52 protein-coding genes, 1 pseudogene and 2 CRISPR repeat arrays (2 of these 55 cut by a window edge) are annotated in these 57,671 nt (G+C 29.0%); of the genes and pseudogenes, 45 read left to right on the top strand and 8 right to left on the bottom strand.

The window, feature by feature from the left end; all coding sequences use genetic code 11:
• The 4 genes in view from BV55_RS0112300 to BV55_RS0112285 are tightly spaced (at most 20 nt apart) and all read left to right on the top strand, a layout consistent with a single transcriptional unit that may run on beyond the window.
• Positions 1-338, top strand: partial view of a pyridoxamine 5'-phosphate oxidase family protein gene (locus BV55_RS0112300; protein WP_029453116.1) — the 3' portion only. The gene continues 109 nt to the left of window position 1, outside the view; 338 of the gene's 447 nt are visible here — the last part of the coding sequence; the start codon falls outside the window, past its left edge; the stop codon is at positions 336-338.
• A gap of 16 nt (positions 339-354) precedes the next feature.
• A complete protein-coding gene (locus BV55_RS0112295; protein ID WP_029453115.1) occupies positions 355-735 on the top strand; it encodes a hypothetical protein in 381 nt (126 codons plus the stop codon).
• 20 nt (positions 736-755) lie between these two features.
• A complete protein-coding gene (locus BV55_RS0112290) occupies positions 756-1,913 on the top strand; it encodes a TOMM precursor leader peptide-binding protein (RefSeq protein WP_029453114.1) in 1,158 nt (385 codons plus the stop codon).
• Positions 1,914-1,928: 15 nt separating this feature from the next.
• The gene (locus tag BV55_RS0112285; protein WP_029453113.1) at positions 1,929-3,044 is read left to right on the top strand and encodes a YcaO-like family protein; all 1,116 of its coding nucleotides are present in this window, start codon (positions 1,929-1,931) and stop codon (positions 3,042-3,044) included.
• Here BV55_RS0112285 and BV55_RS15600 read toward each other — a convergent pair.
• Both BV55_RS15600 and BV55_RS14930 read right to left on the bottom strand, forming a co-directional pair.
• Complete coding sequence (locus BV55_RS15600) at positions 2,942-3,322, bottom strand: hypothetical protein (RefSeq protein WP_198023220.1); 381 nt, start codon at positions 3,320-3,322, stop codon at positions 2,942-2,944. The genes BV55_RS0112285 and BV55_RS15600 overlap by 103 nt on opposite strands.
• A gap of 258 nt (positions 3,323-3,580) precedes the next feature.
• The gene (locus tag BV55_RS14930) at positions 3,581-4,183 is read right to left on the bottom strand and encodes an oxidoreductase (RefSeq protein WP_278246647.1); all 603 of its coding nucleotides are present in this window, start codon (positions 4,181-4,183) and stop codon (positions 3,581-3,583) included.
• Between the two features lie 227 nt (positions 4,184-4,410).
• Here BV55_RS14930 and BV55_RS0112275 point away from each other — a divergent pair, with 227 nt between their 5' ends.
• The gene (locus BV55_RS0112275) at positions 4,411-4,983 is read left to right on the top strand and encodes a nitroreductase family protein (RefSeq protein ID WP_029453111.1); all 573 of its coding nucleotides are present in this window, start codon (positions 4,411-4,413) and stop codon (positions 4,981-4,983) included.
• 166 nt (positions 4,984-5,149) lie between these two features.
• On the opposite strand, the gene BV55_RS15415 is transcribed toward BV55_RS0112275, so the two are convergent.
• The gene (locus BV55_RS15415; RefSeq protein ID WP_278246652.1) at positions 5,150-5,329 is read right to left on the bottom strand and encodes a DUF1622 domain-containing protein; all 180 of its coding nucleotides are present in this window, start codon (positions 5,327-5,329) and stop codon (positions 5,150-5,152) included.
• Positions 5,330-5,576: 247 nt separating this feature from the next.
• Here BV55_RS15415 and BV55_RS0112265 point away from each other — a divergent pair, with 247 nt between their 5' ends.
• From BV55_RS0112265 to BV55_RS0112100, 33 genes and pseudogenes are all read left to right on the top strand, one after another.
• Entirely contained in the window at positions 5,577-6,530 is a 954-nt protein-coding gene (locus BV55_RS0112265; RefSeq protein ID WP_051652500.1) for a helix-turn-helix transcriptional regulator, read from the top strand.
• A gap of 162 nt (positions 6,531-6,692) precedes the next feature.
• Entirely contained in the window at positions 6,693-7,427 is a 735-nt protein-coding gene (gene cas6, locus BV55_RS0112260; protein WP_029453108.1) for a CRISPR-associated endoribonuclease Cas6, read from the top strand.
• 6 nt (positions 7,428-7,433) lie between these two features.
• Positions 7,434-9,125 (top strand): type I-B CRISPR-associated protein Cas8b1/Cst1, encoded by a 1,692-nt coding sequence (gene cas8a1, locus BV55_RS0112255; RefSeq protein WP_051652499.1) that lies wholly within the window; start codon positions 7,434-7,436, stop codon positions 9,123-9,125.
• The gene (cas7i, locus tag BV55_RS0112250) at positions 9,118-10,005 is read left to right on the top strand and encodes a type I-B CRISPR-associated protein Cas7/Cst2/DevR (protein WP_029453106.1); all 888 of its coding nucleotides are present in this window, start codon (positions 9,118-9,120) and stop codon (positions 10,003-10,005) included. The genes cas8a1 and cas7i overlap by 8 nt, the downstream gene beginning before the upstream one ends.
• Before the next feature lie 8 nt (positions 10,006-10,013).
• Positions 10,014-10,775: a type I-B CRISPR-associated protein Cas5b gene (gene cas5b, locus BV55_RS0112245; RefSeq protein WP_029453105.1), complete on the top strand. Its 762-nt coding sequence runs from the start codon at positions 10,014-10,016 to the stop codon at positions 10,773-10,775.
• A gap of 58 nt (positions 10,776-10,833) precedes the next feature.
• A complete protein-coding gene (locus tag BV55_RS0112240) occupies positions 10,834-13,149 on the top strand; it encodes a CRISPR-associated helicase/endonuclease Cas3 (protein WP_029453104.1) in 2,316 nt (771 codons plus the stop codon).
• Positions 13,150-13,161: 12 nt separating this feature from the next.
• The gene (cas4, locus tag BV55_RS0112235) at positions 13,162-13,680 is read left to right on the top strand and encodes a CRISPR-associated protein Cas4 (protein WP_029453103.1); all 519 of its coding nucleotides are present in this window, start codon (positions 13,162-13,164) and stop codon (positions 13,678-13,680) included.
• The gene (gene cas1b, locus BV55_RS0112230) at positions 13,680-14,660 is read left to right on the top strand and encodes a type I-B CRISPR-associated endonuclease Cas1b (protein ID WP_029453102.1); all 981 of its coding nucleotides are present in this window, start codon (positions 13,680-13,682) and stop codon (positions 14,658-14,660) included. The genes cas4 and cas1b overlap by 1 nt, the downstream gene beginning before the upstream one ends.
• Positions 14,661-14,741: 81 nt before the next feature.
• Positions 14,742-15,005, top strand: coding sequence for a CRISPR-associated endonuclease Cas2 (gene cas2 / locus BV55_RS0112225; RefSeq protein ID WP_029453101.1), 264 nt, complete (start codon positions 14,742-14,744; stop codon positions 15,003-15,005).
• A 190-nt stretch (positions 15,006-15,195) separates the two neighbouring features.
• Positions 15,196-18,090: direct repeats of the CRISPR family, unit length 29 nt; unit sequence GTTTTATATTAACTATGTGAGATGTAAAG.
• 130 nt (positions 18,091-18,220) lie between these two features.
• Positions 18,221-18,493 carry a transposase gene (locus tag BV55_RS15845; protein WP_029453100.1) on the top strand — a complete coding sequence of 91 codons (273 nt, stop codon included), beginning with the start codon at positions 18,221-18,223 and terminating at the stop codon, positions 18,491-18,493.
• Positions 18,454-19,359 (top strand): IS3 family transposase, encoded by a 906-nt coding sequence (locus BV55_RS15410; RefSeq protein ID WP_341349713.1) that lies wholly within the window; start codon positions 18,454-18,456, stop codon positions 19,357-19,359. Before BV55_RS15845 ends, BV55_RS15410 begins: the two co-directional genes overlap by 40 nt.
• Before the next feature lie 39 nt (positions 19,360-19,398).
• A CRISPR array of direct repeats spans positions 19,399-19,883; the repeat unit is 29 nt; unit sequence GTTTTATATTAACTATGTGAGATGTAAAG.
• Between the two features lie 372 nt (positions 19,884-20,255).
• Positions 20,256-20,654 carry an HIT family protein gene (locus BV55_RS0112205; protein ID WP_226104280.1) on the top strand — a complete coding sequence of 133 codons (399 nt, stop codon included), beginning with the start codon at positions 20,256-20,258 and terminating at the stop codon, positions 20,652-20,654.
• A 296-nt stretch (positions 20,655-20,950) separates the two neighbouring features.
• A pseudogene (locus BV55_RS0112200) lies at positions 20,951-21,697 on the top strand (3'-5' exonuclease); the annotation flags it as partial.
• 485 nt (positions 21,698-22,182) lie between these two features.
• Positions 22,183-22,497, top strand: coding sequence for a hypothetical protein (locus BV55_RS0112195; RefSeq protein ID WP_029453096.1), 315 nt, complete (start codon positions 22,183-22,185; stop codon positions 22,495-22,497).
• Positions 22,498-22,508: 11 nt separating this feature from the next.
• Positions 22,509-23,549: a V-type ATPase subunit gene (locus BV55_RS0112190; RefSeq protein WP_029453095.1), complete on the top strand. Its 1,041-nt coding sequence runs from the start codon at positions 22,509-22,511 to the stop codon at positions 23,547-23,549.
• 18 nt (positions 23,550-23,567) lie between these two features.
• Positions 23,568-25,535: a V-type ATP synthase subunit I gene (locus tag BV55_RS0112185; RefSeq protein WP_035794415.1), complete on the top strand. Its 1,968-nt coding sequence runs from the start codon at positions 23,568-23,570 to the stop codon at positions 25,533-25,535.
• A 44-nt stretch (positions 25,536-25,579) separates the two neighbouring features.
• The gene (locus tag BV55_RS0112180) at positions 25,580-26,002 is read left to right on the top strand and encodes an ATP synthase subunit C (protein ID WP_029453093.1); all 423 of its coding nucleotides are present in this window, start codon (positions 25,580-25,582) and stop codon (positions 26,000-26,002) included.
• Positions 26,003-26,017: 15 nt separating this feature from the next.
• On the top strand, positions 26,018-26,326 hold the full coding sequence (locus tag BV55_RS0112175) for a V-type ATP synthase subunit F (protein WP_029453092.1): 309 nt from the start codon (positions 26,018-26,020) through the stop codon (positions 26,324-26,326).
• Between the two features lie 12 nt (positions 26,327-26,338).
• On the top strand, positions 26,339-26,950 hold the full coding sequence (locus BV55_RS0112170; protein WP_029453091.1) for a V-type ATP synthase subunit E: 612 nt from the start codon (positions 26,339-26,341) through the stop codon (positions 26,948-26,950).
• A gap of 11 nt (positions 26,951-26,961) precedes the next feature.
• A complete protein-coding gene (locus tag BV55_RS0112165) occupies positions 26,962-28,719 on the top strand; it encodes a V-type ATP synthase subunit A (RefSeq protein WP_029453090.1) in 1,758 nt (585 codons plus the stop codon).
• A gap of 11 nt (positions 28,720-28,730) precedes the next feature.
• Positions 28,731-30,113, top strand: coding sequence for a V-type ATP synthase subunit B (locus tag BV55_RS0112160; RefSeq protein ID WP_029453089.1), 1,383 nt, complete (start codon positions 28,731-28,733; stop codon positions 30,111-30,113).
• A gap of 1 nt (position 30,114) precedes the next feature.
• Positions 30,115-30,729 (top strand): V-type ATP synthase subunit D, encoded by a 615-nt coding sequence (locus BV55_RS0112155; RefSeq protein ID WP_029453088.1) that lies wholly within the window; start codon positions 30,115-30,117, stop codon positions 30,727-30,729.
• A 178-nt stretch (positions 30,730-30,907) separates the two neighbouring features.
• Positions 30,908-32,686, top strand: coding sequence for an aminopeptidase P family protein (locus BV55_RS0112150; protein ID WP_029453087.1), 1,779 nt, complete (start codon positions 30,908-30,910; stop codon positions 32,684-32,686).
• A gap of 543 nt (positions 32,687-33,229) precedes the next feature.
• Positions 33,230-33,943 (top strand): pseudouridine synthase, encoded by a 714-nt coding sequence (locus BV55_RS0112145; protein ID WP_029453086.1) that lies wholly within the window; start codon positions 33,230-33,232, stop codon positions 33,941-33,943.
• 16 nt (positions 33,944-33,959) lie between these two features.
• Complete coding sequence (gene mnmM, locus BV55_RS0112140; RefSeq protein ID WP_029453085.1) at positions 33,960-34,499, top strand: tRNA 5-(aminomethyl)-2-thiouridylate-methyltransferase MnmM; 540 nt, start codon at positions 33,960-33,962, stop codon at positions 34,497-34,499.
• Between the two features lie 133 nt (positions 34,500-34,632).
• The gene (locus BV55_RS0112135) at positions 34,633-35,511 is read left to right on the top strand and encodes a MurR/RpiR family transcriptional regulator (RefSeq protein ID WP_029453084.1); all 879 of its coding nucleotides are present in this window, start codon (positions 34,633-34,635) and stop codon (positions 35,509-35,511) included.
• 190 nt (positions 35,512-35,701) lie between these two features.
• Positions 35,702-37,069, top strand: coding sequence for an NADP-specific glutamate dehydrogenase (gene gdhA, locus BV55_RS0112130; RefSeq protein WP_029453083.1), 1,368 nt, complete (start codon positions 35,702-35,704; stop codon positions 37,067-37,069).
• 148 nt (positions 37,070-37,217) lie between these two features.
• Complete coding sequence (locus BV55_RS0112125) at positions 37,218-38,441, top strand: BaiN/RdsA family NAD(P)/FAD-dependent oxidoreductase (protein ID WP_029453082.1); 1,224 nt, start codon at positions 37,218-37,220, stop codon at positions 38,439-38,441.
• Complete coding sequence (aroH, locus tag BV55_RS0112120; protein ID WP_029453081.1) at positions 38,441-38,812, top strand: chorismate mutase; 372 nt, start codon at positions 38,441-38,443, stop codon at positions 38,810-38,812. The genes BV55_RS0112125 and aroH overlap by 1 nt, the downstream gene beginning before the upstream one ends.
• 70 nt (positions 38,813-38,882) lie before the next feature.
• Positions 38,883-39,530, top strand: a complete 648-nt coding sequence (gene cmk / locus BV55_RS0112115; RefSeq protein ID WP_029453080.1) for a (d)CMP kinase — start codon at positions 38,883-38,885, stop codon at positions 39,528-39,530.
• Positions 39,531-39,542: 12 nt separating this feature from the next.
• Positions 39,543-40,400, top strand: a complete 858-nt coding sequence (gene ispH, locus BV55_RS0112110; RefSeq protein ID WP_029453079.1) for a 4-hydroxy-3-methylbut-2-enyl diphosphate reductase — start codon at positions 39,543-39,545, stop codon at positions 40,398-40,400.
• A gap of 172 nt (positions 40,401-40,572) precedes the next feature.
• The gene (locus BV55_RS0112105) at positions 40,573-41,622 is read left to right on the top strand and encodes a CotS family spore coat protein (RefSeq protein ID WP_035794409.1); all 1,050 of its coding nucleotides are present in this window, start codon (positions 40,573-40,575) and stop codon (positions 41,620-41,622) included.
• An 82-nt stretch (positions 41,623-41,704) separates the two neighbouring features.
• Positions 41,705-42,577, top strand: a complete 873-nt coding sequence (locus tag BV55_RS0112100; protein WP_029453077.1) for a GNAT family N-acetyltransferase — start codon at positions 41,705-41,707, stop codon at positions 42,575-42,577.
• Positions 42,578-42,704: 127 nt separating this feature from the next.
• On the opposite strand, the gene BV55_RS0112095 is transcribed toward BV55_RS0112100, so the two are convergent.
• Entirely contained in the window at positions 42,705-43,898 is a 1,194-nt protein-coding gene (locus BV55_RS0112095) for a pyridoxal phosphate-dependent aminotransferase (protein ID WP_029453076.1), read from the bottom strand.
• A gap of 92 nt (positions 43,899-43,990) precedes the next feature.
• Positions 43,991-45,178 (bottom strand): aminotransferase-like domain-containing protein, encoded by a 1,188-nt coding sequence (locus tag BV55_RS0112090; protein ID WP_029453075.1) that lies wholly within the window; start codon positions 45,176-45,178, stop codon positions 43,991-43,993.
• A 297-nt stretch (positions 45,179-45,475) separates the two neighbouring features.
• On the opposite strand from BV55_RS0112090, the gene miaB reads away from it, so the two are divergent.
• The 6 genes from miaB to BV55_RS0112060 all read left to right on the top strand — a co-directional run bounded on the left by miaB (position 45,476) and on the right by BV55_RS0112060 (position 54,243).
• Positions 45,476-46,789: a tRNA (N6-isopentenyl adenosine(37)-C2)-methylthiotransferase MiaB gene (gene miaB / locus BV55_RS0112085; RefSeq protein WP_029453074.1), complete on the top strand. Its 1,314-nt coding sequence runs from the start codon at positions 45,476-45,478 to the stop codon at positions 46,787-46,789.
• A 57-nt stretch (positions 46,790-46,846) separates the two neighbouring features.
• The gene (gene mutS, locus BV55_RS0112080; RefSeq protein ID WP_029453073.1) at positions 46,847-49,594 is read left to right on the top strand and encodes a DNA mismatch repair protein MutS; all 2,748 of its coding nucleotides are present in this window, start codon (positions 46,847-46,849) and stop codon (positions 49,592-49,594) included.
• Between the two features lie 59 nt (positions 49,595-49,653).
• Complete coding sequence (mutL, locus tag BV55_RS0112075; RefSeq protein ID WP_029453072.1) at positions 49,654-51,555, top strand: DNA mismatch repair endonuclease MutL; 1,902 nt, start codon at positions 49,654-49,656, stop codon at positions 51,553-51,555.
• A 48-nt stretch (positions 51,556-51,603) separates the two neighbouring features.
• Positions 51,604-52,527 (top strand): tRNA (adenosine(37)-N6)-dimethylallyltransferase MiaA, encoded by a 924-nt coding sequence (gene miaA, locus BV55_RS0112070; protein WP_029453071.1) that lies wholly within the window; start codon positions 51,604-51,606, stop codon positions 52,525-52,527.
• 101 nt (positions 52,528-52,628) lie between these two features.
• Positions 52,629-52,871 carry an RNA chaperone Hfq gene (hfq, locus tag BV55_RS0112065; RefSeq protein ID WP_029453070.1) on the top strand — a complete coding sequence of 81 codons (243 nt, stop codon included), beginning with the start codon at positions 52,629-52,631 and terminating at the stop codon, positions 52,869-52,871.
• A 91-nt stretch (positions 52,872-52,962) separates the two neighbouring features.
• Entirely contained in the window at positions 52,963-54,243 is a 1,281-nt protein-coding gene (locus BV55_RS0112060) for a methionine gamma-lyase family protein (protein WP_029453069.1), read from the top strand.
• Between the two features lie 43 nt (positions 54,244-54,286).
• Here BV55_RS0112060 and lexA read toward each other — a convergent pair whose 3' ends face one another.
• The gene (gene lexA, locus BV55_RS0112055; RefSeq protein WP_029453068.1) at positions 54,287-54,895 is read right to left on the bottom strand and encodes a transcriptional repressor LexA; all 609 of its coding nucleotides are present in this window, start codon (positions 54,893-54,895) and stop codon (positions 54,287-54,289) included.
• 202 nt (positions 54,896-55,097) lie between these two features.
• Between lexA and BV55_RS0112050 the strand changes: the two genes are divergently transcribed.
• Positions 55,098-55,529 (top strand): hypothetical protein, encoded by a 432-nt coding sequence (locus BV55_RS0112050; protein ID WP_146076375.1) that lies wholly within the window; start codon positions 55,098-55,100, stop codon positions 55,527-55,529.
• A gap of 154 nt (positions 55,530-55,683) precedes the next feature.
• On the opposite strand, the gene BV55_RS0112045 is transcribed toward BV55_RS0112050, so the two are convergent.
• Together BV55_RS0112045 and purB are read right to left on the bottom strand one after the other, a co-directional pair.
• Entirely contained in the window at positions 55,684-56,679 is a 996-nt protein-coding gene (locus BV55_RS0112045; RefSeq protein ID WP_029453066.1) for a tyrosine recombinase XerC, read from the bottom strand.
• 208 nt (positions 56,680-56,887) lie between these two features.
• Positions 56,888-57,671, bottom strand: partial view of an adenylosuccinate lyase gene (gene purB / locus BV55_RS0112040; protein ID WP_029453065.1) — the 3' portion only. Its footprint extends 647 nt past the window's final position; the window shows 784 of its 1,431 coding nt (coding positions 648-1,431); its start codon lies beyond the right edge, outside the window — the gene reads right to left on this strand; it ends in the stop codon at positions 56,888-56,890.

Here is a 57,671-nt window from a genome sequence, read left to right as displayed (position 1 = left end):
ATAAATCAGATAAGTTTGATTTATATTTTGCAACATTTAGTGAAACAAATAAAGGAAAGGTATTACTAAGAAATAATCTTGCAGCATGTACAATAGATGATAATTCAATAAATGAGTTTATACAATTTTTTGGAGAGGTCAAATTAATGGATGATAAAGAAGAAAAAGTTAAAGCTTGTGGAATTTTAAAAAATATATTCCCTTATTCAAAGTATTGGATATATTCAAATGACATTTTATTTTTCAAAATAAAACCCACAACTATTAAATATTGTGTAGGGCCAGCAGATATAGCAAAAGGAAAGTATTTTGGAGACATATACGAAATAAATTTATAGTAGGAGATGTATTAAAATGTTTATAGTTAATAAAAAAAATGAGCAGTTTATAGAATCATTACTATATGAAGTATTAGTGATTTCTATAATAGCCATTTTGAGGTTTAAAAATATTATAGATACCTTATTATTTGCTATTATAATAGGAGCTTTTTCTACATGGCCATTAATGGAATTGATTAAAATGAAAATTAAAAGAAATGATGAAAGCAAAATAAATAGTAATAAATTAGATGTAAAAATAAGTATAATAACATGGTTAATATTATCTGTATTTTTATTAGTGTTTAATTACGTTTTAGTAAAGGATACCTTTTGGGCTGTTTATCCAATTATAGGTATAGCTTTATGGCCAGTAACTATTGTTATTAAATTTTATTTTAAAAAAAATGAATAAGTTTTTAGGAGGAATTATTAATGAGTAAGTTGCCTAGAAAACCTTTGTTAAAAGCATATATCAATATTATTCCATTAACTGATGAAATGATTCAATTAAGTAGTCAAGAAAATATTATGTTATTAAAAGGGAGTGCTGTTACACAAGTATTACCTGAACTTTTACCTTTATTAAATGGAGAAACCAATTTAGAAGAAATCTACGCTAAATTAAGCAATTGCACAGAGAAAGTTATAAATCAAGCGATTTTATTACTTAAGGAGCATTTTATTATAGAGGATAATCAATGTAAATACGAAAGTAAATTAAGTGAAGATGAAATAAAATTATTTAATAAAGAGTTGAACTTTTTCTCATTATTTTCAGAAAGAGTATTACCAAATGCTTCAACTGTAGATAAGTATAAGATATTAGAAAAACTTAAATTTTCAAAGTGTTTAGTAATTGGATTAGGTAATTCTGGATCTCATATAACAAAGACATTAGTAGAAAATGGAATGGGTAATATGTTTTTGTTTGATGGAAGAGATGTTAACGTTGACATGATTGGAACTATATATAAAGAAGATGATCTAAACAAATCAAGATGTGAAGTTGTTGAAAAAATAATTAACAATATAAATAAAAAATGCAATATAGTGAAGTCTAAAAAGTTTGACGATACTTCATTAGAAGAAATGATTAAAGAGGTCGACTTTGTAATATTATCGGAAGATATTTCAGTGCAATCAATGCATAAAAAAGTAAATAAGCTATGCATAAATCATAATAAGCCTTGGATTAGTATGAGAGCAGGAGAACTGAGGTTCCAAGTTGGACCATTGATAGTTCCTAAACAAACAGCCTGTTACACATGTTTTCAAAATAGGTTGAATGGTAATTTAAGTTTTTACGATGAACAAATGGCATTTGAAAAATATAAAGAATTAAATAGTGAAAAAATGCATGTATCAACTTTAGATTTATTCTATTCTATTTCAGCATCTTTTTTAACTTGGGAAGTAATTAAATTTATAACTAAAATATTTAGTCCAGTAACTTTATCAAGGGTTATCACCTTTGACGTTTTATCATTAGAAACAAATTTAGATACAGTGCTTAAGATGCCTAGATGCAGTGACTGTAGTGACTTAGAACATGAGCCATTTATTGAGCCTTATGCGGTTTATTTGCCATAGAGGGGGGCGATTAATATGAATAATAGTAATTATAATGAAGCTGCACTTGCAATTGAATTAAGCAAAAGTGTAGTAAGCAAACGAACTGGAATAATACAAGAATGCATAGAAATAATGAATGAAAATTTTGATCCTAAATTGTATTTTTATACAACAAAGATGGCAGATACATCTAAATACCATAATTTCAACAAATGTCATTCAAATAATGGTGGAGCAGGAATAACCAGAAATGCTGCTATGGCAGCAGCAATTGGAGAATCTATAGAAAGATATTGTAGTTCTATTTATGATTCAAAAGATTTAGTGTATGCATCTTATAATGAATTAAAAGGAAAAGCTATTGAACCTGAAAGGTGGGCATTATTTTCAAACTCGCAATACTCAGCAGACAATTTTTTATATAAAAAATATGATTGTGATACTAAAACTAATTGGGTAGAAGGAGAGTCTTTGATTTCAAATAAGAAAGTATATGTTCCTGCATCATTTGTATATTTACCATATACTGCAAGTGTCTATGAAAAACTAATTTCACCATGTATATCAACTGGTTTATCTGCTGGTATTAGTTTTGAAAGTGCTGTTCTAGGAGGAATATATGAAGCTGTAGAAAGAGATTCCATATCTATAATGTGGCTAAATAAACTTTCTATGCCAACTATTAATCCATATGGAGACTCTAGATTTTTAAAAAATATCATAGAAGAAAAAATACAATGTGATAATGCAACTTATGAATTAATAGATATAACAACTGATTTAGATATTCCAGTTATTTTTTCTGTGAAAAAATTCAATTCGGCTAAGGGTAAGTCTGCATCCTGTGGTGCAGCTTGTAGGTTAGATCCAGAACAAGCAGCTTTAAAAGCTATTACTGAAGCTGCACAAGGAGCAAAATGGATTCAATATTTGCATGCTCAGGATTGGTCATGGGGATATAATGATGATTTTTCAGATATAACTGAATTTCAAGATCATATTCATTTATATAGCCTACCAGAGATGGTTGATAAGTTAGATTTTGTTTATAAAAATAATACCTTTTCAAAGGAGATGCTGCTATTTATTGCGGTTTTCGCAATTCTAACTTGCTCTCGTTTGTCCATGGTAGAAGCTCTCATCATATAACCGTCTAAATTCATGTTATATTTAATGAATTCTAGTTCTTTAATTGCTTTATAAGCGGTATCATCATCCTCTAGATTATTTATTTGAAGAAAAGCTAATCTAGCAAAGGAAACATCAGTGCTTATTTCACTTAAATCCTTACCATATAGCAAAATCTCATCTTTTTTAACAAAGCTTTCTAAGGTAGTTACACATTGATAATTAACTGCAGGTTTGTAACTTCCACCTAGTTCAAACTTAGAGTCTTTCTTTAAAATAAGTTCATTTAAAGAACGCAAATAAGATATTTTGGACAACAGTAGGTGATTTTATCCTTTAACCACTTAGTGGTAACTTCAGTATTAAAGGTAACTTTTAAATTAGGCATTTCTTTAAAGGAATGATTTCTTTAACGTTATCAGCATAAGCTTTATTGCACCATTCAGGATTATCTAGTAATGGACGTGCAAGTATAACCATATCACACTCGCCATTTTTAATAGCTGTTTCAGCAAGGTCAGGATAGCTAAGCTTACCAAAAGCTACAACAGGAACTTCTAACCTAACATTAGATTTAATTTCCTTTGCCTTAAAATGTTCCTTAACAATACGTGAGATGTCAAGGAAACAACCTGCAGGCATAACAGCGGAGGATGTGGGAGCCACCAATTATAATAACAACCAAGGTGCACGTCAAACATATCTACACCGGCCTTAACTAAGTTTTCCATATAATCTAAGGTATCTGATATAGTTCTTCCGTTTTTAAATTTCTTTAAAGACTTTATATTATCCATGTTAGACCCGTAAGTTTCATTAAGTGCAAGAGAAAGGTCAATACGGTACATGATAGGGTAATTATTACCAACCCTTTTTCTTATTTCATTTACAGCATCAATACCAAAACGCTGCCAGTCAGAATAGGGTCCCATTTTACGACGGTTAAATGCAGGATTTGTAAGTTGCTCTAAAAGATATCCTTCGTGTCCATGAAGATAAACTCCATCAAGTCCGCATTCTTTAGCATCAGCAGCTGCTTGTCCACAGTTTTTAATGATTTTTTTAAGTTTTGAATCTGATAATCTTAAGCAAGGTATTTGAGGAACATAAAAGCTAGGATTAAAAGATGCTGATACAGGAAATTTCTTCTCATTTAACAAAGAAGCAGGAGGACCAACACGAGCAAAGAAGTATTGAAGCATCTTGTCATTTAAAAATAGAATATTAGTTGATGATATATTGTAAGTTAAGTATAATTTAGAAAAGTGTATTTATTCATACAATATAGTTTTAATATAAAGTTATACGAATATAACCAAGAAATAAATAAAGCAAAAAATGCACAAAACATATAAACAATATAATTATAAGAAGGGTGGAATTTTAATTGATTAAAGATTTAATATTAAAAAACAGAACTTACAGAAGATTTTATGAAGAAAAAAGTATTTCAAAAGAGGTTTTAATGGAGCTTATTGATCTAGCGAGAATATCATCTTCAGGTGGTAACCTCCAAAGCCTTAAATATGTACTGTCCAATACAAAAGAGAAAAATAAATTAGTTTTTGACAACATAAAATGGGCAGGATATCTTAAGGAGTGGCATGGTCCGGAAAAAGGAGAAAGGCCAGCAGCTTATATAATCATGGTTCAAGATAAAGAAATTAGTAATAATTATTTTTGGGATCATGGTATAGCAGCTGAAAATATACTTTTAGGGGCAGTAGAAAAAGGACTTGGAGGTTGTATGTTTGGCTCAGTTAATAGGTTAGAGCTTTCTAAAGCTTTAGATTTACCTTCAAATTATGAAATATTAATGGTAATTGCCTTAGGTACCCCAAAGGAAAATGTAATCCTTGAAGATATAGATTTAAAGGGAGATATTAAATACTATAGAGATGGAGAAGGCAATCATTATGTGCCAAAAAGAAAGCTTCAAGATATAGTTTTAGATATTTAGGAAATTAATAATATAGATTATAAGTAAACTTTCTTTATGTAAATATATTTAACAATGTATATTTTAGTTTGATAAACGAAAGTAAGATTAAAACAAAAAGTCTTCAAATGAGTTTGTGAATTCACAATCTCATTTGAAGACTCATTTATAAATCATCTAATCTCATCTAACCATCCTTTTCAGCAGCTTTTATTTCCCAGTGGATAACAAAAGTTAGTATAACTCTTATATCTATTATAGCGCCTAGAACATAAATTTCATCCATCTCTCTAATAACAACAGTTTTCAAGATCTCACTTGCGAGCTTAAATTTAAGAGCAAGTGCAATAGATTGAGCAAATTTTATTTTAACAATAGATACAATGTTTAGTGTGTCATTAATAAATATTTATAAGTAAATGTGGTATAGGTAATGATTTGTGTAATGTAAGGGGTTGAAAGCTAGATAGCTATAGAATAAAGAGTTTAAAATTAAAAAGGAATTTTAAATAATATGTAGAATTTTATAAATATATGAAATAAATATAAATGATTACAGATAATTATTTAAAAAGTGCTTAGAAAAAAATATAAAATATAGAAGAAGGTTGGTTATGAGTAAGGTTGGTAATGCTTTGAAGATGCTTATTTTGCTTAAAAGCAGAGGAAAGATGAAAATAAGTGAATTATCAAGAGAGCTGGAGGTTAATGAAAGACAAATTATAAGGTATAAAGAATCTCTTGAGCAGGCAGGTATATACATAACGTCAATTCCAGGAAGATATGGAGGTTATATTGTTGAAGGAAAAGACTATCTTTTAGGTTTGAATTTAACAGATAAAGAATATAATTCTTTGATTATGGCACAAAATCAACTTAAGTATGAAGAATTTCTTTTTTATGAAGATTTTAAAATGATTATTGAAAAGATAAACGCTGTTAAGGAAAAACAATTTGAAAATGATTTCCAAACAGATTATTTTATTAAAGGTATTAAATCTAATTTTGATTACGAAAAAGAGTACAAAGCTTGGCTAGATATACATGCAGCTATTATAATGAATAAAAAAATCAAAGTTATGTATGCTTCATTAAAAAATGAAATAAAGGAAAGAGTGGTAAGGCCTTATGGTATTTTTCAATATAAAGGGTCTCTTTATTTTGTTGCATTTTGTGAATATAGAAAAGAGATTAGGCAGTTTAAAATTTTACGCATAAAAAAATATGAAACTCTTGATGAGAGATTCCAGAAAGATGAAAACTTTAATATCAGGGAATATATGAAAAATAGTATTGGAATATTCAAAGATGGGGAGGTTAATCTTAAGCTTAAAGTATATTATCCTTATGCACAGATAGTAAAGGAAAAGCTTTGGGTTGAAGATCAGAAGATTACTGATTTTAAAGACAGCAATTATATTATTTTTCAGGCAAAAATGAATGGACTTACTGAAATTAAAAGTTGGATATTAAGTATGGGTAGTGATGTTGAGGTTATAGAGCCATCGGACTTTAAAGAGCAGATAAAAAAAGAAGTTCAAAAGGTTATGAAATTATACAACCTATAGTAGATATATAATTGAAAAATAAAGAACCTAACAAATACTTTTATTCCAACCAATATAAGTCATGGAATCATACTATAATTAAATTAAGAGGCATTTAACTATTGAGGTGTAATTCTAATAATATTTATATGATATTTAATTTTTATAAAGGAGGTGATATAGATGAGGATAAGCTGTGAGTACAAAACAGATAAATTTCCCGTATCATATCAGATGCTTGGGGTAAGTCTTGTTAAAGATGCATTAAGAAGCGTAGATATAGATTATTTTAATAAACTTTATAATTTTGAAACTGGGAAATCAAACAAAGAAACAAAAGATTTTTGTTTTTCAGTATATGTAAAAGGATATGAAAAAAAGGAGGATATATTTCTCATAAAAGACAAGGTAGTCATAAATTTCAGCTCCCCTAATTATGAGTTTATGGTTAATCTTTATAATGGATTATTAAAAATTAAAGATTTCAATTATAAAGAGTTTGATCTTAACAAAGTGAGAATTACTTTAGTCAAAGAGAAAATTATAAACAGTAGAGTGGTAACATTTACTACATTATCACCAATTCATATTAAAGACAAAAATAATAGAGCTTTAGAAATTGAGGATGAGAACTTTACTAAAGAGCTTAATTACATAGTAAATAAGACTCTTGAAAGCTATAGGGGTTTTGGATTGAAGGAAGAATTAAAATTCACACCATCTAAAAGTATGAAGAAAAGAGTTGTGAAACAGGATATAAGAGCCTTTAAAGAAAATACAAGTAAACCTTATTATTATGTTAACAGTTATGCTGGTGAGTTTCAGCTTGAAGGTGATGTTAATGATTTAAAGGATATTTATATGCTTGGGATTGGATTTAAGAGGAGCCAAGGATTTGGAATGATTGAAGTTATATGATAGGAGGTGAGAAAGATAGGTAATATAAAGCTTGAACTCTCGGATTGGTTGTATAATGCAGGTGTTGTGGGAATAGCAAATATACTAGAGTCATCAGGTGATGTAGTTAAAAAGACTGGAAATATAATAGAATTTAAAGAAGAGGCACTTGAAAACTTTGAGGAAAAATATTTCAAATATTTTATAGATAAATACAGGTCATTTACTTCTTGGCAAAGAATTGTTTCCTTTGAGTGTGAAATTGATAATTTAAAGGAATGCCCTCTGAACGATGCATCTTTGAAAAGGATTAATGATTATATTGAGTATGCAAAAGATAGACTTAAAAAAAACAGTTTTAAAAGTGCATATATAATCATTAACAATGACAATGTAGATATGCTAAAGGAAGAAAAAAAACTTAAGAAGATTAAAAAGGGTAAAAATCAAGATTTTAAAGATATTATGCCTGATGTTATAGAACAATTAAATAATATAAAATTTATAATTGATTATCTAAAAAAAGATGGCGTAAAGAAAATAATTTTAGCTAAAAATATTATATATGATGTAATAGATAAATTTTGGTCAGGCGTAAGTTTTTTGAATACATCTAATAATACAAAGAATATGTATGATAATTTTAAAGAATACTTTATTGACAATACTTCAACTTATTTAAATGAAGATAAGACTAAATATAAATATAAATGCTTTAGCTGTGATTCTCCTATTTCAAAGTTATCTAAACCAGCTTCTTATGATTTAACTTGGATTAATAAAATGGGTGTAGATATGTCAAGAAAGACATCTCACTTTTGGAACTTTTATGGAGATTCATTTATATGTCCTATATGTAATTTAGTATATTCTTGTATACCTGCGGGATTCACTGTAATTAGGGATAAAGGGATATTTATAAATGAAAATTCCTCTATGGAAGATATAATAAAGGTAAATAATACTTCTATTGATAATAATACAAGCTTTGAAGAACTTGAAGATAAAAGTTATCTTATGATAGCTAACAGTTTGAAACAAAGTGAAGTAGAAAGATCATCAAAAGAAATAGACAATATTCAAATTATTAAGCTTGATAATAGTAATAATAGAAGACCATATACATTTAATGTGCTATCAAAAAACAAACTTAAAGTTATAATTAATCATCGAAAAACATTAAATGTATTAATTAAAGGAACGTTTAAGAATTCTTCAAATGAATATATAAATATTTATAGAGAAGTTATTGGAAGACTTTATAATAATAAAAATCAATTTGATATTATAAATGATCTTTTAGTATTAAATTTAAATGGAAAATTCAATAGATTAGGGTATGTTAAATCGATTATAAAAATTAATAATGATTTTATAGGAGGCATTATGGGTAAACAAGGAGTTTATTATAAGGATATAGATAAAATTCAGCAATTAGGATATGACTTAAAAGAAGTCTATAAAAATAAAAAAGCTGACAATAAGATGAATGGTATATGTTATAGGCTTCTTAATGCTTTAAAAACAAAGAATCAAAATAGATTTATGGATACAATTCTAAACGCTTACATGTATGCTGGGAAACAAATTCCGGTTATATTACTAGATTCACTTAAAGGTGACAATAAGCTTCAAACTGTAGGGTATGCCTTTATATTGGGATTACAAGGAGAAAAAGGGAAATTAAGTTTATGTAAGGAGGAAAAAGCTAATGAATAAAAAGGGATTAACTGCCACATTTATATTTGAGGCTGAAAGCGCAAATTATGGTGAAGGGGTAGGAAATGTAACGTCATTAAAGAAAATATCAAGAGACACAGGAGAAAGCTATAGTTATATTTCAAGGCAAGCTTTAAGATATAACATTATAAGCCAAATGGGTGAAGATAATACACCATTAGGTCTCGATGGTTCTGTTATTCAATTCGCTCCAGAAGCTAATATAAAAGATTATGCAGAAATTGATCTTTTCGGATATATGAAAACTCAAAAACCTACAAAGACTCGCCCAGCAGTGGCAAGACTTTCTAATGCAATTGCTCTAGAAAGTTTCAATGCAGACTTAGATTTTTTAACTAATAAAGGATTACTAGATAGATATAATTCACAGGTAAAAGAAGCTAAAGATGGAGGTAATATTGCTCAAAGTGAGATACATAAGTCTTATTATGCATATACCATCACTATTGATTTAGATAAGGTTGGAATAGATAAAAATGATAATATTGAAATAGATAACAGTGTTAAGTCGGATAGAGTAAATAGGCTCCTTGAAACTTTAAAATTTTTATATAGAGATATAAAAGGGAGAAGAGAAAATTTAACCCCATTATTTGCAATTGGCGGAGTTTATGATATTAAAAATCCTTTCTTTGAAAACAAGGTGAATATAAAGAAAAACAAACTTAAAGTGGACACAATAAAAGATATTCTAAAATTAGATGATAGTATAAATACTAATACTTCAATTGGATTAATAAAAGGTATATTAGATAATGATAGTGAGATTGAAAAAGAATTAAATTCAATAGGAATGGGTGAATTCTTTGAAAATATTAAAACAAAGGTAATAGAATATTATAACGAAGAAACTAGGTAGGTGAGTACATGAAGGCAATAAGGATAGAACTATATCAGAATTTAGTGAATTATAAAAAGCCTACCAGTTTTCAGCTGAAAGAAACATATCCCTTACCGCCATATTCTACTGTTAGTGGAATGATTCATTATGCTTGTGCTTTTGAAGAATATAAGGATATGAAAATAAGCATACAAGGTAATTATAATTCAAAGGTTAATGATTTGTATACAAGATATGAATTTGCAGGTGCTGAATATGAGGAAATTAGACATAACATAAAACTAAAAGGAAAAGAAATAGACAGAAAAACAGGTGACGAGATGGAAAAATATTATGGAGCTACAAAAGGAGTATCTACAGTAGAACTTCTTGTAGATGCAGAACTTTTAATTCATATTAAACCTGAAGATGAAAAGCTTATTCCAATAATATATGAAGCATTTAAAACGCCAAAAGAGTATATTTCTCTTGGTAGGAGAGAAGATATAGTAAGAATTAAAGATGTAAAAGTTGTTGACATAGAAAAGAAGTTTTTGGATGATACAAATTTAAAATTAAATTATGATGCTTATATACCCATAGACATGTTTAATGATGATGAATTTAGGTCAAAGGCCACTATTTATAAACTAAACAGATACTATGATTTAGTAAAAGTAAAAAAGGATACATTTATAAGACAGTGGATAAAAACTAGTGTAATGCATGCAGTTAAAGATACAGATTTTCTATATGCAGATGAGGAATTTACCTTTGATTCAGATAATAACCCTGTATTTTTTGCTTAAAACTTAGAAAAGATAGGGATTATAATCTCTATCTTTTTAAAAAGAAGGGATTATTAATATGATTAATGAATTTTTAGCAAAGACATATCCAAGAGAAACGATATCAGAACATACTAAATGTTTAATTGATAGAATGGAGATTTTGAAAAAGTTATACCCGGATATTCCTTATATCGATTGGGAGCTATTAAGGTTTGCTTGTTTGTATCATGATCTTGGAAAGATGAATTCAAAATTTCAAAACAAATTGCTTAGTAGATTAGGGGAAGAAGAAGTTGAAGATAATCTTAAAGATAGCAAAGAAATACCGCATGGATATTTAAGCCCTGCCTTTTTACCACTAAAAAAATTAAAAAAGACATATAATGAAAATCCATATAAACTAAAGGTTTTATATCAAAGCATTTATTATCATCACAGTAGAGAAAAGATATATGATTTTACACTTATTGAAGATGTAATAGAAAAGGATTTAAAAAAATATTGGCAACATTTTGAGGGCTTAGAAATTGATAAAGATGAAAAGTTATACAAAGGTTATCTTAAATATGTAGATGAAAAAAGTAGATTTAAAAGAAGCGATGATGAAAATAATGATGGTTACTATGAGTATGTAATAACAAAAGGGATACTAAATAGATTAGATTATTCGGCTAGTGCCCATATAAGTGTAGAAGAGGAAAATAAAGACTTATATGAAAGAACTATTTATTCAATAGAAAGCAAAGGATATAAACTTAATGAACTTCAAGAATATATGAAGAATAATTTAGATGAAAATAATATAATACGAGCCTCTACAGGTATTGGAAAAACAGAGGCGGCATTAATATGGATTGGTAATAATAAAGGATTTTTCACACTTCCTTTAAGAGTATCTATAAATGCTATATATGATAGGGTAATAGATGATAAGAAAATAGGATTTAAAGATACTGCGTTACTTCATTCCGAAACATTTAGGGAGTATTTAAAAAGAAGTAATGAAGAACAAATTATAGATATGGGTTACTATGAGAAAACAAAACAACTTTCCATGCCTTTAACAATATGTACACTTGATCAACTCATAGATTTTATTTTTAAATATGAAGGCTATGAATTAAAGCTTGCTTCCTTATCTTATTCAAAATTGGTCATAGATGAAATTCAAATGTATTCCCCAGATATGCTTGGATATTTAATTGTAGCACTTAAATATATATCAGAAGCTGGTGGGAAATTTACAATACTTACAGCTACCCTTCCTCATATAATTTTGGATTTTATGAGAAGAGAAAATATTCCATTTAAAGAATCTAAGAACTTTTGCAAGAAAAATTCTAAAGGCAAGCCACAATTAAGACATAAGGTACAAGTTTTAGAAGAGTATATAAACATCGATCATATTAAAGATAATTATAAGGATAAGAAGATTCTTGTTATTGTAAATACAGTAAGACAAGCACAAAAGGTTTATGAAAGTCTTATAAAAGCAAATATTAATACTAATATAAAAATGTTTCACAGTAGGTTTATAAAGAAAGATAGAAGTTTAAAGGAAGATGAAATATTTAAAATGGGGCAAATAGAGTGTAAAGATAAGGGGATATGGGTAACTACGCAGGTTGTTGAAGCAAGTTTAGATATAGATTTTGATATATTATACACGGAACTTTCTGAGATATCAGGATTACTTCAGAGAATGGGGAGAGTATATAGGGGAAGAGATTTAGATAGTGATAATCCCAATGTTTATGTTTATATAGGTAAGGATAAACCTACTTCTGGAATAAGAAATGACGATAGAAGTGTAGTTGATATAGATATCTTTAAATACTCTAAAGAAGAAATAAAGGGTATAAGTGGAGAAAGTGTTGATGAAGAAAAAAAGATGCAACTTGTAGAGAGGGTATATACAGAAAATAAATTAAAGGAATGTAATTATTATAAAAAACTGAAGGATTCTCTTTTATGGGCTAAAAATATTAAGGAATATGAGCTACAAAAAAATGAAGCCAGGCTTAGAAATATTTTATCGTATCCAGTTATACCTAAATGTGTTTATGACTCTAACGAAGATAATAAAAATATTAAATTAGCTCTAAGTAAAATAAAAGAGTATAAAATACAGATGAGAGAAGAAAAAGATAAAGAAAAGTTGCAAGCATTGTATATTAAAATTGAAAAAGAAAAATACAATGTAAGGGATTATACCGTAGATATACCTGGATATATGTTTGAAACAGCTAAAAAAAGTAATAAGATATATGATTTTATAGAGATTGATAAATTTAATATAATTCCTATAGTGAAAATCGATTATACCTATGAAAATGGCTTAGGAAAAGTTAAAACAGAAAGTGAATTTGATGAAGATTTTCAATTTATTTAGGTGGTGATAACTATGGAATTTGAATTAGAAAAATTTAAAACACAAGGTGTAAAGGTAAACTATTATTATGTTTGTAAAAGAAAGTTATGGTTATTTTCAAAGGGTATAGCTATGGAGGATACAAGTGATAGGGTATTAAGTGGAAAGCTAGTTCATGAAGATTCATATCAGAGGAAAGACAAAGAAGTACTTATAGATGATATTATAAAGCTAGATATATTGGATAAGGATTATGTAAGAGAGGTTAAAATAAGCAGCAAACTAACTGAACCTGATAGAATGCAGCTTTATTATTATCTGTTTTATTTAAAACAGATAGGTATAAATAAGAAGGGTTCAATAAATTATGTAAAGGAAAAGAAAATAGAAGAAGTTGAGTTAACGTCCGAAATAGAAGATATGATAATTCATACTTTAATTGATATAAAGAAAATAACTTATGATAGTAATCCACCTAAACTTAAAATACTACCTTATTGTAGAAAATGTGCATATTATGAATTCTGTTTTGTGAAAGAAGATGATGAATAATGGATAGAGATTACTATATTTTTAGTAGTGGAAGGCTAAAAAGAAAGGATAATACTATTTACTTTATAGATGAACAAGGGGAGAAAAAGTCATTACCTATTGAACAGACAAGTATGATTCATATATTTGGAGAAGTAGATTTAAATACTAAGTTACTTAATTATTTATCACAGTATGGGCTTATGTTGAATTTTTATAACTACTATGGATTTTACTCAGGAACATATTATCCAAGGAAGAAGAATGTATCGGGTTTTTTACTTGTTAATCAAGCCATGCACTATAACTATGAAGATAAAAGAATATATTTAGCAAAACAATTTATTGATAGTGCTGCTCATCATATATTAAGAAATTTAAGAAGTTATGGTGATACTGAAAGTTTCATAGAAAGAATAGGATCGGAGAGGGAAAATATATTAAATGCTAATTCTGTAGAACAATTAATGGGAGCAGAAGGTCGAATGAGAAAAATCTATTATGAATCATTTAATATTGTCTTAAAGAATGGGTTTGAGTTTAATAAAAGAGAAAAGCGTCCTCCAACAGATCCGGTAAATGCTTTGATCTCTTTCGGTAATAGCTTAATGTATACTACAGTATTAGGTGAAATATATAAGACTCAACTAGATCCAACTGTTAGTTTTCTTCATGAGCCTTCTACAAAAAGATTTTCATTAAGCTTAGATATAGCTGAAATATTTAAACCTTTAATAATTGACCCTATAATATTTAGCTTGGTTAATAATAGAAGAATAACTGTTAAAGATTTTGATATTAAAGAGGGAATTTGCTTTCTTAATGACGATGGAAGAAAAAAATTTATTTCTGAATATGAAAGAAAAATGGGTGTTACTATTAAACATAGAACCTTAAATAGAAAAGTTTCTTATAGGATGTTTATAAGACTTGAATGTTATAAATTGATTAAGCATTTTATTGACGATGAAAAATATAAACCACTTAAAGCTTGGTGGTAGGAATTTAGAACTCATATGAAACATAATAACTTTATAAGTGTTTTAAATGATTAAAATTAATGATATAATGGTGGTGATATTTTGTTTGTGATTTTAACTTATGATATTGAGGAAAAGAGGATAAATAGAGTTAGAAAAACACTTAAGAAATATTTAACATGGACACAAAATTCAGTGTTTGAAGGTGAGATAACAGAGGGAAAGCTCCACAAATGTTTATCAGAGATTAATAAACTTATAGATAAAAAAGCAGACTCTATATATGTATACAGGGTAAAAATATCTAAAAATATTAGAAAAGATGTTATTGGAATAGAAAAAAGTTTTGATGAACTTTTTTTATGACTAAAACTGCATCGATGCAAACAAAGGTTCTAGGTGCGACAACACGTTGATTTTACTGTATTAGAATAGAAGTTTCTATAAAATAACAAAACATTATTCTAGGTTCACTGCAAAATTGTCTATTTAAGCACTATCAATGGTAGCGCCTAGGCCAGTAATACCAGTATGTTAATTAATTGTGATCTTTGGGGTTTTATATTAACTATGTGAGATGTAAAGCTGAATTAGCTTCATTAGACGATGAAGAAATATATTTGTTTTATATTAACTATGTGAGATGTAAAGTGATAATTGGCTTAATGCCACAACACACACTTCTAAGTTTTATATTAACTATGTGAGATGTAAAGAAAGACTTAAACACAACAAGATTTTTACAGAATTGTGTTTTATATTAACTATGTGAGATGTAAAGTAGATAGCGTGTAACTGTTGCAATGGATAACCGCATGTTTTATATTAACTATGTGAGATGTAAAGTGCAATTAGTAAATACGTTGTTTTTAACCGCTATTTGTTTTATATTAACTATGTGAGATGTAAAGGTGAACCCCATTGCTAATAATGTAAACCCATCTCTTGTTTTATATTAACTATGTGAGATGTAAAGTAGTCCCTATTTCAAAATTCCTTATCATTGATATTATGTTTTATATTAACTATGTGAGATGTAAAGTTAATGGATAAACTAAGTTCGGGGATAATGCTTATAAGTTTTATATTAACTATGTGAGATGTAAAGGTAGAAGATAGTGCAACAACAGACGATAAATACAATGTTTTATATTAACTATGTGAGATGTAAAGTTGAGCTTCATACTTCATGATATTCTCAATTGCAAAGTTTTATATTAACTATGTGAGATGTAAAGTGGTATTTCTACTTCTTTGTTTTCCATGTGCCCTTGTTTTATATTAACTATGTGAGATGTAAAGAGGGTTACAGGGTTGATGTCGCTAAATCGATGTTTAGTTTTATATTAACTATGTGAGATGTAAAGCTTGACTACACATTTTTTACAAAATTTTTTAAAAACGTTTTATATTAACTATGTGAGATGTAAAGATAGAAATACTCTATTGCTTTTCCAAATTTATTCATGTTTTATATTAACTATGTGAGATGTAAAGTTAACTCTTGAGTGTTAACAGTCTTTTGGCCTTCTAGTTTTATATTAACTATGTGAGATGTAAAGGAAGATAAAGCACAAGAAATGATATTAGAAAACAGTGTTTTATATTAACTATGTGAGATGTAAAGAATTACAGAGGAAGAAAGGAATGATTATATGTCACAGTTTTATATTAACTATGTGAGATGTAAAGAGAGGCTGGATACATCGAAACTAGGCAATTAAAAATGTTTTATATTAACTATGTGAGATGTAAAGCCGTTCCACCACGTGGATTCATTTTTATATTGCAAGTTTTATATTAACTATGTGAGATGTAAAGACAAGTAGTCGCGGTAGATAGCAATATGGATATAAGGTTTTATATTAACTATGTGAGATGTAAAGGACGCTGGTAGTGGTGGGAAAGGCGGAAACGGAGAAGTTTTATATTAACTATGTGAGATGTAAAGATATTATACGGAATATCCGCTATAACTAGTTGTGCGTTTTATATTAACTATGTGAGATGTAAAGTTTAAATATCTTAATGTGGTTATTGTTAGATGAAATGTTTTATATTAACTATGTGAGATGTAAAGGATATATGAGATAATGGACTTAAAATTGATACAATAGTTTTATATTAACTATGTGAGATGTAAAGAGAAACAAAGGGTGTAGGTCTTACAAATAAGGGGGCGTTTTATATTAACTATGTGAGATGTAAAGCCCGTTGGTATTGATAGGCTTTATCTAAATAATAAGGTTTTATATTAACTATGTGAGATGTAAAGATACAATCTGCCATTATGTCATTTTTTATAAATATAGTTTTATATTAACTATGTGAGATGTAAAGTGCAGCAAGTCTTTATCTATGCTATTTGTAAATGTTAGTTTTATATTAACTATGTGAGATGTAAAGTTTAGTTAGTACATATCTATAGTTCATCGCTTACCTCGTTTTATATTAACTATGTGAGATGTAAAGTCTCTAGTCAATAAATATTCTTTAAATGGTCTATTATGTTTTATATTAACTATGTGAGATGTAAAGAGTAGAGTAGGTTATGAATTAGTAAAATAATTTATGGTTTTATATTAACTATGTGAGATGTAAAGCTAAAGTATCAATGCAAGTGGGGAAATCTGTACCATGTTTTATATTAACTATGTGAGATGTAAAGAAATTTGAATGGTGAATTATGTCAAGGGTACATGAAGGTTTTATATTAACTATGTGAGATGTAAAGTTTACACTTTATAAAGTTAATAGGATAATAAAATTAGTTTTATATTAACTATGTGAGATGTAAAGAAGAAAACCTATTAAATATATGTAATTTATAAATTTGTTTTATATTAACTATGTGAGATGTAAAGAAAAATAGCAATCACACAAGGACTAGGATACGCTTTGTTTTATATTAACTATGTGAGATGTAAAGGTTAGGCACAGATGTTGCGGGGAATTTACAAAATCAGGGTTTATATTAACTATGTGAGATGTAAAGAGGATTCAGAAATGACTATTCAACTAAAATATATATGTTTTATATTAACTATGTGAGATGTAAAGCACTTTTAGAGGTGGCAGCACATAAGGAGATAATCAAGTTTTATATTAACTATGTGAGATGTAAAGATGGCTCAAATCTATATATTTCTTCACACCTACATGTTTTATATTAACTATGTGAGATGTAAAGTCTTAATACTGTTTTTTTGTAAGCTTCCCCTGGTGTGTTTTATATTAACTATGTGAGATGTAAAGAGTGATAGAACAGTACAAAAAGATAATTATGTTTTAGGTTTTATATTAACTATGTGAGATGTAAAGTAGAAAGGCTACTTTGCAAAGATAAAGTAGTGGGAAGTTTTATATTAACTATGTGAGATGTAAAGTAGTGTTAAACTTGTAAGATTATAAGAAACGGAACTGTTTTATATTAACTATGTGAGATGTAAAGATAGGAAGATTTAATGGTACTTTTGACGGTAACGGGTTTTATATTAACTATGTGTGGTGCTAGTATAGAATTGTGGACACGAAAAGCTGAACAAAGTAAAATATAATTAATAAGAAGGAGATGTTCAACAATGCCACAAAAAAGATACACAGAAGAATTTAAAAAACAGATTGTAGACTTGTACAATATGGGAAATAAATCCCTCACTGAATTAGAAGGTGAATATGGCGTATCAAAATCTACTATGAATGGATGGATCAAAAAACTATCACCAGTAAAGGTATCTGAAACAGAAACCATCACAATGAAGGAATATCAAGCACTACAAAAGAAAATGAGAGAACTTGAGTTGGAGAATGAAATATTAAAAAAAGCTACCGCCATATTTGCAAAAAAACTATAGAAGAAGTTGTAAACTTCATCTATAAGTACAAGGGAAAATATACAGTAAAAAGAATATGCAAAGTACTAAAGTTTCCTAGAAGCACTTACTATGAAGCTTTAATAAGAGTACCTTCAAAGCGTGAACTAGAAACAGAACACTTCAGAGAGAAATTACAAGAAGAATTTGAAGATAGTAATAAGCGTTATGGAGCAATTAAACTTCAGCAAAAACTGGAATCTTCAGGCATACCATGTAGTGTTAAAAGGGTTCAAAGGCATATGAAAGCCTTAAATATCCACTCCTTAGTTGTAAAGAAGTATAGGCCTCATAGCACTAAGAATAATGTACCAGAAAGAGAGAATATCTTAGATAGAGACTTTAATTGCATTGATATAAATAAGAAATGGTGTACCGATATAACTTATATCCATGTCCTTAAAGAAGGGTGGACCTACTTAGCATCTGTGATGGACTTATACTCCAGAAGAATAGTAGGCTACGCCTATGGCGAGCATATGACCGCAGAATTAGCCGTTAATGCTGTTGAAAATGCTTGTCTTAATGTTACTAATCCTAATGGTATAATACTTTATAGTGACCTTGGAACACAGTATACTAGTAAACAGTTTAAAAAGATAATTGCTGATAAGGGCTTAATTCACTCTTTTAGCCGTAAGGGTAATCCCTACGATAATGCTTGTATAGAGTCATTTCACTCTATTCTTAAGAAAGAGGAAGTATATGTACATAAATACCCTAACTTCGAATATGCACAAAGAGCTATCTTTGAATTTATTGAATCCTGGTATAATCGTAAGAGAATTCACGGTGCTTTAAACTATATGACCCCAGTAGAATTTGAAAATCTTAGAAAAGAAGCTTAGTAATATTGTACGACTTTTTGTGTCTAGGTTATTGACATAGGTCCAATATTAACTATGTGAGATGTAAAGACTATTTCATCTTGTACATTAGGCAATCCCATATGAGGGTTTTATATTAACTATGTGAGATGTAAAGTAAGGTATTGCGTAACATTCTTTTTGGAAAAAGTCTGTTTTATATTAACTATGTGAGATGTAAAGCGGGATTTGATAGAAACATCACAGGCATATATAGATGTTTTATATTAACTATGTGAGATGTAAAGAATAAAATTAATAGATATTAGATAACATAAACCAGGGTTTTATATTAACTATGTGAGATGTAAAGGTATTACAAAGTTGCAGTGAGGCAAGTATCGCTAAGTTTTATATTAACTATGTGAGATGTAAAGATTGATAAGTTTACTGGAGAAATAGAAATTTACAAGTTTTATATTAACTATGTGAGATCTAAAGTCTGTTTCACCTTCTTTAGCTTCAAAAGGTGTTCCTGTTTTATATTAACTATGTGAGATGTAAAGACAACTATGGTTATATTAGGTAATGGAAATGATACGTTTTATATCTAAGTATTGAAGATTTTAGTACATTAATCTATGAAGAGACCTTTGGTAAAAGCAATAAAGAACTTAAAGCTGATTGAATTAAATACCTTAAAGATAATATTAAATATATAGAATTGATACTCTGATACAAAACATTATTATGAAGAACTATAATTTGTTTTTTTATTGCTCCCTTTTTTTATGATCTGAACATTCCCTCCATCTTTTAAGAGGTGGGGATTATTTTTTATAAGAAAGTTTACTATTATTAATAGATATTCTAACCTTATTAAGGTAAGATGAAACCCAAAATATTATTATTATGATATAGTTAATTAAGAACACTACATAAAGAAAAGAGGAAAAATCATGTCAGAATGTATATTTTGTAATTACAATAAATCAGAGATAATAGCAGAAAACAAATACACATTTGCTATCTTAGATCACTTCCCAGTAAATGAAGGTCATTGTTTAATCATACCTAAGAGACATTTTATGAACTTTTTTGAGGCAAGTGAAGAAGAGGTTAAAGCCATATATAGCTTACTCCATGAAGTAAAAGAGATCTTTGATATTCAATATGAGCCAGCAGGATATAATATAGGTATCAATGTAGGATATCATGCAGGGCAAACTATAAACCATCTACATGTGCACTTGATACCAAGATATGAAGGGGATGTTAGTAATCCAAGAGGTGGTATTAGGAACTTCAAAGAGGCTTTGGTGGAGTATGATGTTTAATTGAAATTAAAAGAATACTCTAACCAGGAGGTTAATATGTTTTGGAAATAAAGGTCATAGAATTAAAACCCTATATTTATAGATAACTTTAAGGATATTATAGATTATAAGACTAGAAGGTTTTATAAAGAACGATTAGAAAAACTATAAAGCTAAATATAAAAATATAACCCTTTATAGTATTTGTCTATAAGGGGTTATATTTATTAAAAGAACATATAATGTAAACTTAAGTGAAGGTGGCGATTGGATAAAATGAACTTAAATAAGGAACAACAAACTCTAGTAAATGAACTAGAAGGTTTTATCCAAATTTAGTTAATCATAAACTTCAAACACTTAGTGAAATATTTAAAGCTGAAAATAAGCCTAGCCATGATGCAATGGATGATATTATGGCAACAAAGGATCTTTTAGTTAAAGCTCTTAATAAAGATATTATACCTACTTCTTTAGAAAGGGTTGCATATATGTCAAAGTACTTAAAGACCTTTACAAATATAAGTAATAAGCTTAATAAGCTTTTTAAAGAAGCAGAAGATATAAGACCCTACGAAATTGTTGGTAAGATAGTAGATGATTTCAATATTAAGACCTTGTACACTGGTGATGAAGGTAGAAGTAAAATTGAAAGATTAAGGGATTTTTATGTGTTACTAAAAGAGCTTGATGATAAGAGTAAATCCAGCAAAGATTCGCTTCAAGATATAATTAAAATTACAGCTCTTTCTAATGGTGAACTAGAATCCCTAATTATTAATAGAACTAAAAAACCTAGGATACCAATAATAACGGTTCATCAAGCAAAGGGTTTAGAGTATGATACTGTATTTGTTTCAGGTGTACAAGAAAACACCTTTCCATCATATATGGCGATAAAAACACAAAATCTAGAGGAAGAGAAAAGAACCTTTTATGTAGCTATTACAAGAGCTAAAAAGCGTCTTTATATTACTTATAATACGGAGGGGGGATGCTATAGACAGGGTGAAGAAAGTAGATTTATAAGCTTAATACCAAAAGATTATATAAAAGTTCTATAAATTATGTAGTATATTTCTATATATATATATGTTTATAAAATATGCTAATGCAAATATTAAGAATATATACATCTTTTTTGGGCAAAATATGTCTAATTGATGTATAAATATTAGTATAAGCTAGATTTAAAGGGTATATGTTACACTTAAATCTAGCTTAGATTCATCTAAATACTAATTGCAATATTTAGATAAATTAAACTGTATAATACAAGTGATTTGAAGGTTAATTTACAGAAAACATTTTCATGAGTATACATTGAAAATTGCGACTATAGTGTAAATATATTTATTTTAAATTACTTCAAATAAGGTTATTAATGGAGATTTAAGCCTTTAAATAGGTAACCATTTAGATTAAGACCATTAATATCATTAAATCTTGTTGTAGCAAAGCCTAGCTATGATAAGCTTTGTTTTTAAAAAGCTTATGATAGGAATAGAATATATGAATGCACAAATGTATACATGCAGGAGGTGGTTAAATGGACTTTGTAATAAATAAAATTATTGATATTGACAAGGATGCAGAAAATTATCGGAGAAATATTACGGAGCTAATAGAGGAAAAGCAAATGGAACTAGAAGACTCAATTAAAGCTATGAATAAAGATTGCGACGAAGAACTTAAAAGGATAAAAACAAGGATACTCTCTTCTAGTATTAGTGATGCTGAAAATAAGGCTAGAGACATAAAAATTGAAAAAGAAAAACGGTTAAGTGTTATTAAAGAAATATATGAAAATAACAAGGTTAAGATTACAGAAGAAATATTCAATGAAATAATACATTCCCTTTAGGAGTGATATGGATGGGAAATGCTGCTAAGTTTACTGCGGTAAATGCTAAAGTAAAAGCATTAAAAGGAAAGATGCTTAAAGAAGAAGACTTTTTAAAATTACTTCAAAGCAAGGATTTGAAAACTGCTTTAATGTACTTAAAAGAGAATACTAGGTATGGAGATTTGCTTCAAAACTATGATTTTAATAACATTCATAGAGGGTATTTAGAAATTATTTTAAATAAATATTATACAGAAGTATTTAATAAATTCATTAATTATTTTAATGGCGAATATAGAAAGCTTATCAAAAACTTGTTTTTAAAGTGGGAAATTGAAGACTTAAAAGTAATTATAAGAGGTAAATACATAGGTAGAGACAAAGATGTTATTGAAAGCAAACTTGTTGCTCAAAGTAGTTTAAATACTATTGATTATGAATATCTCTTATCTTCAAAATCAACAGATGAAGTAATAGACAGATTAAAGGGAAGTATATATTATGATGGAATAAAAAACTTAGCTAATGATGTTTCAGAAAAAGGGCTATTTAGAATTGAAACAGAACTTGATTTTGTGTATTTTTCCATTTTAAGAAAAGAGTTAAAACACTTAGATAAGCAAAACAAAGAAATCCTTAAGGTTATAATTGGATTAGAAGCTGATTTATCTAATTTAAGTTGGATATATAGGGGTAAAAAGTTTTATGATATAACGCCAGAAGAATTATTTAACTACACAATTTATGATGGTTATAAGCTATCCTCAGAGGATATTAAAAGCTTATGTTACACTAAAAATGTTGAAGATTTTCATGATGTAATAGAAAAAACACATTATGCATGGATTTATGAAGCTGATGATTCAAATACTATCGAATTTAGAGAAAAGGAATTTCAAAAGAAATATTTTAGTAAATTTATAAGAGAAAATAGATCAGATTTTAGTGTGGTTATAAGTTATTTAATTTTATATAGGATAGAAATAAGGGAAATAATCTCTATATTAGAGCAAAAGAGGTATGACATGGATGATAATGATTCAAAAAAGTATATAAATATTAAACATTGATAACAGGGGGGTGAATTCATGTCCGTAGAAAAGATGTATATGGTAAATATGATTGGATCCTTTTTAGATTTCGAAAAGCTTACTAAAAATTTGGCATTAGAAGGATACATTCATCCAGTGAATGCTCTTCAAGAAATAGATTCTTCAGATTTTTCTCTAGAGACATCAGAAGATAATATAGAAGCTTTAATGGATGTAAGTTATATTAGACCTTATATCTATGATAGGGAGTTTAGCTTAAATTTAAAACATTTAGAAAAGCTAGAAGAACAAAGAGCACATTTTAATATACCTAAAGAAGATTTTATGGATGTAATTTATGATTATGAATTAATAGAAAAGGAAACTGAAGAACTTTATAGTGAGTTTGATGAATTACATAAAGAATATGAAGCCTTAAATGAAAGGGCTCAGTATCTAGAAAGTACTCACCAAGCTTTTGACTTTTTAAAAGATGCTTCTTTTAAGTTAGAGGATATGTCGCATATGAAAAACTTCAAGGTAGGATTATACAAAGTAAATAAAGAAAATATGAATAAAATAAGAGCTAATTATGAAAATATACCATCTGCAGTTACCACTGTTCATAAAGAGCAAGATTTTATCATATTTATATCCTTTACTCCAAAACTTTTAATTTCTGAGGCAGAAAGAATTTTTAAATCAGCTAATTGTGAAGAAATACTTTTACCCTATGAATATAAGGGTACTCCAAAGGAAATTATGCGTGGACTTATATTAGAAGAAGAAAGTAATAAATCTAAAATAGATTTATTAGAAAATAAAATCAAAGAATTCTTAATAAGTTCTTCCAAAAAGATAAGAACCTTAGAAAATAGCTATGAGTTAGAAAAAAAGTCTCTACAAATAAAGAAGAATGCTGCTCGTACTAATGAGTTCTTTTATTTATCGGGATGGGTTCCGTCTACTTATATGGCTGAACTTGAAAAATTATTAAGTTCCTTTGAGGAAGGAATAATATTCATTAAAAAGACACCAAACGAAATAAATAATAAAGATATAATACCACCTACTAAATTAAAAAATAATCCCATAATTAAACCCTTTGAAAGTATAGTTCAAATGTATGGCATACCTACATATACAGAAATTGACCCAACTATGTTTCTTGCTATAACATACACTATAATGTTTGGTGCTATGTTTGGCGATGTAGGCCAAGGTGCAGTACTTTTACTTGGAGGACTCTTCTTAAAGTATAAGAAAGATAGGGGAAATCTTGGAGGTATTTTATCTAGAATAGGTTTAAGTTCTATAATATTTGGATTCTTATATGGAAGTGTATTTGGATCTGAAGAAGTAATTAATGCTTTATTAATTAGACCAATGGAAGATATAAATGATATTTTAATATGGGCAATTATATTTGGTTGTTGTTTTTTAATAATTGGATTTATATTAGGAATTATTAACAATGCTAAGAAAAAAGATATAGAACACGGTATATTTGGTAAAGATGGTGTAGCTGGTTTCTTGTTTTATATAGCTGTTTTAACTTTAATTGTAAGCAAAATATTTAAAAAAGAGCTATTACCTACTGGAGTATGGGTTGGATTTTTTGTTTTGTGTCTAATCTCAATTTTATTAAAACAACCATTAGCTCATTTGATAGAAGGGAAGAAACCTTTATTTGTTGATGGTCCTAAGGATTATTTCATAGAGGCAAGTTTTGAAGTTATAGAAACTTTACTTTCTATGTTTTCTAATACAATTTCTTTTATAAGGGTAGGAGCATTTGCTCTAAACCACGTAGGTCTTTTTGTTGCTTTTTCAGCTATGGCAAAGATGACTAAAAGTGGTGTAGCATCAGTATTTATATTAGTTTTAGGAAATATAATTATAATTGGCTTAGAGGGTCTTATAGTATTTATCCAAGGATTAAGACTTCAATATTATGAGCTATTTAGTAAGTACTATGAAGGTGCAGGAATTCCATTTGAACCAATAAAGGTAAAATTTAACTAAATCAAAAGATAAAACTAAAAATAATTTTAAGAGGTGTAATTATTATGATGATATTATTAACATTAACATTTTGCGTTGTTGTAGGAACTTTAACTTATGGAATTATCCAAAAGGGAAAAGATGAAATAAGCGGAAAAGAAAAAATGAGAAAAGCATTAAAGGTAAATTTAAGTATATTTGTACCAGTTGTAACTGCAGCTTTAGTTATGAATATACCAAGTATAGCTCACGCAGCTGAAGCTACTTCTGCTGGTGCATCAGGACTTGGATATTTGGCAGCTGGTCTTTCTACAGGACTTGCTACAATTGGAGCTGGATATGCTGTTGGTTCTGTTGGTTCTGCGGCACTTGGAGCTGTCTCTGAAGATCCTAAAATATTAGGTAAAACTCTTATATATGTTGGTCTTGGTGAGGGTATCGCTATATATGGTCTTATAATTTCTATAATGATACTTTCAAGATTGTAATTTAAGGAGATAATCATGAAAAGTTTTTTAATAAGTGACAATGTAGATACTATAGTTGGAATGAAAATGGCTGGTATAGATGGTATAGTACTAAATTCAAAACAAGAGATTTTAGATAAAATAACAGAACTAAAAAACGACAAAGAAATAGGAATTATTATAATAACTGAAAAGATAGGTCTTTTAATACAAGATGAGGTTAATAAGCTTAAGGTTTCAAAAGAAGGACCCTTGCTTGCAGAGATACCAGATAGACATGGGTCTATTAAGGGTAATGATGCAATAGTTAAGTATATAAAAGAATCTATTGGACTTAAGATATAGGAGGTTAAATACATGACCACCATTGAAGATAAAATAAGCTTGTTTTCAAAGATAATATATGAAAAATTAAATGAAGAAAAAGAAGAAAAGTTAAAAGCATTTAACGAAGAGGCAGAACTTAAAATAAATACTGAAAAAGAGAAAATTTCTCAAATCAAAAAGGTTTCTGAAAGAGAAATAATAAGAAAAGCTAACGTTAAAGCAAGTGAGATTATTGCAAAAGAAAATTTAAATAAACAAAGAGAGATGTTACGGCTAAAGGATGATATTATAAAAACCACTATAGAAGAAATAAAAAATAAACTCTTAGACTTTGTAAATTCAAAAGAATATGAAGATTATCTTATGAGTACAGTAACAAAAAACTTAAGACTATTAAGTAAAGGTGAATATTATTTAATAGTTTTAGATAGAGATTTTAATAAATATGAATCTCAAATAAAGGCTACCTTGAAAGATTTCTTAGATAAGAAGATTGAAATTAAGGTATCTAAAGAGGACTTTATTGGAGGAATTATGATTAAAGATTTTGAAGGAAGATTTAACATAGATAATAGCATATCTGCAAAGCTCGAAGAGAGTAAAGAATTAATAGGTATTAAAGTTATGGAAATGCTTGATTAGGAGGTGAAATAATGGAAGGAAAAATTATTGGGGTAAATGGACCAGTAGTAAAAGCTGAAGGTATGAAAGGCTTTAAAATGAGAGAAATGGTTACTGTAGGTAATAAAAAGCTCATAGGAGAGGTCATTATACTAGAAGAAGATATTGCTACAATACAAGTTTATGAGGAAACCGGAGGACTTAAAATAGGTGAAGTTGTGGTTTCTACTGGAAGCCCTTTATCACTTAAGCTAGGACCTGGTATACTAGGGAACATATTTGACGGAATAGAAAGGCCCCTAGAAAAGATAAATTCTATGTCTGCTGGATTTATACCTGAAGGAATAGGTCTTATATCATTAGATGAAGAGAAGATATGGGATACAACTGTAATTGCTAAAATAGGAGATAACTTAATAGCCGGAGATATCTATGCAACTGTTCAAGAAACTCCTACTATACTTCATAAGTTAATGGTTCCACCAGAAATGTATGGAAAGGTAGTAGCTGTAAAAGAAAGTGGTAGTTATAATATAGAAACTGTCGTGGTTACATTAGAGAATGGAGAAAATGTTCATGAACTTAAATTATACCAACAGTGGCCAGTAAGAACTCCAAGACCTGTAAAAGAAAGAAAAACTATATTTAAACCATTAATAACAGGTCAACGTGTTATAGATATTTTTTTCCCTATAGCAAAGGGAGGAACCTGCGCTATACCTGGAGGATTTGGAACAGGTAAAACTATGACTCAACATCAATTAGCTAAATGGTCTGATGCAGATATAATAGTTTACATAGGTTGCGGTGAAAGAGGAAATGAGATGACAGAGGTTCTTGAAGATTTCCCTAAACTTATAGATCCTAGAACAGGTCTAGCACTGATGAATAGAACTGTGCTTATAGCTAATACGTCTAATATGCCAGTAGCAGCTAGAGAGGCTAGTATATATACAGGTATAACCTTAGCTGAATACTTTAGAGATATGGGCTATCACGTAGCTATAATGGCAGACTCAACTTCAAGATGGGCTGAGGCCTTAAGAGAAATATCTGGAAGACTGGAAGAAATGCCAGCAGAAGAAGGATATCCAGCATATTTACCTTCAAGACTTGCAGAGTTTTACGAAAGAGCAGGTTATGTTGAAACACTTAATGGCAATGAAGGATCTGTAACGGTAATTGGGGCCGTTTCACCAGCTGGTGGAGACTTTTCAGAGCCAGTTACTCAAAATACTAAAAGATTCGTTTCAGCATTTTTAGGTCTCGACAAAAAGCTAGCTTACGCAAGACATTATCCTGCTATTAACTGGCTATCAAGCTACAGTGGATATATTAATTTATTAAAAGATTGGTATCAGGAAAATATAGCTGAAGACATAATAGAACTTAGGGCTAAGATGCTAAAGATTCTTTATGAGGAGGATAAATTAAGTGAAATAGTAAAGCTTGTAGGTGAAGATGTATTACCAGATGATCAAAGGCTAGTAATGGAAGTGGCTAAATGCTTAAAAGTTGCTTTCTTACAACAAAATGCCTACCATGACCTTGATACCTATGTGCCTTTAGAAAAACAATATAAAATGCTAAAAGTAATTGAAAGTTTTTATGATGAGGGTAATAAGGCCGTTAAAATAGGTACACCTATATCAGTTATTATAGATAAAGATATAATGGAATCCTTATATAAAATGAAATACAATGTGCCAAACGATGATTTTTCTATTATAGATGATTTAGAAAGGAATATAAAAAGTTATTTTGATGAAATAATCAAGAAATATAAATAGGAGGAATTGAAGTGAAAAAAGAATATTTAGTTTTGGATAAGGTTCAAGGTCCTCTAATAATATTATCAAATGTAGAAGATGTAGCTTATGATGAAATAGTAGACATTATAGTAGATAATGATCATAAGAAAAAAGGCAAGGTAGTTCAAATATATGGAGATAAAGCAGTGATTCAAGTATTTGAACCAACTACAGGTATATCAGTTGACAATACATCAGTACATTTTAGAGGGGAGTCATTTAAAATTCCACTATCTAAAGATATTTTGGGGAGAGAGTTTAATGGCATAGGCGAACCAAGAGATAATGGTGGAGAAGTATATTCTTTAAATAAATATGATGTAAATGGAAGACCTATGAATCCTGTGGCAAGGGAATATCCTAGAGATTATATTCAAACAGGAATATCTTCAATAGACTGCCTAGCTACACTAATAAGAGGGCAAAAGCTTCCTATATTTTCTGGAAATGGTATGTCTCACAATGAATTAGCGGCTCAAATAGTAAGGCAGGCTAAAATATCAGGGGATAACGCAGATAACTTTTGTATAGTTTTTGGAGCTATGGGAATAAAGCATGATGATGCTAATTTCTTTAAAAAGAGCTTTGAAGAAGCTGGGGTTTTAGAGAAGGTAGTTATGTTCACAAACCTTGCAGATGACCCTATAGTAGAAAGAATTATAACACCAAGATGTGCATTAACTGCTGCTGAGTATTTAGCCTTTGAAGAGGGGATGCATGTACTTGTAATACTTACGGATATTACAAGTTACTGTGAAGCTCTTCGTGAACTATCTTCCTTAAGAGAAGAGGTTCCAAGTAGGAAGGGATACCCAGGATATCTATACTCTGATTTAGCATCACTATATGAAAGAGCAGGCATGATGAGAGGGGTAAAGGGTAGTATAACACAAATACCTATACTAACTATGCCTAACGATGATATAACTCATCCTGTACCTGATTTAACAGGATTCATTACTGAGGGTCAAATAGTTTTAAGTAGAGGTATACAACAAAGGGATATATATCCACCTGTAAACATACTACCTTCCCTCTCACGTCTCATGAAAGATGGTATTGGTGATGGATACACAAGAGAAGACCATGCAGATGTTTCTAACCAAGTATTTGCGGCTTATTCAAGGGTCCAGGACATAATTGCTTTAGCCCAAGTAATTGGTGAAGATGAATTATCAGATACAGATAAGATATACATGGAATTCGGTAGACTTTTTGAAGAAAAGTTCTTAAAACAAGACTATGCTGAAAATAGAAGTATGGAAGAAACATTAGACTTAGCCTGGAGTATATTAGGTATAATTCCAAGAAACGAGCTTGATAGAGTATCTCCAGAAATGCTAAATAAATATTATAAAGCAGTGGTGAAGTAAAGTGGAAAATTTTGCTCCAACTAAATCTACATTAATATCAGCTAAGGCTTCTTTAGAATTTTCGAAAAAAGGCTTTGAATTGTTAGATAAAAAGAGAAATGTTTTAATAAGAGAAATAATGTCCTATGTTTCAAAGGCATATTCACTTCAAGAAGACATAAATTCAACCTTTGCAAAAGCTTACGAGGCATTAAGGGATGCAAATATAAACTCAGGTATACTAAATGTAGAGGATGTAGCTATGGCTATAGATGAATCTAAAGATTATGAGATAATATTTAAAAGTGTTATGGGAGTAGAAGTACCAAAGATAATATTTGAGAAAAAGAATATTACCACTAAATATGGATTTTATAGAAGTTCACCTTCTATAGATGAAGCTGTACAGGAATTTAATAAGGTAAAGTTTTTAACCTATGAGCTAGCAGAGGTAGAAAATGCAATATACAGACTGGCCATAGAAGTTAAAAAGACACAAAAAAGAGCCAATGCATTACAAAATATACAAATACCTAAATTTGGTGAGATAGTTAAGTTCGTTACAGAGGTTTTAGAAGAAAAAGAAAGAGAAGACTTTTTTAGACTAAAAGTTGTTAAGAAGAAACACAAAAAATAGAAATCATTAAAAATATCACACTAAGATTTTAGTGGGATATTTTTTTTGTATTTAAAAAAGTTCTACTAAATTGTTTTACTAAACTGTATTGAATGAAACTTATACCAATGATATTATAGTATAATAAGGTATTAAAAGATTATAAAATAGATCAAGATATACGAAGGGGGTTTTGTTAATGAATATAAAAGATAGAATTAAATTGTTAAGAGCTGAAATGAAAAAAGATAAAATATCAGCATATATTATTCCAAGTAGTGATTATCATCAAAGTGAATATGTAGCTAAATTTTTCAAATCTAGAGAGTGGATATCAGGATTTACGGGCTCCGCTGGAACTATAGTTATAACTGAAAATAAAGCAGGACTCTGGACTGATGGTAGATATTTCATACAAGCAAATAAAGAGTTAAAAGACAGTGGTATAGACTTGTTTAAGATGGGAATACCTAATGTACCAACCTATGATGAGTGGATCTTATCTGAGTTAAATGAGGGAGCTAAAGTTGGATTTGACGGAAGAACTATATCTGTAAGTCAATACAATAAGATGGAAAAAGAATTTAGAATTAAAGAAATAACTATTGAACATAATTGCAAATATATAGATAAAATTTGGGAGGATAGACCAGAGATACCTAGCGGAAAGATGTTCAAACATGAAGTTAAATATACAGGTAAGACTGCTCTTGAAAAAATAAATGAAGTTAGAGATATATTAAAGAAAAAAACTGCAACAGCTTACTTTATATCATCTGTAGATGATATTGCATGGTTATTTAACCTAAGGGGATCAGATGTTGCAAATAACCCCGTATTTTTATCCTATGCCCTTGTAACTTTAGAAAAAGCAATATTATTTGTAGATAAAAACAAGGTAAAAAACCTTGATTTAAGTGATTTCCATAAAGATAATATACAAATTGTAGATTATAATGATGTTGAAACAATAAAGGATTACCTAGACAGTAAGGATAAGGTTTCAATAGATTTAGATAAAACTAATATATATTTATACAAGATAATTGAAAGTAAATGTAGTATAATGTCCAATTCAAATATTACAACAGCGCTTAAAGCTGTTAAAAATACTGAAGAAATAAAGAGTATGAAAAATAGCCATATTAAAGATGGTACTGCTATGGTTAAATTTATATATTGGCTTAAAACAAATATAGGTAAAGAAGAAATAACTGAAATGTCAGCAACAGATAAACTTGAAAGTTTTAGGAAAGAGCAAGACCTCTTTATGGAACCAAGTTTTGATACTATAGCAGGATATAAAGATCATGCTGCTATGATGCATTATAAGGCGTCAAAGGAAAGCCAATATGTTCTAAAAAAAGAAGGATTATTTCTTGTGGATTCAGGTGGACAATATTTAGATGGTACTACAGATATTACAAGAACAATAGCTATGGGACCATTAACAAAGGAAGAAAAAGATGACTTTACCTTAGTATTAAAAGGGCATATAGACCTTAGTAGTGCTACATTTTTATATGGAACTACAGGATCAAATTTAGATATACTAGCAAGAAAACCAATGTGGGATAGATTTATAGACTATAAGTGTGGAACTGGTCATGGAGTTGGATTCCTCTTAAATGTTCATGAAGGACCACACAGAATAAGTACAGTACCAAGTGATGTAAGATTAGAACTTGGTATGATTGTAACAAATGAACCAGGTATATATAGAGAGGGCAAACATGGGATTAGAACTGAAAATGTACTTTTAACCATAGAAAAAGGTGAAAGTGAATTTGGAAGATTCTTTGGTTTTGAAACTATTTCATACTGCCCAATTGACTTAGATGCAATAAACCCAGAACTTTTAACAAAGGTTCAAAAAGATTGGTTAAATAATTACCATGAAATGGTTTATGAAAAGATATCTCCAAATCTTAAAGAAGAAGAAAGAAAATGGCTTTATTCAGTTACTAGAAGTATCTAAAGATACATTATTAATAAAGATAGAAGTATTAACAAAAAGAAGTCTTTGCAAATTAACTTGTAAAGACTTCTTTTTTGCTTTATTAAAGTCTTTTATGGTTGTAACAAAAAACATGCTGTAGGAATATAATGAATTAGACATAAAAAAGTTGGAATTTGAAGGAGCGATTTATATGAGCCATAAACACAAGTGTAAATGTAAATGTTATTGTACACCATGCTGTACACCCGTGAATACTTGTTGTAACACCGGAGGAAACTCCTGCAATCCTTGGAACAACAATCAATGTGGTAATTCTGGAAATAACAACAATATACTTTGGTTATTAATATTACTTGGAGTATGTAGATAAAAAAAGGAGAGATATAATCTCTCCTTTTTTGTACGTTTACTTAAGAACGTTGTTATATCCAGCATTTTACTATATTATATACATAATAATTATTATGTAAAGTAAATTTCTAATGTAAACTAAAAAATTGATTTTATTCAAAATAACAAATATACTTAGGTATATAAATAATTAATGGAGTTGAATAATTAATGGAAGAAAGATTACAAAAGTACATGGCAAGATGCGGTGTTGCATCTAGAAGAAAAAGTGAACAATATATATTAGAAGGTATTGTGAAGGTTAATGATACAGTTATTAATGAACTAGGATTTAAAGTGGATCCTAAAAAGGATAAAGTTTATGTAAATGATAAATTAATAGAACCTGAAAAGGATAAGGTATATATAGTTCTTAACAAACCTGAAGGATATGTTACTACATTGAATGACGAAAGAGGAAGAAAGACTATACTAGATCTCGTAACTGTTGATGAAAGAATCTTCCCAGTTGGTAGACTTGATTATGATAGTTCTGGTCTTTTGTTTCTTACAAATGACGGCGACGTATATAATAAAGTAATACACCCAAGAGAATCTATTGGTAAGACATACCTAGCTTTAATTGAAGGAGATTTTAGTAATTCAGAACTGAATAGCTTTAGGTCAGGCCTAGAAATAGATGGATATATTACTAAAAGAGCTAATATAGAAATAAAAGAAAGTTATAAAAATAATTCTTCTTTAGTAGAAATTACAATATATGAAGGCAAAAACCGCCAAATAAGAAAGATGTGTTCCGCCTTAGGTCATGAAGTATTAAAACTTCAAAGAGTTTCAATTGGTGAAATAACATTAGAAAACGTAGAAGAAGGTAATTGGAGATACTTAAATGAAAAGGAATTAGATTATATAAAAAGTTTATAAGGAGATTTTTATATTTATGTTTAACTATACAGCAGATATAAGTGTACTTTCACATAACATAATTAGAGATAATATAAAGAATTTTGATATAGCTATAGATGCAACTTTAGGAAATGGAAAAGATACTGATTTTTTATCAAAATATTTTAAAAAGGTGTATTCTTTTGAAATACAACATATAGCCATAGAAAATTATAAAAATAAAGAGATGCAAAATGTGAATTTAATAGAAGAGTCTCATGAATTTATAGATAACACTATAAAAAGTAGTGTAGATTGCATAATTTACAACCTAGGATACTTGCCTGGAGGAGATAAAAATATTACTACTAACTGTAAGTCTACATTAATCAGTATAAAAAAAGGACTTGAGCTATTAAAATCACAGGGTATTATGGCTATATCAATGTATAGTGGTCATGAAGAAGGACAAAAGGAAAAGGAGGAGATACTAAAATATGCCTCTTCATTAGATAAATTAATATATGGTTCAATGCTTCATGAAACACTTAATCGAAATAACGCGCCCTCTCTTTTAATTATAGAAAAAAGATAAAGTTAAAAGTTAAAAGAAAAATAAAAATTTAACATTAAAATGATTTTGTTTATTGTTTAATTCTTCATTAAATGATAAAATGAAATAAATACTTCATTTTATTTTAAATGTGAAGAAAGGAACAGGAATACTTATGGAAGATAATCAAGACTTGATGAGAACTATCCAAATGAAATTTCCAAGATTAAGTAAGGGTCAAAAACTAATAGCGGAATATATACTAAAGCATTATGATAAGGCAGCATTTATGACTGCAGCCAAACTTGGTTCTAGTGTTGGAGTAAGTGAATCTACTGTGGTTAGATTTGCAAATGAACTTGGATTTAGTGGTTACCCAAACCTTCAAAAAGAATTACAAGAATTAATTAAAAATAAATTAACCACAGTACAAAGGATTGAACTTGCAAATGATTTTATAAGTGAAGAAAATGCACTTAAAGGTGTATTAAAAGCTGATATAGAAAATATCAGAGCAACACTTGAAAAAATCAATCATAAAACCTTTGAAGATGTAGTTAACAATATTTTTAATGCTAAAAGGATATACATTATAGGTCTTAGAAGCTCCACTGCACTAGCAGAGTTTTTAGGATTTTATCTAAATGTTATTTTAGATAATGTAAAAGTTGTAGGTAATGGTATTAGTGATATATTTGAACAAATAATAAGAGTTGGCGAAGGAGATTTAGTTATTGGTATAGGTTTTCCAAGGTATGCTAATAGAACAATTGAATCTTTAGCCTATGCTCAAAGTAGAAATGCTAAAGTTGTTGCTATTACTGATAGCTTGCTATCACCATTAGCCTCACAAGCAGATTATACATTAATTGCTCAAAGTAATATGGCTTCATTTGTTGACTCTTTAGTTGCACCTTTAAGTGTCATTAATGCATTGATTATTGCTGTTGGACTTAGAGAAAAAGAAAACATTTCCGATACTTACAACAGTTTAGAAAAAATATGGCAAGAGTATGAAGTATATTCTTATAAAAATATTGATGATAGATATTAAACTTATAATCAAACCTTTATTTAAATAAAGGTTTGATTAATTTTAATATCAATAATTGCAAAGTTGAGAATCTTTATAATTAAAGAAGGAATAAGATGCTTCACATAGAATATAATACATTGTCAGAAAGTTTTATATTCAAAGATAATGTGACATGCAGAATTACATTCATTTTAGGGGGGTATTATTAATGACAAATGAAACATTAAGTCCTAAGAAGTATATTGAACAGGTAATTGTAAACGTTAAGACTAGAAATGCTGGGGAACCAGAATTTATTCAAGCTGTAGAAGAAGTATTAGAATCATTAGAACCTGTTTTAGAAAACCATCCAGAATATATAGAAGCTAATCTTCTAGAAAGATTTTGCGAACCTGAAAGACAAATAATGTTTAAGGTGCCTTGGGTAGATGATCAAGGTAAAGTAAATGTTAATCGTGGATTCAGAGTTCAATTTAATGGAGCTATAGGACCTTATAAGGGTGGACTAAGATTTCATCCATCAGTTTATTTAGGAATTATAAAGTTTTTGGGTTTTGAGCAAGTGCTTAAAAATTCATTAACAGGACTTCCAATAGGTGGAGGTAAAGGTGGAGCTGATTTTGATCCAAGAGGAAGATCTGACGGAGAAATTAGAAGATTCTGTGAGAGCTTCATGGTTGAGTTATATAGACACATAGGTCCTGATGTAGATGTTCCTGCAGGAGATCTTGGAGTTGGAGCAAAAGAAATAGGATACATGTATGGATATTATAAGAGAATTAAAGGTGCCTTTGAAAATGGAGTTTTAACTGGTAAAGGCTTATCTTATGGTGGATGTATAGGTAGACCAGAAGCAACTGGAGCTGGTGTAACTTATTTTTGCGAGGAAATGTTAAAACATAATGGAACAACTATAAAAGGAAAGACAGTAGCTATCTCTGGATTTGGACAAGTTGCTTGGGGCGTTTGTAAAAAGGTTGCAGAACTTGGTGGTAAAGTTATCACAATATCCGGACCAGATGGATATGTTTATGATAAAGATGGTGTTATAACAGAAGAAAAGATTAATTACTTATTAGAAATGAGAAGTTCAGGAAGAGATAAGGCTCAAGACTATGCTGATAAATTTGGTGCTAAGTTCTTTAAAGGTGAAAAACCATGGGGAACTAAAGCTGATATCATAATACCATGTGCTACTCAAAATGATATAAGTTTAGAGCATGCAAAACAAATAGTTGATAATGATATAAAATTTGTATGTGAAGCTGCTAATATGCCATGTACAAATGAGGCTCTTAAGTATTTCTTAGAAAAAGGTTTAATAGTTGGACCAGCTAAGGCTGCTAATGCTGGAGGAGTTGCAGTATCAGCTCTTGAAATGGCACAAAATAGTATGAGACTTGCATGGACTGCTGAAGAGGTTGATGTTAAATTACATCACATAATGAAAGGTATTCATGACAATGCTATGAATGCAGCTGAATCTTGTGGATTCGGATACAATTTAGTAGCTGGTGCAAACATAGCTGGATTCTTAAAAGTAGCAGAAGCTATGATGCTTCAAGGAATTTACTAAAATATAATAAAAAGCAGCTAAAACTCAAAGAGTTTTAGCTGCTTTTTTTAGTTTTATTATAGAGTAGATAATTTATAAATTGACAAATATTTTATCAAAGTCTATCATTAAACTAGTTAAATATAGTTATAAACTAGGAGTTGAACATATGAAAAAAGTTGTAGTAATAGGCGCAGGCCCTGCAGGGTTAATGGCAGCATTAAAAGCTTCCGAAAATAATATAGTTTATTTGATAGAAGCCAACGAAAAGATAGGAAAAAAATTATATATCACAGGCAAAGGAAGATGTAATGTCACTAACGCTAAAGATATAAGTGACTTTTTTGATTACATACCTGGAAATCCAGAATTCTTATATAGTTCTCTTTATACATTTAATAATTTAGATGTAATGAATTATTTAGAATCCTTAGGCGTACCTCTTAAGGTTGAAAGAGGGGATAGGGTATTCCCAGCCTCGGATAAATCTTCTGATATAATTGCAGCTTTTAATAAAGAGCTCATACAAAAGAATATTAAAATAATTTTAAATTCAAAGGTTAAAGATTTTTTATATACCAATAAATTAATTACTTCAGTAGTTCTACAAAGTGGAGAAGAAATAAAAGCTGATAATTTTATATTGTGTACAGGAGGTGTATCTTATCCGCAAACTGGATCTTCAGGTGATGGATATAGATTCGCAAAAAAACTTGGGCATAATATAATTAAAGCAAAGCCTTCTTTGGTTCCTATAGAAATTAAAGAAGAATGGATAAAAGATCTTCAAGGACTTTCACTTAAAAATGTTGAACTAAGTGTAATTAAAAATAATAAAACAATTTTCAAAGAATTTGGTGAGATGATATTTACACATTACGGTATCTCAGGACCTATAGTTTTAACCTCTAGTAGATACGTAAATAATAAGGAGTCATATAAAATTAAAATAGACTTAAAACCATCCTTAGATATTAGTACCTTAGATAATAGAGTCCAAAAAGATTTTATAAAATATATAAATAAGGATTTTAAAAATGCATTAATAGATCTATTACCAAGTAAACTTATAGATGTTATAATAATGCTTAGTGGGATTTCTCCTGAAAAAAAGGTAAACACAATTACAAAAGATGAGAGAAAAACGTTAGTTAACTTATTAAAGAACATAGAAGTTAATGTAAAAGGGTTAAGGTCAATAGATGAAGCTATTGTTACAGCAGGTGGTATTGATACTAAGGAAATAGATTCCTCTACAATGAAATCTAAGATTATAGACAACTTATATTTTGCAGGTGAGGTCATAGATGTAGATGCCTTTACTGGAGGTTATAATGTACAAATAGCTTTATCAACAGGATATCTTGCAGGAAGCAAAGTAGGTGAAGCTTAATGCTAGCAATTAGAGGTGCTACTACAATTGAAGATAATGAAAAAAAGTATATAAAAGAATCAACTATAGAACTTATAGATACTATGATAAAAAAGAATAATCTTACAATAGATAAAATTATATCTATTGTATTTTCCTGTACAAAAGATATAACTAAAGATTATCCTGGAAAGTATCTTCGCGAAGTCCTAGGCTTAACTAATACTGCAATTATGCACTTTAATGAAATGGAAGTAGAAAAAGAAAAGTACCTACCGCTATGTATAAGGGTCCTTGTATTATACGATAGTCCTAAAGCTGATGTTAAAGATATCTATCCTATATACTTAAAAGGAGCTACAAACCTTAGACCAGATTTAAAAAGGTTGTAACAAGTTTTAATTTTAAGTGTTTTAAAAATATAAACAGCAATTATTAATATAATGGAAAAGGGGAATTATTTTGAGATTATCAGTAGCTATAGACGGGCCTGCAGGTGCAGGGAAAAGTACCATTGCTAAATTAATAGCAAAAAAGTTTGATCTTATGTATATAAATACAGGGGCTATGTATAGAGCTGTTACATTAACTGCTATTACCAATAATATTAGTTCAAAAGATACTGAAACATTATGTAACTTAATAAATACCATGGATATGACCTTTAAAGACGATAGATTAATATTGAATGGTAAAGACATAGAAGATGAAATAACGCATCCTAATATAAGTAAAAATGTATCTGAATTTGCAGCCTTACCTGAGGTTCGACAAATGTTAGTTAAATTGCAACAAGATATGTCAAAGCAATATGATGTAATCATGGATGGTAGAGATATAGGTACCGTGGTTCTTAAAAATTCACCCTTTAAATTCTTTCTTACAGCCTCTCCTTCTGAAAGAGCTAAGAGAAGATATATAGAATTAACTAATAAAGGTTTAAGTGTGAAATATGACGATATATTAGAAGATATATTAAAAAGAGACTATCTAGATACTACAAGAGAGAGCGATCCTCTAAAAAAAGCAGAAGATGCTATAGAGATAGATACTACAGGCCTTGATATAGATGGTGTTGTAAATAAGATTTCTCAATATATAAAGTTTTAAAAGGAGATAATAATGGGTGCTAAAATAATAATATCAGAAAACTCAGGATTTTGCTTTGGAGTAAAAAGAGCTGTGGAAAAAGCCTTACTTACTCAAAAAGCCTTAAACAAGCCCATATATACACTAGGGCCTCTAATTCATAATGAAAGTGTTATAAGTCACCTTAAAGGCCATAAAATAACCCCTGTAGACATAGAGAACCTATCTTCCTTAAAAAAAGATGATACTATAATCATAAGATCTCATGGTATATCTAAAGATGTATATATAACGTTAAAAGAAAAGGAACTTAATATAGTGGATTTAACATGTCCATTTGTATCTCATATACAAAAAAAGGTTAATAAATATTATGAATTAGGTTACTCTATAATAATAGTTGGAGATCCGAATCATCCAGAAATCAAAGGTATTAATGGATGGTGTGATAATAATGCACTTGTATTTAAAAATGGTGATGTAACTAGCTCTTTACCTAAAAAGGTATGTATTGTAGCACAAACTACAGAAAAGCAAGAAAACTTTGAAAAGGTTATGTATGTAGTTTCTAAAGAGTGCAAAGAATTCTTAGCATTTAATACTATATGCTCAGCTACAGAAACTAGGCAAAAAGACGCCTTTAATATTTCAAAAGAATCTGATAAGATGATAGTTATAGGTGGTAAGAATAGTTCTAATACAAATAAGCTATATGAAATATGCAAATCAAACTGCAAAGATACCATACACATAGAAACAGCAAAAGAATTACCTTTTGACTTTTTTAAGGTGCCTGATTCTACTGTTATAGGAATTACAGCAGGTGCCTCTACACCAAGCTTTGTTATAGATGAGGTACTAAATAAAATTAGTGAAGAAAAACATCTTTAATCTTAAATATCACTGTGAATATTTAACCTCTAATTTTAAAATACTTTCAAATAATAAAACCTCATTAAGATGGATTACTATAATTCTTAATGAGGTTTCACCATTTATGTCATAAAATATTAATATATAAGTATATTTATATAGATTATAATATTCTTATGAGGTGAGATAATTGTTAGAAGACTCTTCTAATAGTAATATTAAGATATGGCCTAAAGAAAAGAAAATGATAGAACAATCTATGAATCAATATGGATTCAATATTATAGAGGTGCAAAAGGTGAGAAGTGCCTATAAAGTTATATGTGAAGAAGGCACCTATTGTTTAAAACGGATGAAAAGTGGCAGATATAAAGTAAAAAACGGATTTATATTAGTGCAAGAGCTAAATAAAATAGGATTTAAAAAGGTAGCAAAATACATTAAAACTAAAGATGGCTATAACTATGTTAAGTATAGTAAATACATCCTCTATTTAACGGAGTGGATAGATGGTAAAGAATGCAGTATAGATACTACCCTAGATGCCGCTGAATGTGCTTTACTGCTAGCAGAGTTTCATAATGCAGTAGAAAAGATAGATATATCTAATCTTAAAATAAAAAACAATTTAAAAAACTGGCCAAAGGTATTTTTAGAAAATCTTTCTGATCTTGAATATTACAAAAGGATAATAGAACGTAAAAGACTTATAAATGAATTTGATAAAACTTATCTTAAATATATAGATATTTTATACCAAAGGGGAATGCTTTCATTAAATATACTTCAAAATTCTGAGTACTATGCTGTATCAAAAAAAGCAGAATATAACAAAACCTTATGTCATGATAGTTTTTATTATCAAAATATCTTAAAAGCTGAAGATAGTTATTATATTGTAGATCTAGATAGTATAATCATAGATTTAGAAGTTAATGATTTAGGAAAGTACATAAGAAGAATTATGCATAAAAGTGAATTTAAATGGGACTTTAATAAGGCAAAACCTATAATAGAATCTTATGTAGAAGAGAGACCCCTTACGAAAGAAGAATTAGAAATAATGCTCGCCCTAATTATATTTCCTCACAAGTTTTGGAAGCTTGGCAAAAAAAGATATGTAAAGCATAAAAATTATAGTGAAATGAAATATATGAAAAAGTTAGATAAAATAATACAATATATAGACATTCAAGAACTGTTTATAAATGACTACCTAGAGTATATAGAATCTATGTAGTTACATTATAATTTATTGACTTAAATTGAACCATGTATTATACTAATTTTGTTAAATAATTAAGGATGATGACGAGGTAATTATGTATAACTCTGTTAAACTTTCAGGAAAGAATTATGATATATTTAAAAACATGTTAAAAGACTCTAAAGAATTTAATGAATTAAATAAAGACTACCATTTCCATTACAATAGTTATAATACTTTTGAAAAGATTCATATGAAATCTTCTACTTTATTGCTTAAAGATGATACGGGTTATATTGGATATATGTGGTATAGCCAGTATGAAAGACATGATTATGTTATAAATGATATGTGGATTGATAAATCTTCTAATGTTGTTTCTATTAATAATTATATAAGTAATTTTAAAAAAGATTATAACTTATTATATGAGTGTAAAAAAAACAATTACAACTATGAATTATTGGAATGTTTAGGATTTATTAAAGTTGAATCAAATAAAAATCTAACAATAAACTTAGATAGTCCTTTTGAATTTAATATTTCAAAAGACTTAAATTTTGAGATACTTAAAGAGGGGAGTCAAGAATCTTTAAGATGCTTTATTCAAAATAGTATATTCCAAAATAAAGATAGAACACCTCTTATAGTTGAAGATATAATATTCGATGAAAATCAAGATTATTATCTGAAATCTTGCAGTGTATTTTTAAAGTATCAAAATAATTATATAGGTTATGGTCAACTAATTTTAGACAATGATGAGGTAACCATAGTTAACTTTGGTCTTATACCAAACTTTAGAGGTAAAGGCTATAGTAAGATTCTTTTGAAAAAGTTATTAAACATAGCTTTAGAGAAAGGTTATGAAAGAGTATCTATAAAGGTTTTAGAAGACAATCTAAAAGCTATAAGTTTGTATAAAAGCATTGGGTTTACATTTAAAGAAGAGATTTCAACCTGGGGATTTAATCATACTGTTATTTAAAAAAATGGCAATGTTTTCAACAAGAAACAAAATATTTCAAAGTTATTTTTTGACTAACTATCTTTTTCGAAAGTAGTTAGTCAAACTATAGTGATAATAAAAAGGAGGGTGTACACCCTCCTTTTTATTAAAAAATACTTTTATATTTTTCTAATCCTTTAGATAATATCATCATGGCTTCTTTTAGCTCATCAGAATTTATACAATAAGATATTCTAATTTCATTTTTCCCAAGTGAAGGCGTTGCATAGAACCCTTCTGCTGGAGCTACCATTACTGTTTTATTATCATATTCAAAATCTGTTAGCATCCATTTAGAAAAATGTTCAGCATCTTCAATAGGAAGCTTTACAATTACATAAAAAGCTCCTGTTGGTTTCTCACAAATCACACCTGGTATAACACTTAGATTATAATATAGTATATTTCTTCTATTTTCATACTCTTTTGTAACTCTTGAAAAGTATTCTTTAGGAGTATTAATCAAACTAGCGGCGCCGACCTGTTCTAAGGTTGGAACACAAAGCCTTGATTGACACAATTTAAGTATTTGGTTTATAAGCTCTTTATTCTTAGAAGCTACTAAACCGATTCTAGCACCACAAGCACTATATCTCTTAGATATACTATCTATTAAGATAACTCTATCTAAGATATCAGTCATGTAGAGTGCAGAAGTGTATTTTAGATTATCATATATGAATTCTCTGTAAACCTCATCAGCAATTAAGTATATGTCTTTCTCCTTAGCTATATCAGACAACATTCTTACCTCATCATAGGTATAAACAACCCCTGTAGGATTACCTGGATTTGATATTAATATAGCTTTAGTTTTAGGTGTTATTTTTTTTAATATTTCCTCTTTTTTAGGTAGGTGAAATCCCTCTTCTGCTCTAGTTAAAAAAGGTACTACTTTAACTCCCGCAGCTTCACTAAACCCATTATAATTAGTATAAAAGGGCTCTGGAATTATAATTTCATCACCAATATCACATATTGCCATCATAGCAAATAATAGGGCCTCACTACCACCATTAGTTATTAATATTTCGTCCTTTTCAAAGTTTATATCCCACTGTTTATAATACTTAATAAAACTATCAATTAATATGTCCATTCCTTGAGAGTTAGTATATTTTAGTACTGTTTCTTTAAAATTTGCAATAGATTCGAAGAATAATTCCGGTGTTTCAATATCTGGTTGACCGATGTTTAAATGAAATACCTTTTTACCTTTAATTATAGCATCATTTGCATAAGGAGTAAGTTTACGAATAGGAGAAAATTGCATTGATTTGATTCTTTCAGAAAATATCATATAATAACCTCCTTTTAAATTAGAAAATTATTTAATTAAAAGGCCCTTCCCATAAATTTAATCTACAGGAAAGGCCTATAAATTACTATAAATTACTTGTAATATTTTTTTAGAACTTCTGCAAGTTTTTCTATACCTTCTTTTATCTTTTCTTCAGACATGTTTGAGTAATTTAATCTAAAGTAATTTTTATTTCCGCCATTAGGGAAGAAAGATGCTCCTGGTACAAAAGCAACTTTTAATTTCAATGCCTCTTCTAGTATCTTAGCTGCATCTAAATCTTCTCTTAGCTCTACCCAAGTAAATAATCCTCCCTTAGAATTTGTGAACTTCACTTCTTTTGGGAAGGTATCTTTCATAGTGTTAATCATAACATCTCTACGTTTTCTATAAACTTCTATTATAGTTTTTATATGCTCATCTAAATCATATTCTTGCATATAAGCAGCTACTATTCTTTGGTCTAATGTACTAGACTGAAGGTCTGCTCCTTGTTTTATAGTTACATATTTTTGTATTATATCCTCATGTGCACATATCCAACCAATTCTAAGTCCTGGGCAAAAAGTTTTTGAATATGTTCCAAGTTGAATTACAAATCCGTCCTCATCAAAGCTTTTAATGCTAGGATAAACCTCTCCATCAAATATTAATTCACCATAAGGACTATCTTCAAGTACTGGTATATTATACTCTGCACCTATCTTAGCAAGTTTCTTTCTTCTTTCTATACTCATAGTTCTACCTGTTGGATTTTGGAAATCAGGGATAGTATAAATAAATTTAACATTTTTATTCTCTTTTAATGCCTTTTCAAGCTCCTCAATAATCATTCCATCATCATCCATAGGTATCTCTACAAATCTAGGTCTATAAGCTCTAAACGCATTTATTGCCCCTAAATATGTAGGACTTTCACAAAGGATTACATCTCCTTCATTAACAAATAATTTAGCAGAGAATTCTAAAGCTTGCTGAGAACCACTACAAATCATAATGTTATCTAAAGTAGCATTTATACCAGCTGGCTTTAACCTTTGCTCAATTATAACTTCTCTTAAAGGATTAAATCCTTCAGTAGTACTGTATTGTAGTGCAGCCTGACCTTGTTCTCTTATAACCTTTGAAGCTATTTTCTCCATATTTTCTAAAGGAAATAACTCAGGAGCAGGTAACCCCCCTGCAAAAGATATTATTTCTGGTTGCTGTGTTAGTTTTAATAGTTCTCTGATTGCTGAAGCTTTAATTTCGCTCATTCTATCTGAGAATTGAATATTCATAAAAGCACCTCCAAAATATATTACGTCCACTTATATAGTTCTACAAGGCAATTACTTTTCCTCTTTTATTATATTCTTAGGAAGCATTTATTTCAATTTTTCAATTATTTAAATAAATCTTAATTAACCAAGAACTTTTTTACCCAATTTATTATTAAATTATGAATATATATAAGGCAATATACAAAATATAACTTCAAAAAAGCTATGAAGTTATATATAATGTAGTAAAATGATATTTTCGTGTTATTGAAAACAATATTTTTGAAAATAGTATAATGAGGAGTAGAAGAAATAATGAAATATTATATAGAAACTTTTGGTTGTCAAATGAATGAGGAAGATTCAGAAAAACTTTCTGGAATGCTAAAAAATATGGGTTATGAAAAAACTCAAGACAAATTAGAAGCATCCATTATCATATTTAATACTTGTTGTGTAAGAGAAAATGCAGAACTTAAGGTTTATGGTAATATAGGTGCATTAAAAAATATAAAGAAAGAAAACCCAGATTTAATTATAGCTGTTTGTGGTTGTATGATGCAACAAAAGGGTATGGCAGATATGATTCTTAAAAAGCATCCCTTTGTTGATATAATCTTTGGAACACATAATGCTTATAAGTTCCCAGAGTACCTAAATAGAGTTATTCAAGACAAGGTACAAATAAAAGAGATAATGGATAAAGAAACTAAAATTATAGAGGGAGTACCTATAGATAGAGATAGTGACACAAAAGCGTTTGTAACTATAATGTATGGCTGCAATAATTTTTGTACTTACTGTGTAGTGCCTTATGTTAGAGGAAGAGAAAGAAGTAGAAAGCCTCTAGATATAGAAAATGAAATAAAAGATCTAATTTCAAAGGGCTATAAAGAGATTACCCTTTTAGGACAAAATGTTAATTCCTATGGAAAGGAATTAGATGAAAAGATTACATTTGCTGAGCTTTTAAGACGTGTTAATGAAATAGAGGGAATTAAAAGAATAAGATTTATGACATCTCACCCAAAGGATCTATCAGATGAGGTAATCTATGCAATTAGAGACTGTGATAAGATATGCGAACAAATACATCTCCCTGTTCAAAGTGGCTCTAGTGACATATTAAAGAAGATGAATAGACATTATGATAGAGAAGATTATTTAAATATAATAAAGAAGGTAAAAAAAGAAATCCCAGGTATATCAATAAGCACAGATATAATTGTAGGATTCCCTGGAGAAACAGAAAAGGACTTTGAAGACACTTTAAGTCTTATAGAAGAAGTAGAATTTGATTCTGCTTATACCTTCATTTACTCAAGAAGAAAGTATACACCAGCAGATATGATGGAAGATCAAATAACTAATGAAGAAAAGCACGCAAGATTTAATAATCTAATGAAGATTGTAAATAAAGTTGCTATAAATAAAAATAAGAGCTATGAAGGCGCAGTTTTAGAAGTTCTTGTAGATGGTCCTAGTAAAAATGATGATACTAAGCTTTGTGGAAGAACTCGTACAGGTAAAATAGTTAACTTTGTAGGGGATACAACGGACATAGGTGAATTGGTTAATGTTAAGATAACCAAAGCTTTATCTTTTTCTCTTAATGGAGAGAAAATTTAAAAAGTCTTAAATATTTATACTAAGACCTTTTAAAATCAACACTAAGGAGGAAATAATATGGCACTAACGCCTATGATGCAACAATATTTTGAGATAAAAGAACGTTATAAAGATTGTATATTGTTTTTTAGATTAGGTGACTTTTATGAAATGTTTTTTGAAGATGCAAAGTTAGCTTCAAGGGAACTAGAACTTGTTCTAACCGGAAGGGATTGCGGTTTAGAAGAAAAGGCTCCTATGTGTGGCATCCCGTATCATGCATCAAAGGCTTATATAGGTAGACTAATAGTTAAAGGCTATAAGGTAGCCATTTGTGAGCAAACAGAAGACCCTGCAGAGGCTAAAGGTATTGTTAAAAGAGATGTGATAAAGGTTATTACCCCTGGGACCTTTAATGATAGTAGTTTTATTGACGAAAATAAAAACAATTATATAATGAGTATTTATGGGGATCATAAAAATATATCGCTAAGTATATCGGATATTTCAACCGGAGAATTTTTTAGCACAGTATTTAGCTTAAATTATGATTTGGTTATAGATGAACTTTCTAAATTCCGACCTAAAGAAATAATTATATGTGAAGACATCGAAGAAAGCCTTGATGTTAAAACAAATATTTTTAATAATATTGTTATAACTAAAAAACCTATAAATTATTTTACTAATAATTCTTATGAAAATGTAAAACTTCAATTCCCAAATAATAAAGTTTATTTAAAAGAGGAGATAACTTTTTCTGCTAGTGGATTATTAAATTATATTATGGATACACAAAAACAATCTTTATCTAATATAACATCTCTAGAAGTTTATGATGTTTACGAATTTATGGCTATAGATGTGAATTCTAGACGGAACTTAGAACTTACAGAAAGTATAATGGATAAAAGTAAAAAAGGATCTTTACTTGGTATATTAGATAGCACTAATACAGCTATGGGTAGCCGGATGCTTAGACGGTGGATAGAACAGCCCCTTATAAGTAAGGACCTTATAAATTATAGATTAGACGGTGTAGATGAGTTCTATAATAACCTTGGCCTTTTAGATGATATTAAGTATTCCTTAAAAGATATTTATGATATAGAAAGAATTATAGGAAAAATTTCTAATAAAAATGTAAATGCTAAGGAATTACTTTCATTAAAAGCTTCCTTAAAAAAACTTCCAGATATAAAAAGGCTATTAAAAGATTCTAAATCTAATATATTAAAAGATATAAGTAATAATATAGATGAATTAGAAGATGTCTATAATCTTATAGATGATTCTATAATAGAGACACCTTCATTATCTTTAAAGGAAGGTAACTTAATAAAGGAGGGTTTTAATTCAAAAATAGATGGCTTTAAAGAAGCAAAATCTAAGGGAAAAATGTGGATAGCCTCTATGGAAAGTAAAGAAAGAGAGTTCACTGGAATTAAGTCTTTAAAAATAGGTTATAATAAAGTATTTGGTTACTATATAGAGATAACTAAAACTCACTATGATTCTATTCCAAAGGATAGATACATAAGGAAACAAACTTTATCTAATGCGGAAAGATTCATTACTCAAGAGTTAAAAGAAATTGAAGATCAAATTTTAGGTGCAGAAGAAAATCTTATAGATTTAGAATACAAATTATTTGTAGATATAAGAGATAAAATCGAAAACCATGTTGAAAGAATGAAAACTACAGCAAGGCATATATCCACTATAGATTGTCTTTATTCTTTAACTAATGTGGCCCTGGAAAATAATTATGTACGTCCAATTATAAATGATGAGGATTATATAAATATTAAAGAGGGAAGGCATGCCGTTGTTGAAAAGGTAATAGAAAAAGGTAGGTTTGTAAGTAATGATACCTACATGAATACAAATGATGATCAACTATTGCTTATTACAGGCCCTAATATGGCAGGTAAATCAACTTATATGCGTCAAATAGCTGTTATAGTATTAATGGCACAAATAGGCAGCTTTGTACCTGCTGATTATGCAGATATAAGTATATGTGATAAGATATTTACAAGGATTGGTGCATCAGATGATTTAGCTGGTGGTAAGAGTACCTTTATGGTTGAAATGTGCGAAGTTTCTAATATACTTAAAAACGCTACAAGTAAAAGCTTGATTTTATTAGATGAAGTGGGTAGGGGGACTAGTACTTATGATGGGCTTAGTATCGCCTGGTCCGTTATAGAATATATTTGTACAAATAAAAATTTAAGGTCTAAAACTTTATTTGCAACTCACTACCACGAGCTAACAATACTTGAAGATAGCCTTAAGGGCGTAAAAAACTATTCAGTTTCTGTAAAAGAAATAGATAATAGCATAGTGTTCTTAAGAAAGATATTACCTAAAGGTGCAGATGAATCTTATGGTATAGATGTAGCAAAACTTGCAGGCCTTCCAAAAGAGGTTATAAATAGGGCAAGAGATATCCTTTTAAGCCTTGAGAAGGATTCTAAGAGTAAAAGGATATCGAAGGAAAAGCATTTAGATAACAAAAAAGATCTAGATGGTGAAAAGATTCTAGATAATGAAAAAAATTTAAAGAGCAATTCAAATAATGAACTTGAAATCAATGAAAATATTGATAAAGAAGACCCACTTAAAATTAATAAAGATTTAATTAAAGAAGATAGCCATCAACCTCTGGATAAAAAGGATATATATCAGATAGGATTTAAAGACTTAAAGAAAGAAAACTTTATGGTAGATATATCTGAAATTGATATACTAAACATGACTCCTTTAGATTGCATGGTTAAACTTAATGAACTGGTTAAAAAAGCTAAAGATATAGATTAAACTTAATAAATTAGATAAAAAAATTAAGGATATAAATTAATAAAAGGTGGTGATACCTTTTGGATAGAATTAATATTTTAGATGAAAACACCTCAAATAAAATTGCAGCAGGGGAGGTTGTTGAAAGAGCCTCTTCTGTAGTTAAAGAGCTTTTAGAAAACAGTATAGATGCTAAGGCAAAAAATATTACAATTCAAATAGAAGAGGGCGGAGAAACTTTAATAAAAATAATTGATGATGGTGTAGGCATACATCCTGATGATATAAAAACTGCCTTTATACCTCATGCTACAAGTAAGATTTCAGTTATTGAAGATATATACAATATAAACACTCTAGGATTTAGAGGAGAGGCTTTAGCTAGTATAGCAGCGATCTCTAAGGTAAGACTATCTTCTAGAATAGCCTCTAATGATTTTGGTGTAGAAATTTTTGTATCTTGTGGTAAGATTGAATCTATAAAAGAAGTTGGATGTAATGTAGGTACAACTATAGAAGTAAGAGACATATTTTATAACGTGCCTGCAAGAAAAAAGTTTTTAAAGTCTAAAACAAGAGAAACCTCATTGATTAGTGAGATTGTAAGTAAAATTGCCCTTTCTAATCCAGAAATATCTTTTAGTTATTATAATAACAATAAAAAATCTTTAACTACTTATGGAACCTCTAATCAGCTAGATAGCATAAGAAGTATTTATGGTAAAACCATAGCTGATAACTCTATATATTTTGAAAATCATAAAGATACCTTATCTGTATATGGATATATAGGTACCGAGGAGATAAGTAGAAAAAGTAGAAACAACCAATCTATTTTTATTAATAAAAGATTTATCAAAAATAGAACTATAACCACTGCTGTAGAAAATGCTTATAGAAGCTTTTTGACTATTAATAAACATCCATTTTTCATAGTGTTTATTGATATTTTTCCTGAATATATTGATGTTAATATACATCCAACTAAGGCTGAAATTAAATTTAAAGATGAAAGAATCATTTATTCTTCTGTGTTTAATGCAGTCCATAATAAATTAAAAGATCATCTAGAAGGCAGCTTTTATTTACCCGAGGAAAAAAATAAACCAAGTATTTATGAAGGTTCTCCTTATGAAAAGATAAACTTTCTAAAAGAGAATTCAAACTTTGTTGAAAATTCAAGTGAGCCTAAAAGTAATGACTATAAATATGGCCATGATGATTTACCTAGTATACAAAAGGATGCTTTTAATGATACTAAGGGTTCTGTAAATCAAGATGATGTTATGTTAAATAAAGAAGATATAACTGTGGGAACTATAGATATTCCAGTAGATTTAAAAAGCCACGATCTATCTAGATCTGAGATTCAGTTAGATGAAGATAGCTTCAAAAAAGATAAACTTCCGCCGTTAAATGTAATAGGTCAATATAATAAAACCTATATATTAGCAGAATATGATCATACACTATATATTGTCGACCAACATGCAGCACACGAAAAAATATTTTTCGAGAAGTATAAAAAAGAAATTGTAAATTCAAATGTCATAATACAAAGCTTACTTACTCCTTGTATTTTAGAGCTTAACTATGAGGATTTTGGATATTATATTGAAAATAAAGAACTGTTTTTAAAAAGTGGATTTCATATAGAAGAATTTGGTGAAAACACCTTATATATTAGAGAAGTTCCTTATATATTAGGTAAACTAGATGTTAAAAACACATTTTTATCTATATTAGATGATATTAAAAATTTCGGTACAGGAAGTACGGATGTTGTAAAGTATAATAGAATTGCAACTATGGCATGCAAGTCTGCCATAAAAGGAAATGATAAACTATCTTTAGATGAGATGAAATCATTATTAAAAGAGCTTTCTACAATAGAAGAGCCTTTTACTTGCCCTCATGGTAGACCAACAATTATAAAATTTACTAATTATGAATTAGAAAAAAAATTTAAAAGGGTACAATAGTTTATGTTATTCCACTCTAGCATAAACCATTTAATTAAGGTGATCTAAATGAAAGACAAATTAATAATACTCACAGGGCCTACAGCAGTTGGTAAAACAGAACTATCTATTAAGCTTGCTAAGAGTATTGATGGAGAAATAATTTCAGCAGATTCTATGCAAATATATAAGGATATGGATATTGGATCAGCTAAGGTAGAACAAAAATTTCAAGAAGAGGTACCACATCATTTAATAGATATTATATCTCCAATGGATAGTTTTACAGTTTCAGAATATAAATCTTTAGCCACTGAAAAAATTAAAGATATCATTAGTAGAAAAAAGATACCTATAATTTCAGGTGGTACGGGCCTTTATATAGATTCTATTATATGCAACTTAGATTTTACTGAAGGAAACAAAGACATTGATTATAGAAATTATCTAGAAAACTTAACAAACGAAAAAGGGAAACAATATGTCCATGGTATGCTTAAGGACATAGATACAGAAAGTTATGATAAAATCCATCCAAACAATTCGAAAAGAGTTATTAGAGCATTAGAAGTTTACCACATTACGGGAAAACCCTTTAGTTCTTTTAAAAGAGATGATTTATATGATGTTCCTTATGATATATATTATTATGCCCTTACTATGAATAGGAAAGATTTATATGATAGAATAAATAAAAGGGTAGACATTATGATGAAGCACGGGCTTTTAGAAGAGGTAACTAAGTTGAAATCCTTAGGCTGCAGTGAGAACTTACAATCTATGCAAGGAATTGGATATAAAGAACTACTAAAATATCTTAGTTTAGATACTAACTTAGATGATGCTATAGAGGATATAAAACAAAATTCTAGAAATTATGCAAAAAGGCAACTAACTTGGTTTCGAAAGGACCCAAGGGTTAAATATATGGATAAAGATATATATTCAGATGAAGAAATATTAAATTTTATTACTAAAGAAATAAAAGGTTAATAAGGCGCTATATATTATAAACTATTAATCTATACAATCTAAAGAGGATATTTTCTATATTTATAGAATACTACCTTAAAGATATTTTGGAGGATGAGGATATGAATAAATTAACAAATAACTTACAAGACATATTTTTAAATGAATCAAGAAAAAATAATGTACCCGTAGTTATGTACCTTACTAATGGATTTCAGCTAAAAGGTATAGTTAAAGGCTTTGATAATTTTATTATTATACTTGATTCAGATGGTAAAGAAATGCTAGTATATAAACATGCGATTACAACAATAACCCCGCTAAAACCAATTTCATTTAATAACACTGAAGACTTCAATAAATAATTTGTTTGATTTTAGGGGTTAATAGGCAACTTAGTTGCCTATTAATTTATTGTATTTACATATAAATTTAAAATTCGAAGGAGACTAAATAATGCTTGACGCTACAAAAGAACTATATAAATCTAATTACGGAATAAGCGATAAAATCTTAGAACTATATGAAATGACTTTAAAAGATATAGATGATCAATTTAAGATGTATGATGAGATAAGAGAATATAACCAATCAAAGGTTTTGATGGCACTGCAAAAAGAAAGAATAAGCGATATACATTTTACTAATTCTTCAGGTTATGGTTATGGAGATATAGGAAGAGACGCACTTGAAAAAGTTTATTGCAGAATATTTAATGCAGAAGCTGCCCTTGTAAGACCGCACTTTGTAAATGGTACACATGCCATAGGTACAGCACTTTTCGGTAATTTAAGACCTAATGATACTATGTTATCTATTTGTGGTACCCCTTATGATACTCTTCATGGGATAATTGGAATAAGCAACGAAACAAATATCGGTTCACTTAAAGAGTACGGAATAAATTATAAACAAATAGATTTAATTGAAGGTAAGGTTAACTTTAAAGCTATAAAGTCAGAGCTTGAAACTGATAAAAACATAAAGCTTATACATATACAACGTTCTACAGGTTATGGCTGGAGAAAATCATTTTTAATTTCTGAAATAGAAGAAATGATTACTTTTATAAAGGACATAAGAAAAGATGTAATTGTATTTGTTGATAATTGCTATGGTGAATTTATAGATACAAAAGAACCTACAGATGTTGGTGCTGACTTAATGGCCGGTTCATTAATAAAAAATATAGGTGGAGGTATTTCTCCTACAGGAGGCTATATAGTTGGAAAAGAGGAGTATGTTAAACAAGCATCCTTTAGACTAACTGTGCCAGGGATAGGAGGGGAGTGTGGGTCAACTTTTGGAGTGATGAGACAATTGTTTCAAGGCCTTTTTCTGGCTCCACATATATCTATGGAAGCAGTAAAAACAGCTGTATTTGCCTCAAGACTTATGGAACTTTCAGGATTTGAGGTTATGCCAAAATTTGATGATAAAAGAAGTGATATAATACAAGCTATAAAGTTTAATGATAAGGATATTTTAATTAACTTTTGCAAGGGCATACAACAAGGATCACCTATAGATTCCTTTGTGGAATGTGAGCCATGGGAAATGCCAGGATATGAAGATCAAGTAATCATGGCTGCTGGAGCGTTTATTCAAGGATCCTCCATAGAACTTTCAGCAGATGCACCTATAAGAGATCCATATATAGCTTATCTTCAAGGTGGATTAACCTTTGATCATGGTAAGCTTGGAGTTTTAATAGCACTGTCTAAAATAATGAAATAATAAAACAATAAAAGCACTATAACTTTAGTGCTTTTATTGTTTTCTAATATCTTCTATATATTCCTACTAGTTTTCCTAAAACAACACAGTCTTTTACTATTATTGGGCTCATACTCTTATTCTCTGGCTGAAGTCTTATAAAACCATCTTCTTTAAAAAATCTTTTTATTGTAGCTTCGTTTTCTATTAGCGCTACAATAATTTCACCATTGGTTGCAGTTTCACCTTTTTCAATAATGGCCAAATCGCCACTATGTATTCCTGCATCAATCATGCTATCCCCACTTACCTTTAATATAAATAAGTCCTTATCATGTTTTACAAAGTTCATAGGCATAGAAAATGTATCTTCAATATTTTCTACAGCTAAGATAGGTAATCCAGCAGTAACTTTTCCTATGATTGGGATATCAACCATTTCCTTTTTAGACATGGATAGTTCTAATATTTCTAGAGCTCTTGGTTTTGTAGGATCTCTTTTTATAAAACCTTTTTTCTCTAATCTTTTTAAGTGTCCATGAACAGTAGAAGTCGATTTTAATGACACTGCCTCACATATTTCTCTTACTGAAGGAGGATAACCTTTTAATTCAGTATAGCTCTTTAAAAATGCGTATATTTCTTCTTGTTTTGAATTTGCTTGTTCCGTCATTAATAAACACCCCACAATCTTAATTAATAAAATTATTATACCATATAATCTCACTTAATTCAAACCTACGTTCTTTTAATTTGATAATATTTACAAAAAGTTTTCTTATGCTATTTTCCATTATCTTTTTAAAATTGATTTTTAAAATATTTGTGTTATAATATAATACTAAAGTTTAATATATTGTAAATTTAAGATAGAGGTGATTACTACGGATAAAAATAAAAACAAACTATCTAATTATGATTCTAGCACAGAGGATGATATGTGTGACTTAGATCCAAATAAGATTTGTGACAATTGCTTTAAGTGTTTAGAGGAAAACATCTCAGATGTACGTTCTATAAATATGGAAGATCTAGAGAACTATGTTTTAGAAGGGGAAGAGTTTCCAAAGAACTTAGCGGACTTAGAATATGCGCCCAATGAGAATAAGCCTAATTATGAATCTGATGATAAAAACTTTAATTTAGAAAATATAAATGATCCATATATAGAAGAAGTGGACAATAAAAAAGTTTATTTTATAGAAGATTTAGAAAACGTAAAAAGTATATTAGATAACGAGTCAAATTTTAATTCATTAGCAACTGAAGCCTATCCAGGATTAATAATATTAAAAGGAAAAGAGTAGGGGATACGTAGGTAAAAAATAAATTATATACTAGTTAAAAATTAAATTTTACAGAGGTAAATTGAAATTCAATTGCCTCTGTAATTTTATTTTAGATTTTAAAATAATATTATAGGTATAAATGGTCATAGGAGTTCTATATTTTTCTTTAAAATCATATAGTTTCGTCTTGATTTAAAGGATTAGATTTTACTGCTTCCCTCAATCTTTCGTCATCTACGTGAGTATATATTTGGGTAGTAGATATATTTTCATGGCCTAATATATCTTGAAGACTTCTTATATCTACATTACCATGCTTGTACATTAAAGTTGCTGCGGTATGTCTTAATTTGTGAGGAGTATACTTATCACTATCTAAGCCCGCTGCTTTTATATGTTTTTTTACTATTCTTTCAACGCTTCTTTTATTTATCCTATTATTTTTCGAACTTATAAATAAAGCATCCTTATCACTTTCTGCAACCTTTGATGCATCTCTTACTTTTAAATAATCATCTATAGCACTTAATGTGGTTTGATTTAAATAAACCGTTCTTTCTTTATTTCCTTTACCTATAACAGTTAAAGTGTCATCTTTAATTCTAGAAATATTTATACCGCACAGCTCTGAAAGCCTTAATCCGCAATTTAGAAATATGGTTACTATGCAATAATCTCTCTCATAATTCTTTTCACTTTTATCCATTGAATGTAGAAGGGTGCGGCTCTCACCAAGGGTTAAGTATACAGGGTTCCTTTGATTTATCTTTGGAGATTCTAATTCTGTAGCGGGATTTTCATTAATGATCTTAGCCTTATTGTTAAGGTAATTAAAAAAAGACTTTAAGGTGGCTACTTTTCTAGCTCTAGCGTAATTTCCATTATTTCTATGTTTTTCAGTAAATGATATAAATGCATATAAATCAGTTAAAGATATTTGTTGAAGTAACGCTTTATCTACATCATTAATAGGTATATCCTCAAATTCTAAATCATCACTTGAAAGGCCTTTGTATGCTTTTATAAATCTTAAGAACATAGTTAAGTCAACTTTGTATGCTTCTATAGTATTTATTGATTTACCTTTAATAGTTTCTAAATAGCTTAAAAACGCTATAACAGAAGGGGGAAGATCTTGATTATAAATACTCTTTATGTCATATTTCATGATTATCACCTAAATTTCATATATTATTCCTATATATATAGTTTACCTTACTTTTTTACAAAAGTAAATAACGTCGCTAAATATACATTTAGCGACGTTATTTGTAGGATTTTCATTATCTATTATAAAAAGTATAGTTTTATGTTAAAATTCAATAAAACTAAAGGTATAAAGCATGTTTGAAACACACTTTACACCTCTTAATATTCTATACGTTAATTTCAGTTATGCCACCAATTAAATCAGAATTGAGTTCGAGTATAGGTTTTACTTTGGATTCAATAAAATCAGTAACTTGACCGGGAGCTCTTCCTATGAAATTTTTAGGATTTATAATTTTTGTAATTTCATCTTCAGTAAAAGGGAAGCTTTTGTCATTTATTATTCGATCTATTAAATCATTATTAAGTCCTTCTTTTTTAACTCTACTTGCCGCATCCATAGAATGTATTCTTATTCGTTCATGAAGTTCTTGCCTATCTCCACCTTTTTTTACAGCTTCCATTAATATGTTTTCTGTAGCCATAAAAGGTAATTCGTTAATTACATGAGATTCGATTATTTTATCATAGACCACTAAGTTTGAAGATATATTTGAATAAAGATTTAAAGCTCCATCCAAAGCTAGGAAAGCCTCAGCTATAGCTATTCTCTTATTAGCAGAGTCATCTAAAGTTCTTTCAAACCATTGAGTCGCAGCAGTTATTGCAGGGTTTAAAGAATTCACTATAACTAGCCTTGATAGGGCACCTATGCGTTCAGATCTCATAGGATTCCTTTTGTATGCCATAGCCGAAGAACCTACTTGAGTCTTTTCAAAAGGTTCTTCCATTTCCTTCATGCCTTGAAGTAATCTCAAATCATTACTAAACTTATAAGCACTTTGAGCAATTTCAGAAAGTGTATTAAGTACTATAGAATCTATTTTTCTAGGATATGTTTGGCCAGTAACATCATAGCTTTCTTTAAAATCAAATTCTCTCGCAACTAAG

Source organism: Clostridium algidicarnis (assembly GCF_000703125.1).
Lineage (GTDB): Bacteria > Bacillota > Clostridia > Clostridiales > Clostridiaceae > Clostridium_L > Clostridium_L algidicarnis.
This window is presented reverse-complemented; position numbering and strand designations above follow the sequence as displayed.

Bases quoted from the DNA above. Each gene is read 5' to 3' on its own strand.
- BV55_RS0112295 (WP_029453115.1), top strand. From the start codon at position 355: ATGTTTATAGTTAATAAAAAAAATGAGCAGTTTATAGAATCATTACTA.
- BV55_RS0112290 (WP_029453114.1), top strand. From the start codon at position 756: ATGAGTAAGTTGCCTAGAAAACCTTTGTTAAAAGCATATATCAATATT.
- BV55_RS0112285 (WP_029453113.1), top strand. From the start codon at position 1,929: ATGAATAATAGTAATTATAATGAAGCTGCACTTGCAATTGAATTAAGC.
- BV55_RS0112265 (WP_051652500.1), top strand. From the start codon at position 5,577: ATGAGTAAGGTTGGTAATGCTTTGAAGATGCTTATTTTGCTTAAAAGC.
- cas6 (WP_029453108.1), top strand. From the start codon at position 6,693: ATGAGGATAAGCTGTGAGTACAAAACAGATAAATTTCCCGTATCATAT.
- cas7i (WP_029453106.1), top strand. From the start codon at position 9,118: ATGAATAAAAAGGGATTAACTGCCACATTTATATTTGAGGCTGAAAGC.
- cas5b (WP_029453105.1), top strand. From the start codon at position 10,014: ATGAAGGCAATAAGGATAGAACTATATCAGAATTTAGTGAATTATAAA.
- BV55_RS0112240 (WP_029453104.1), top strand. From the start codon at position 10,834: ATGATTAATGAATTTTTAGCAAAGACATATCCAAGAGAAACGATATCA.
- cas4 (WP_029453103.1), top strand. From the start codon at position 13,162: ATGGAATTTGAATTAGAAAAATTTAAAACACAAGGTGTAAAGGTAAAC.
- cas1b (WP_029453102.1), top strand. From the start codon at position 13,680: ATGGATAGAGATTACTATATTTTTAGTAGTGGAAGGCTAAAAAGAAAG.
- BV55_RS15845 (WP_029453100.1), top strand. From the start codon at position 18,221: ATGCCACAAAAAAGATACACAGAAGAATTTAAAAAACAGATTGTAGAC.
- BV55_RS0112195 (WP_029453096.1), top strand. From the start codon at position 22,183: ATGGACTTTGTAATAAATAAAATTATTGATATTGACAAGGATGCAGAA.
- BV55_RS0112190 (WP_029453095.1), top strand. From the start codon at position 22,509: ATGGGAAATGCTGCTAAGTTTACTGCGGTAAATGCTAAAGTAAAAGCA.
- BV55_RS0112185 (WP_035794415.1), top strand. From the start codon at position 23,568: ATGTCCGTAGAAAAGATGTATATGGTAAATATGATTGGATCCTTTTTA.
- BV55_RS0112180 (WP_029453093.1), top strand. From the start codon at position 25,580: ATGATGATATTATTAACATTAACATTTTGCGTTGTTGTAGGAACTTTA.
- BV55_RS0112175 (WP_029453092.1), top strand. From the start codon at position 26,018: ATGAAAAGTTTTTTAATAAGTGACAATGTAGATACTATAGTTGGAATG.
- BV55_RS0112170 (WP_029453091.1), top strand. From the start codon at position 26,339: ATGACCACCATTGAAGATAAAATAAGCTTGTTTTCAAAGATAATATAT.
- BV55_RS0112165 (WP_029453090.1), top strand. From the start codon at position 26,962: ATGGAAGGAAAAATTATTGGGGTAAATGGACCAGTAGTAAAAGCTGAA.
- BV55_RS0112150 (WP_029453087.1), top strand. From the start codon at position 30,908: ATGAATATAAAAGATAGAATTAAATTGTTAAGAGCTGAAATGAAAAAA.
- BV55_RS0112145 (WP_029453086.1), top strand. From the start codon at position 33,230: ATGGAAGAAAGATTACAAAAGTACATGGCAAGATGCGGTGTTGCATCT.
- mnmM (WP_029453085.1), top strand. From the start codon at position 33,960: ATGTTTAACTATACAGCAGATATAAGTGTACTTTCACATAACATAATT.
- BV55_RS0112135 (WP_029453084.1), top strand. From the start codon at position 34,633: ATGGAAGATAATCAAGACTTGATGAGAACTATCCAAATGAAATTTCCA.
- gdhA (WP_029453083.1), top strand. From the start codon at position 35,702: ATGACAAATGAAACATTAAGTCCTAAGAAGTATATTGAACAGGTAATT.
- BV55_RS0112125 (WP_029453082.1), top strand. From the start codon at position 37,218: ATGAAAAAAGTTGTAGTAATAGGCGCAGGCCCTGCAGGGTTAATGGCA.
- aroH (WP_029453081.1), top strand. From the start codon at position 38,441: ATGCTAGCAATTAGAGGTGCTACTACAATTGAAGATAATGAAAAAAAG.
- ispH (WP_029453079.1), top strand. From the start codon at position 39,543: ATGGGTGCTAAAATAATAATATCAGAAAACTCAGGATTTTGCTTTGGA.
- BV55_RS0112100 (WP_029453077.1), top strand. From the start codon at position 41,705: ATGTATAACTCTGTTAAACTTTCAGGAAAGAATTATGATATATTTAAA.
- BV55_RS0112095 (WP_029453076.1), bottom strand. From the start codon at position 43,898: ATGATATTTTCTGAAAGAATCAAATCAATGCAATTTTCTCCTATTCGT.
- BV55_RS0112090 (WP_029453075.1), bottom strand. From the start codon at position 45,178: ATGAATATTCAATTCTCAGATAGAATGAGCGAAATTAAAGCTTCAGCA.
- miaB (WP_029453074.1), top strand. From the start codon at position 45,476: ATGAAATATTATATAGAAACTTTTGGTTGTCAAATGAATGAGGAAGAT.
- mutS (WP_029453073.1), top strand. From the start codon at position 46,847: ATGGCACTAACGCCTATGATGCAACAATATTTTGAGATAAAAGAACGT.
- miaA (WP_029453071.1), top strand. From the start codon at position 51,604: ATGAAAGACAAATTAATAATACTCACAGGGCCTACAGCAGTTGGTAAA.
- hfq (WP_029453070.1), top strand. From the start codon at position 52,629: ATGAATAAATTAACAAATAACTTACAAGACATATTTTTAAATGAATCA.
- BV55_RS0112060 (WP_029453069.1), top strand. From the start codon at position 52,963: ATGCTTGACGCTACAAAAGAACTATATAAATCTAATTACGGAATAAGC.
- lexA (WP_029453068.1), bottom strand. From the start codon at position 54,895: ATGACGGAACAAGCAAATTCAAAACAAGAAGAAATATACGCATTTTTA.
- BV55_RS0112045 (WP_029453066.1), bottom strand. From the start codon at position 56,679: ATGAAATATGACATAAAGAGTATTTATAATCAAGATCTTCCCCCTTCT.